General features: G+C 62.8%; 55 protein-coding genes, 2 tRNA genes and 2 pseudogenes (2 of these 59 only partly in view). 43 read left to right on the top strand and 16 right to left on the bottom strand.

The features are described 5' to 3' along the window. Together DCY11_RS00595 and DCY11_RS00590 are read left to right on the top strand one after the other, a co-directional pair. Window positions 1-289 carry the 3' portion of a tetratricopeptide repeat protein gene (locus DCY11_RS00595; protein WP_108680594.1) on the top strand. Its footprint begins 251 nt before the window's first position, so 289 of the gene's 540 nt are visible here — the last part of the coding sequence; its start codon lies beyond the left edge, outside the window; the stop codon is at window positions 287-289. Between the two features lie 87 nt (window positions 290-376). Next, window positions 377-889, top strand: a complete 513-nt coding sequence (locus DCY11_RS00590; protein WP_108680591.1) for an ATP-binding protein — start codon at window positions 377-379, stop codon at window positions 887-889. Between the two features lie 46 nt (window positions 890-935). Here the strand turns inward: DCY11_RS00590 and DCY11_RS00585 are convergent, their stop codons facing one another. Then, on the bottom strand, window positions 936-1421 hold the full coding sequence (locus DCY11_RS00585; protein ID WP_174202125.1) for a macro domain-containing protein: 486 nt from the start codon (window positions 1419-1421) through the stop codon (window positions 936-938). Window positions 1422-1670: 249 nt separating this feature from the next. Between DCY11_RS00585 and DCY11_RS00580 the strand changes: the two genes are divergently transcribed. Next, complete coding sequence (locus tag DCY11_RS00580; RefSeq protein ID WP_159079702.1) at window positions 1671-1973, top strand: EF-hand domain-containing protein; 303 nt, start codon at window positions 1671-1673, stop codon at window positions 1971-1973. A 167-nt stretch (window positions 1974-2140) separates the two neighbouring features. On the opposite strand, the gene DCY11_RS00575 is transcribed toward DCY11_RS00580, so the two are convergent. Then, window positions 2141-2230: transfer RNA gene (locus DCY11_RS00575), tRNA-Ser, on the bottom strand. An 84-nt stretch (window positions 2231-2314) separates the two neighbouring features. Between DCY11_RS00575 and DCY11_RS00570 the strand changes: the two genes are divergently transcribed. The 3 genes from DCY11_RS00570 (at window position 2315) to DCY11_RS00560 (ending at window position 4989) form a co-directional block, all read left to right on the top strand. After that, window positions 2315-3304: a YihY/virulence factor BrkB family protein gene (locus DCY11_RS00570; RefSeq protein WP_108680584.1), complete on the top strand. Its 990-nt coding sequence runs from the start codon at window positions 2315-2317 to the stop codon at window positions 3302-3304. Window positions 3305-3447: 143 nt separating this feature from the next. Next, window positions 3448-3588 carry a DUF3096 domain-containing protein gene (locus DCY11_RS00565; protein ID WP_083241608.1) on the top strand — a complete coding sequence of 47 codons (141 nt, stop codon included), beginning with the start codon at window positions 3448-3450 and terminating at the stop codon, window positions 3586-3588. 366 nt (window positions 3589-3954) lie between these two features. Next, window positions 3955-4989 (top strand): hypothetical protein, encoded by a 1035-nt coding sequence (locus DCY11_RS00560; RefSeq protein ID WP_108680582.1) that lies wholly within the window; start codon window positions 3955-3957, stop codon window positions 4987-4989. Window positions 4990-5008: 19 nt separating this feature from the next. Here DCY11_RS00560 and DCY11_RS00555 read toward each other — a convergent pair whose 3' ends face one another. Together DCY11_RS00555 and DCY11_RS00550 are read right to left on the bottom strand one after the other, a co-directional pair. Further along, entirely contained in the window at window positions 5009-5896 is an 888-nt protein-coding gene (locus tag DCY11_RS00555) for an alpha/beta fold hydrolase (protein ID WP_108680580.1), read from the bottom strand. Window positions 5897-6029: 133 nt separating this feature from the next. Further along, window positions 6030-8723 carry a lytic transglycosylase domain-containing protein gene (locus DCY11_RS00550; protein ID WP_108680578.1) on the bottom strand — a complete coding sequence of 898 codons (2694 nt, stop codon included), beginning with the start codon at window positions 8721-8723 and terminating at the stop codon, window positions 6030-6032. A 391-nt stretch (window positions 8724-9114) separates the two neighbouring features. Here DCY11_RS00550 and dapA point away from each other — a divergent pair, with 391 nt between their 5' ends. From dapA to DCY11_RS00535, 3 genes are all read left to right on the top strand, one after another. Further along, window positions 9115-9993, top strand: a complete 879-nt coding sequence (gene dapA / locus DCY11_RS00545; protein ID WP_108680576.1) for a 4-hydroxy-tetrahydrodipicolinate synthase — start codon at window positions 9115-9117, stop codon at window positions 9991-9993. 21 nt (window positions 9994-10014) lie between these two features. Beyond that, complete coding sequence (smpB, locus tag DCY11_RS00540) at window positions 10015-10485, top strand: SsrA-binding protein SmpB (RefSeq protein ID WP_108680573.1); 471 nt, start codon at window positions 10015-10017, stop codon at window positions 10483-10485. A gap of 238 nt (window positions 10486-10723) precedes the next feature. Continuing rightward, window positions 10724-11020, top strand: a complete 297-nt coding sequence (locus DCY11_RS00535; RefSeq protein ID WP_159079701.1) for a redoxin family protein — start codon at window positions 10724-10726, stop codon at window positions 11018-11020. 39 nt (window positions 11021-11059) lie between these two features. Here the strand turns inward: DCY11_RS00535 and DCY11_RS00530 are convergent, their stop codons facing one another. The 3 genes from DCY11_RS00530 to DCY11_RS00520 form a co-directional block, all read right to left on the bottom strand. Beyond that, window positions 11060-11467 (bottom strand): DUF3775 domain-containing protein, encoded by a 408-nt coding sequence (locus DCY11_RS00530; RefSeq protein WP_069445458.1) that lies wholly within the window; start codon window positions 11465-11467, stop codon window positions 11060-11062. An 83-nt stretch (window positions 11468-11550) separates the two neighbouring features. Then, window positions 11551-12201: a uracil-DNA glycosylase gene (locus DCY11_RS00525; RefSeq protein WP_108680569.1), complete on the bottom strand. Its 651-nt coding sequence runs from the start codon at window positions 12199-12201 to the stop codon at window positions 11551-11553. 121 nt (window positions 12202-12322) lie between these two features. Continuing rightward, window positions 12323-12934 carry an NYN domain-containing protein gene (locus DCY11_RS00520; RefSeq protein WP_108680567.1) on the bottom strand — a complete coding sequence of 204 codons (612 nt, stop codon included), beginning with the start codon at window positions 12932-12934 and terminating at the stop codon, window positions 12323-12325. 119 nt (window positions 12935-13053) lie between these two features. Here DCY11_RS00520 and folK point away from each other — a divergent pair, with 119 nt between their 5' ends. From folK to parC, 11 genes and pseudogenes are all read left to right on the top strand, one after another. Further along, window positions 13054-13599, top strand: a complete 546-nt coding sequence (gene folK / locus DCY11_RS00515) for a 2-amino-4-hydroxy-6-hydroxymethyldihydropteridine diphosphokinase (RefSeq protein ID WP_159079700.1) — start codon at window positions 13054-13056, stop codon at window positions 13597-13599. A 48-nt stretch (window positions 13600-13647) separates the two neighbouring features. Continuing rightward, window positions 13648-14058 (top strand): DNA-directed RNA polymerase subunit omega, encoded by a 411-nt coding sequence (gene rpoZ, locus DCY11_RS00510; RefSeq protein ID WP_108680563.1) that lies wholly within the window; start codon window positions 13648-13650, stop codon window positions 14056-14058. A 143-nt stretch (window positions 14059-14201) separates the two neighbouring features. Continuing rightward, window positions 14202-16427 carry a bifunctional (p)ppGpp synthetase/guanosine-3',5'-bis(diphosphate) 3'-pyrophosphohydrolase gene (locus DCY11_RS00505; RefSeq protein ID WP_108680561.1) on the top strand — a complete coding sequence of 742 codons (2226 nt, stop codon included), beginning with the start codon at window positions 14202-14204 and terminating at the stop codon, window positions 16425-16427. A gap of 101 nt (window positions 16428-16528) precedes the next feature. Then, window positions 16529-17065, top strand: coding sequence for a DUF2062 domain-containing protein (locus DCY11_RS00500; RefSeq protein WP_108683602.1), 537 nt, complete (start codon window positions 16529-16531; stop codon window positions 17063-17065). Between the two features lie 31 nt (window positions 17066-17096). Then, window positions 17097-17882: a pyridoxine 5'-phosphate synthase gene (locus DCY11_RS00495; RefSeq protein WP_108683601.1), complete on the top strand. Its 786-nt coding sequence runs from the start codon at window positions 17097-17099 to the stop codon at window positions 17880-17882. After that, window positions 17879-18283, top strand: a complete 405-nt coding sequence (acpS, locus tag DCY11_RS00490) for a holo-ACP synthase (protein WP_069445463.1) — start codon at window positions 17879-17881, stop codon at window positions 18281-18283. The genes DCY11_RS00495 and acpS overlap by 4 nt, the downstream gene beginning before the upstream one ends. Before the next feature lie 123 nt (window positions 18284-18406). Continuing rightward, window positions 18407-19162, top strand: a complete 756-nt coding sequence (lepB, locus tag DCY11_RS00485) for a signal peptidase I (protein WP_108680559.1) — start codon at window positions 18407-18409, stop codon at window positions 19160-19162. A gap of 4 nt (window positions 19163-19166) precedes the next feature. Further along, window positions 19167-19880, top strand: coding sequence for a ribonuclease III (gene rnc / locus DCY11_RS00480; RefSeq protein ID WP_108680557.1), 714 nt, complete (start codon window positions 19167-19169; stop codon window positions 19878-19880). 11 nt (window positions 19881-19891) lie between these two features. Beyond that, complete coding sequence (gene era, locus DCY11_RS00475; protein ID WP_108680555.1) at window positions 19892-20833, top strand: GTPase Era; 942 nt, start codon at window positions 19892-19894, stop codon at window positions 20831-20833. A 33-nt stretch (window positions 20834-20866) separates the two neighbouring features. Beyond that, on the top strand, window positions 20867-21598 hold the full coding sequence (gene recO, locus DCY11_RS00470) for a DNA repair protein RecO (protein ID WP_108680553.1): 732 nt from the start codon (window positions 20867-20869) through the stop codon (window positions 21596-21598). A 31-nt stretch (window positions 21599-21629) separates the two neighbouring features. Further along, window positions 21630-23881: pseudogene (gene parC / locus DCY11_RS00465) on the top strand (DNA topoisomerase IV subunit A). Here the strand turns inward: parC and DCY11_RS00460 are convergent. Both DCY11_RS00460 and DCY11_RS00455 read right to left on the bottom strand, forming a co-directional pair. Beyond that, window positions 23878-24632, bottom strand: a pseudogene (locus DCY11_RS00460) (arginyltransferase). The pseudogenes parC and DCY11_RS00460 sit on opposite strands and share 4 nt — an antisense overlap. Window positions 24633-24744: 112 nt before the next feature. Continuing rightward, on the bottom strand, window positions 24745-25248 hold the full coding sequence (locus tag DCY11_RS00455) for an RDD family protein (RefSeq protein ID WP_208430482.1): 504 nt from the start codon (window positions 25246-25248) through the stop codon (window positions 24745-24747). Between the two features lie 473 nt (window positions 25249-25721). On the opposite strand from DCY11_RS00455, the gene DCY11_RS00450 reads away from it, so the two are divergent. Further along, window positions 25722-26054 (top strand): hypothetical protein, encoded by a 333-nt coding sequence (locus tag DCY11_RS00450; protein ID WP_108680549.1) that lies wholly within the window; start codon window positions 25722-25724, stop codon window positions 26052-26054. 15 nt (window positions 26055-26069) lie between these two features. Here the strand turns inward: DCY11_RS00450 and hemB are convergent, their stop codons facing one another. Together hemB and DCY11_RS15805 are read right to left on the bottom strand one after the other, a co-directional pair. Further along, window positions 26070-27086: a porphobilinogen synthase gene (hemB, locus tag DCY11_RS00445; RefSeq protein ID WP_108680548.1), complete on the bottom strand. Its 1017-nt coding sequence runs from the start codon at window positions 27084-27086 to the stop codon at window positions 26070-26072. Between the two features lie 199 nt (window positions 27087-27285). Beyond that, window positions 27286-28455 carry an extensin family protein gene (locus tag DCY11_RS15805; protein ID WP_245409404.1) on the bottom strand — a complete coding sequence of 390 codons (1170 nt, stop codon included), beginning with the start codon at window positions 28453-28455 and terminating at the stop codon, window positions 27286-27288. A 322-nt stretch (window positions 28456-28777) separates the two neighbouring features. On the opposite strand from DCY11_RS15805, the gene DCY11_RS00435 reads away from it, so the two are divergent. From DCY11_RS00435 to DCY11_RS00370, 14 genes are all read left to right on the top strand, one after another. Then, window positions 28778-29854 carry an enoyl-CoA hydratase/isomerase family protein gene (locus DCY11_RS00435; protein ID WP_108680544.1) on the top strand — a complete coding sequence of 359 codons (1077 nt, stop codon included), beginning with the start codon at window positions 28778-28780 and terminating at the stop codon, window positions 29852-29854. Between the two features lie 153 nt (window positions 29855-30007). After that, window positions 30008-30517 (top strand): transcriptional regulator LdtR, encoded by a 510-nt coding sequence (ldtR, locus tag DCY11_RS00430; RefSeq protein ID WP_108680542.1) that lies wholly within the window; start codon window positions 30008-30010, stop codon window positions 30515-30517. 345 nt (window positions 30518-30862) lie between these two features. Then, window positions 30863-32239, top strand: a complete 1377-nt coding sequence (locus DCY11_RS00425) for a murein L,D-transpeptidase (RefSeq protein ID WP_108680540.1) — start codon at window positions 30863-30865, stop codon at window positions 32237-32239. 238 nt (window positions 32240-32477) lie between these two features. Continuing rightward, complete coding sequence (locus DCY11_RS00420; protein ID WP_069445475.1) at window positions 32478-32795, top strand: helix-turn-helix transcriptional regulator; 318 nt, start codon at window positions 32478-32480, stop codon at window positions 32793-32795. 27 nt (window positions 32796-32822) lie between these two features. Then, window positions 32823-33341 carry a rhodanese family protein gene (locus tag DCY11_RS00415; protein ID WP_108680538.1) on the top strand — a complete coding sequence of 173 codons (519 nt, stop codon included), beginning with the start codon at window positions 32823-32825 and terminating at the stop codon, window positions 33339-33341. A gap of 364 nt (window positions 33342-33705) precedes the next feature. Further along, window positions 33706-34986 (top strand): serine hydroxymethyltransferase, encoded by a 1281-nt coding sequence (gene glyA / locus DCY11_RS00410; protein ID WP_108680536.1) that lies wholly within the window; start codon window positions 33706-33708, stop codon window positions 34984-34986. Between the two features lie 42 nt (window positions 34987-35028). Then, entirely contained in the window at window positions 35029-35532 is a 504-nt protein-coding gene (gene nrdR / locus DCY11_RS00405; RefSeq protein ID WP_069445478.1) for a transcriptional regulator NrdR, read from the top strand. Window positions 35533-35547: 15 nt separating this feature from the next. Next, the gene (gene ribD, locus DCY11_RS00400) at window positions 35548-36681 is read left to right on the top strand and encodes a bifunctional diaminohydroxyphosphoribosylaminopyrimidine deaminase/5-amino-6-(5-phosphoribosylamino)uracil reductase RibD (RefSeq protein WP_108680534.1); all 1134 of its coding nucleotides are present in this window, start codon (window positions 35548-35550) and stop codon (window positions 36679-36681) included. Further along, a complete protein-coding gene (locus DCY11_RS00395; RefSeq protein ID WP_108680532.1) occupies window positions 36654-37259 on the top strand; it encodes a riboflavin synthase in 606 nt (201 codons plus the stop codon). The genes ribD and DCY11_RS00395 overlap by 28 nt, the downstream gene beginning before the upstream one ends. Continuing rightward, window positions 37256-38377 carry a 3,4-dihydroxy-2-butanone-4-phosphate synthase gene (ribB, locus tag DCY11_RS00390; protein WP_245409403.1) on the top strand — a complete coding sequence of 374 codons (1122 nt, stop codon included), beginning with the start codon at window positions 37256-37258 and terminating at the stop codon, window positions 38375-38377. Before DCY11_RS00395 ends, ribB begins: the two co-directional genes overlap by 4 nt. Window positions 38378-38382: 5 nt before the next feature. Beyond that, complete coding sequence (gene ribH, locus DCY11_RS00385; protein ID WP_108680530.1) at window positions 38383-38853, top strand: 6,7-dimethyl-8-ribityllumazine synthase; 471 nt, start codon at window positions 38383-38385, stop codon at window positions 38851-38853. A 20-nt stretch (window positions 38854-38873) separates the two neighbouring features. Next, window positions 38874-39371: a transcription antitermination factor NusB gene (gene nusB / locus DCY11_RS00380; RefSeq protein WP_108680528.1), complete on the top strand. Its 498-nt coding sequence runs from the start codon at window positions 38874-38876 to the stop codon at window positions 39369-39371. Window positions 39372-39394: 23 nt separating this feature from the next. Continuing rightward, entirely contained in the window at window positions 39395-40384 is a 990-nt protein-coding gene (thiL, locus tag DCY11_RS00375) for a thiamine-phosphate kinase (RefSeq protein ID WP_108680526.1), read from the top strand. A gap of 194 nt (window positions 40385-40578) precedes the next feature. Continuing rightward, complete coding sequence (locus DCY11_RS00370; RefSeq protein WP_108680524.1) at window positions 40579-42696, top strand: sodium-translocating pyrophosphatase; 2118 nt, start codon at window positions 40579-40581, stop codon at window positions 42694-42696. Window positions 42697-42773: 77 nt separating this feature from the next. On the opposite strand, the gene DCY11_RS00365 is transcribed toward DCY11_RS00370, so the two are convergent. Beyond that, window positions 42774-43232 (bottom strand): outer membrane protein assembly factor BamE, encoded by a 459-nt coding sequence (locus tag DCY11_RS00365; protein ID WP_108680522.1) that lies wholly within the window; start codon window positions 43230-43232, stop codon window positions 42774-42776. 225 nt (window positions 43233-43457) lie between these two features. Between DCY11_RS00365 and DCY11_RS00360 the strand changes: the two genes are divergently transcribed. From DCY11_RS00360 to DCY11_RS00330, 7 genes are all read left to right on the top strand, one after another. Beyond that, window positions 43458-43937 (top strand): ubiquinol-cytochrome C chaperone family protein, encoded by a 480-nt coding sequence (locus DCY11_RS00360; protein ID WP_159079699.1) that lies wholly within the window; start codon window positions 43458-43460, stop codon window positions 43935-43937. A 2-nt stretch (window positions 43938-43939) separates the two neighbouring features. Beyond that, complete coding sequence (locus DCY11_RS00355) at window positions 43940-44494, top strand: DUF177 domain-containing protein (RefSeq protein WP_108680518.1); 555 nt, start codon at window positions 43940-43942, stop codon at window positions 44492-44494. A gap of 122 nt (window positions 44495-44616) precedes the next feature. After that, complete coding sequence (gene plsX, locus DCY11_RS00350; RefSeq protein ID WP_108680515.1) at window positions 44617-45660, top strand: phosphate acyltransferase PlsX; 1044 nt, start codon at window positions 44617-44619, stop codon at window positions 45658-45660. Window positions 45661-45678: 18 nt separating this feature from the next. After that, complete coding sequence (locus DCY11_RS00345; RefSeq protein ID WP_108680513.1) at window positions 45679-46656, top strand: beta-ketoacyl-ACP synthase III; 978 nt, start codon at window positions 45679-45681, stop codon at window positions 46654-46656. 132 nt (window positions 46657-46788) lie between these two features. Further along, on the top strand, window positions 46789-47106 hold the full coding sequence (locus DCY11_RS00340; protein ID WP_045366968.1) for an integration host factor subunit alpha: 318 nt from the start codon (window positions 46789-46791) through the stop codon (window positions 47104-47106). 44 nt (window positions 47107-47150) lie between these two features. Beyond that, entirely contained in the window at window positions 47151-47600 is a 450-nt protein-coding gene (locus tag DCY11_RS16095) for a MerR family transcriptional regulator (RefSeq protein WP_108680511.1), read from the top strand. A gap of 98 nt (window positions 47601-47698) precedes the next feature. Beyond that, window positions 47699-47776: transfer RNA gene (locus tag DCY11_RS00330), tRNA-Pro, on the top strand. Window positions 47777-48303: 527 nt separating this feature from the next. On the opposite strand, the gene DCY11_RS00325 is transcribed toward DCY11_RS00330, so the two are convergent. The 4 genes from DCY11_RS00325 to DCY11_RS00310 all read right to left on the bottom strand — a co-directional run bounded on the left by DCY11_RS00325 (window position 48304) and on the right by DCY11_RS00310 (window position 53187). Further along, window positions 48304-49578, bottom strand: coding sequence for an O-antigen ligase (locus DCY11_RS00325; RefSeq protein WP_159079698.1), 1275 nt, complete (start codon window positions 49576-49578; stop codon window positions 48304-48306). A gap of 10 nt (window positions 49579-49588) precedes the next feature. Beyond that, on the bottom strand, window positions 49589-51136 hold the full coding sequence (locus DCY11_RS00320) for an undecaprenyl-phosphate glucose phosphotransferase (RefSeq protein WP_108680507.1): 1548 nt from the start codon (window positions 51134-51136) through the stop codon (window positions 49589-49591). Between the two features lie 173 nt (window positions 51137-51309). After that, window positions 51310-52467 (bottom strand): glycosyltransferase family 4 protein, encoded by a 1158-nt coding sequence (locus DCY11_RS00315; RefSeq protein ID WP_245409402.1) that lies wholly within the window; start codon window positions 52465-52467, stop codon window positions 51310-51312. 45 nt (window positions 52468-52512) lie between these two features. Continuing rightward, a complete protein-coding gene (locus tag DCY11_RS00310; protein WP_108680505.1) occupies window positions 52513-53187 on the bottom strand; it encodes a polysaccharide biosynthesis/export family protein in 675 nt (224 codons plus the stop codon). Between the two features lie 232 nt (window positions 53188-53419). On the opposite strand from DCY11_RS00310, the gene DCY11_RS00305 reads away from it, so the two are divergent. Then, a protein-coding gene (locus DCY11_RS00305) for a Wzz/FepE/Etk N-terminal domain-containing protein (protein WP_108680503.1) crosses the window boundary here: on the top strand, window positions 53420-55822 show its 5' portion. The gene runs 843 nt beyond the window's last position; the window shows 2403 of its 3246 coding nt (coding positions 1-2403); it begins with the start codon at window positions 53420-53422; its stop codon lies beyond the right edge, outside the window.

Genomic DNA, 55822 nt, shown 5'->3' with positions numbered 1-55822 from the left:
GCAAGCCGCCGAGCTCGGTCATCCCTTCGCGCAGAACAATCTCGGGGTCCTCTACAAACACGGCCGGGGCGTGCCGAAGGATGTGGTCGCCGCCTATGCCTGGTTCGGACTGGCCACCGAGGGCTACCAGGCCGCCGAGTTCGGACATCGCGAGCGTGCGCTGGCGAACCAGCAGGACATCGCCGTTCAGATGTCCGGAGAACAACTCACCGAGGCGAAGAAGCGCATGCAGGAGCATCGCGCCAACGATCCCGGACTTCCCGAATATCGTCCGCCGAATGTCCGCTGAGACGGTGCGGCCCCGCGCCCCAGCCGGGTCACAGTTGGTGCTTAGGTCTCGGTGGCGATTCGAATAGACCGCCCGAGGTCCTTGGATATGACTGCGAACAATGAGCCCGTCCTGCATTTCTTCGTCGGGAAGATCGGTGCGGGCAAGTCGACGCTCGCGGTGGAACTGGGCCGGGAGCCCAACACGGTGGTCGTGAGCGAAGATGAGTGGCTCTCCACTCTGTTCGGCGAGGAGATAGCCTCCATCGAGGACTATCTCAGATGCTCATACCGGTTACGCGCGGTCCTGGCGCCGCATCTGATCGCCCTGCTGCGCGCGGGCCTCAATGTCGTCGCGGACTTCCAAGCCAACACGATCGAAGCGCGCCTGTGGATGCGGGAGATCTTCAAGAACGCAGGCTGCGCTCATCGTCTGCATTTTCTGGATGTTCCGGACGAGGTATGCCGCGCGCGTCTGCGCCGGCGCAACGCCGAAGGGGCGCACCCGTTCGCGGCAACCGACGAGCAGTTCGACAGGATCACGCGCCACTTCGTAGCGCCGTCCGAGGACGAGCCCTTCGACGTGGTTGTGCACCAGTACACAGAGGAAAACACCGAGTAGGCGACTTGATGTCGCCTACTGCGGCTGTCGGATCAGAAGCTGAGCCTTAGACGGGCTCCGAAGCCTTCACGTCCTTCTCGTACGTCTCGTAAACGATGACGGGAATGCCGAGGTCGCCCAGATGGCTCTCGATGAGCGGCTCGACCTCTTCCCACGTCAGACCGCCGACGCCCGTTGCGAGCTTGGGCAGCGCCACGGAGGAGATGTTCTCCTTCTCGAGAATGGCGCGCAGCTCTTTCAGAGCGTGACTGACGTTATGCGCGGTCGCCTTGCCGGGATGAGTCTTTTCGTCGGGCGCGGGCTCCTGCGTCATCAGGTTGATGACGACCCGCTCGGGGCCGGCCCAGAGCCAGGCGTGCCCCGGCTTCGGGTTGTCCTGGTGGCAGTAGTGGCGAAAATCCTTGGCCATGGCCGGATGCCGCTCGCGGAGTGCCAAGGCCAGGCCCTGGTTGAAATGATCGTGGGGGGCGACGCCGTGGGCAATGGCCTGGGCATCACTCAAAAGGATGTCGCCGCGAACTTTCGTGATCAATTTGGTACCTCGTGACATGGGGAGATCGGGCGAACCGCCCGAGAGCGTTAAAGTAGGAGTTGCGGCTCGGCCGAACTTTGCGCCTGATCAATGAGGCCTGGCGGGGCAACAGTCAATCGGGTGGCGGACGCGCGCCAGACCTTCAGATGCGGTTTACCCATCACCTATTCGTAACTTGAATCCGCCCAGAGCCGTCCAATAATCGCGGGTGTTCCTGACTCCCGTCAGGAACCTCACATTGGGAGGAGTATGATGAAAACTCTAGTGATCCTATCTGGCGTCGCTGTGTTGATGACGACCGGCTACGCGTCGGCTGCAACCATGTCCTCCGGACGCCCCTCGGCGGTCCTGAGCCGCGACGACTGCAAGGCGGTCTGGAAGGCTGCGGTGCCGTCCGGCCGGCACCTCGACAGGGCCGATGCAGCCCCCTGGATCGTCAATTTCAAGCTTGCGGACGGTCCCGATCAAGACGGTCAGATATCGAAACGCGAGTTCAAGAAGGCCTGCTCGAAGGGCCTAGTCAAAGGCACCGTTCTTCGGGGTGGCAACTAGCGCGCGATTCCGTCGAACGTCGTTAGCCTAGAACATTGGCGGGCCAGGGAGTGGCGTTCCCCGGCCCGTTGCATTGCCGGGGCCGGCGGCCAGACGTCGGCAGAGACGTAGGCGGAGTGCCCACCGTCCTGACGACGACCTGCAAGACAGATGGTGAGCCGGGTGCATGGCGGAGGGGGTGGGATTCGAACCCACGAGACGGTCGCCCGCCTGCCGGTTTTCAAGACCGGTGCCTTCAACCACTCGGCCACCCCTCCGGAAAGTCCGCCCGCTGTGTCTTGCGCTCGAGACCGAAGCGCGGTCTCCTTGCGAGTCGGAGGCACACATTCCTTCATGACGTCATGAACCGCAAGTCCAGCGAAACCGGCGAAGCCGCGCCAGCCGACAATGGCAGCTCGAGCAAGCCGGAGCCTGCCCCCGAGCGCCACGGCGAGCACAAATACCGCCGGACCAGAGCATTCGGGCGGATCGTCAAGGACGTCGGGATCAGCACCGGCCGGGATCACCTGTCCGTGGTCTCGGCGGGGTGTGCGTACTACGCGCTGTTCGCGATCTTTCCGGCGCTGACAGCGTCGATCTCGCTCTACGGCCTCACGGCCAATCCAGAGAATGTGGAGCGGCAGTTCGACATCTTCCAGACCGTGCTGCCGCCCGAGGCTTATGCGATCGTGCTCGATCAGATCAAACGCATCGCCGAGACGTCCGGTCAGACCCTGGGCTGGGGTTTCGCGGCGGGACTTTTCGTCGCGCTCTGGAGTGCGAACCATGCCACGCAAGCAATGTTCTCGGCACTGAACATCGCCTATGGCCAGCCGGAGCGGCGCGGCATCGTGCACTTCTATCTCGCGGCTGTCGGATACACGTTCATCGCCATTGTCGGCGTCACGGCCATGCTGTTCGCCATCATCTCCGTACCGCTGCTGTTCGAGAACACGGGGCACCCGCATGTCTTTCAAACGGCGGTCACCTATTTGCGATGGCCGGTGTTCTTTCTGCTGACGTTGTTCCTGCTGGCGCTGGTCTACCGCTTCGGCCCAAGCCATGAAGACCCGCAGTGGCACTGGGTGACGCCGGGCTCCATCTTCGCGACGGCGGTCTGGCTGCTCGCGTCGTTGGGCTTCTCGTATTACGTCTCGAACTTCGCCAACTACGGCAAGATGTACGGATCGCTCGGCGCCGTGATCATCCTGCTTTTCTGGCTCTATATCTCGTTTTACATCGTCCTGATCGGAGCGGAGATCAACGCGGCCGTCGAGCGGGAAACAGGCGCGCGGCCCGCAGGCGCCGATTCAGGAACGGACAGAAAAACTGTTTCGCAGCATGGTTCCTGATCGGGTTTAGACGAAACAGTCCACAGAATTTCTTTGCGGGATCTCTATCGTTCCTCCGGGGACAATCGGCAGCGGATCGCTTATGCTTGGCCCACCGGACGTCGCGCAAATGCGCTTAACTGGGGGAGGTCAGACTAAGAGCCATGGATCCTGTACTTCTGAATCCGTTGATTGCACTAGTCGCGGGTGTTCTCATTTTGCTGATGCCCAGAATTCTCAACTATGTCGTTGCGATCTACCTGATCGCCATTGGCATCATCGGTCTTGCACAGCACCTGCAATAGTTTAGCAGCAGTAACGACAGATTGAAGAGGCGAAAAGCATCCTTATTGCTAGGGTGCTTTTCCACTCTTTGAGACTCGGACAGACGAACTGCGCTCTGGAACCGGCTGTCGGCATCGCCTATATTTTTCGTTCAACCGAATCTGAGGCCGAGTAGGGTGCCGGCCAGGATCGGCTGGACGTTACTCAGGACGTTACACAGTCTGTTCGAGGGCGACGGGCGCTCAGCGCGCCAAGCTGCGCGAGTGCGCGAGTATATGACGAGAGCTCGTTGTGATGATGAGGATATGAAGCGAGTGATGGGTCGACCGAGTCGAGTTTGCCCGAGGCACGGGCGCGGTGCGCGTAGACACGCCGCGGCCGTATCCGTGACGCTCGTGCTGGGCGCGTTGCTCGGGCTTCTCGTCGTCTCATCGGCTGATACCTTCGCAGCGGCCGACGCGGAGAACCGCGACGAGGCCGCCCAGGAGGCGCCGCCGAAACCCGATGGCAAGACGTCGAATAAGAACGCCGCCGACACTGCCGCCGAGGAGGGCTGGTTCGCCAATCTGAACCAATCCAAGATCACGCTCCGCGGCAGCGCGCCGTCCGAAGAGGACCGGCAGACATCGCTCGGCATGGTCAAGGCACATTTCCCGAACCTCACGATCGAGGACAAGGTGGCGGTCGCGCAGACCGAGCAGCCGCGTGAGCAGTGGCTTGCGGCGGTCAGCTTCGGTCTGCAGCAACTCTCGCTGATGTCGAGGGGCAAGGTGCGGGTCGACGGGGGCGCACTGACTGTGAGTGGTGAAGCCGCCGATGCCCAACAGTACGGAAAGCTCAAGAAGGCTTTGGCCGGGACATTGCCTGCCGGCCTGACCGTCAAGGCAAATGCCGTGCGTCCGCCGGTCGCCGACCCATTCGTCTTTCAGGCGGACCTCGGTCCCAATGCTTTGAGCCTGGCGGGAAGCGTGCCAAGCGAGGGCGCGCGCAAGGACGTGCGCGATCTCTCGCGGCAGCTGTTCGAGCGGCCCGGTCTGGATGATCGACTGGAAGTGGCCTCCGGCGCGCCGAAGAACTGGGACAAGGCGGTTGCTGCCGCCTTGCGGGCCCTGTCGCGGCTCGAGACCGGGAAGGTCGCCCTTTCCGGCGTGGCGGTGAGCATCGAAGGCATCGCGCCCGACCACGGTACGGCCGTGGCCGTGTCGTCTCAGCTCCGGCGTGATCTGCCTGACCGCTTCTCGACATCCGAAAGCATCAAGTGGAAGGAAGCCGCCTCGCACCTGAATCTGGGGCCGGATCCGAAGACGGCACAGGACGTCGCTGCCACGATCATTCCACGGATCAAAGTGCCGTCCGAGGAGGGCAGCCGCTGGCGGAGCGGCTCGCTGCCACCGCTGATACCGCTCAGCGAGGGACGCTGACAGGGGGGCTCAGGCGCCCCTAATCGTTCACAGCGAAAAATGACGCGATGGCCTCGATCTGATCGCGCTCGGCCAGCGTCGGCGCATGTCCCTGTTCGGGAATTGTCATGGAGCGCAAGTTCGGGTGGCGCTCGACCATCTCGTTCAGCGTTTCGGCGCTGAGAATATCCGAATACTCACCGCGAATGACAAAGGTGGGCATCTTGCTCAGGGCAATGAATTCCGGCCAAAGGGGCGGGAAGGGACGGCTGAGATCGGTCGTGCTCATGGCCTTGGCCAGCTTCCGGTCGTAAGACAGAACGAGCCGCCCTTTGCGCTCTTCGAAAACGCTGCGGGCCATCTGGTCCCACTGGGCGTCGGTGTTGCCCGGGAACCCGCGCTCATTGATATCCCGCATGATCTGCATGGCGTCCGCCCAAGTCTTGGGCGTGGGCATGCGCCGGACATAATTCATGATCCGGGCAAGACCTCTCGTCTCGATGACCGGGCCGATGTCGTTGAGGACGACGGGCCCCATGACGGTCGGCCGCGCGGCGGCCATCAGCATGGTGACGATACCACCTCGGGATGTTCCAACGATTCCGACCTGGTGCAGGCCCTGAATGGTCAGGAAGTCGAGGACGTCGTCCAATTCCACGTTGGGCATGTAGTTGCGCCAGTTCGAATCGAACTCCGACTGACCGCGCCCGCGATAGTCGAGACAATAGACATTCCGGGGCGTTTCGGGATGGGTGGACAGATAAGTGGCCAGGGCGTGGAAGTCGCGGGAATTGCGCGTCAGCCCTGCGAGGCAAATGACACTGCGATAGCTCTCGTCCGGAGCCGGGTAGTGGCGCGCGTACAGCCTCAAGTCGTCCGACGAGGCATAGTAGATGTCGTGCCAAGGCTTGGTCTGCAGATCAAGCATAGTCCATCGCCAATCGGGGAAGCACCCTCAGTGGAACCCGTACAATGCGTACCGGAAGGCATCGCATCCTTTCGGTACCTTGATGGCGGATCAATGCTTAAGAAGTCAACTGCGCAAGCGGCTTGGCAGTCCCTTAAGGGGTTTTTGCCGTGGTTGAGACGGGCTGGACCGAAGCGGTCTCGGAGGGAGGCACGCGCCGGCCTCTGTTGAGATCCTGAACCAGGTGAAGGGCGTTCTCAGGACCGGCGAGGCGGGAGCGATAGAGCTGCAGCGTCTCCATGATCTTGATCACGTAGCGCCGCGTCTCCGTGAAGGGGATGCGCTCGATCCAGTCGACCGGGTCCACATCGGGATCCCTGGGGTCGCCGTAGATCCCAACCCACTCCTTCACGCGGCCGGGACCGGCGTTGTAGGCCGCGAGGGCCATGAAGTACGAACCGTCGTAGTTCGTGATCAGGTCATTGAGGAATGCTTCGCCGAGCTGCGTATTGTAAGCCGGGTTGGTGAGCTTGGACTTGGAGTAGGTGACATTGTAGCGGCGCGCGACGCCCCGTGCCGTAGCCGGCATGAGTTGCATCAGGCCGCTGGCGCCGACCGGACTTTGCGCAGCGGCGTTGAACTCGCTCTCCTGCCGGGACAAGGCATGGACCAAAGCCGGGTCCACCCGCTCGTCGAGCAGGCTCTTGTACGTGGGCATGACTCCGACGGGCAGGGCATAGTCGCCCATGGGAAGGTCGCGGTTGAAGGCGATCTTGGACAAGCGCAGGGCCATTTGCTTATGGCCGACAGACTTCGCGTATTCGGCCAGCAAGACGACTTCCGGCGCGGTCTCGAGCGTACGGGACAGCGACAGCAGGAATTGCGGCGTCACCCAGCCCACACCGACTGCCCGGGCCACGCCGAGGGCACGGACCGCGTTGTTCGACATGAACTTGTCGATGTCAGCCTGGGTCGGCACCGGCGTCGCCGTCACATCGAGCCGGGCAGGGCGCGGGTCGAGCGCCTGACGGCCGAGCTGGCCGTAGAAATATTGCGGGTACTTGGCGGCAACGTGGAAGTGAACGGCGGCCGACCCGCGATCACCCAACACGAGGGCTGTGCGCCCAAGCCAATACTCGGAGCGGGAGATGTCCCGCGAATCCGTCGCGGCGCGGCGCATGGAGATGAAATGCCGTAGGGCCGTTTGCGGCTCGTCCAAATAACGAAGCGCCACCCAGCCCGCCAGGAACTCGGCCTCCACAAACTGGTCGGGAAGCTTATGCTGCAGGGCCGCCAGGCCGTGCTTGGCGGCGATCTCGTATGCGGTGCGGGGCTGCCCGTCGTTCAGCGCGGCCCGGACATTGACCCGGCGCTCGATCCACCACTCCTTCATGTCAAGAAGGAGATCCGGTTCCAGCGGAACATCCAGCAAGAGCTTCCAGGCGGTGAGCCGCTGCTCCTTGTCCATCGTGCGGCGGAGCCACTGGATATTGTTGAAGCGCAGTCCCAGATCCGATTTGATCGCGTCGGCCGGTAGCGCCTTGAGCAGTTTACCGGCGTTGTCGTTGCGCTTGACCACGGCGACGCGCGCCTGGACTTTCTTCTGCTCTGCTTCCGACAGGTTCTTCGCCACACGCAAGGCGGCGCTGCACATCTTCGACTTGTCCGGGTAGAGCAGGACGTCGATGCGGGCGCGGTGGTCCTCGGCGTCGAGCATGCTGCCGAACTCGCTGAGGATCTTCTTCTCGGTGTCCTCGCTGAGATCGTCCTCACGCCAAGCCGCATCCACGGCCACTTCGGCGCGCTCTTTGTCGCCTTCCTTCAGATACACGCCGGCAAGAGCCGCGCGCCCCGCGCCGGTCTCGGGTTCGGAGTCCTTGAAGAACGCCTTGATGCGTTCCGGGGAGGCATCGGCAAGGAACAGAGACGCTTCGGCCTTCTCGCGAAGCGTTTCGAGGCGTGGCCACATCGGATGGGACTTGCGATAGGCCTCGACCGCCTCGGCCTTGAGATAGGTGCTCTTCGTGTGGGCGAAGCGGTACCAGAGCGCAAAGTCGCGCGCGGCCGGGTCTTCTATCTTTGCCAGCGTATCGTCGATCGTTCCCTTGTGGCGCATCACGAAGCGGACGCGGCTCTCGTCAGCGCTGCTGAGCTTGTAGTCCATCAGCGGCTTCAGGATCGAGACATAGTCCAGTGCGGGTTCCGGTTCCGGCGGAAACATCTTGTCGCGGCGCGGATGAATGTCGGGTTCGGGCACGGTGTCCGGCATGAACGACGCGGGCGCCGCGGCCATCTTGTCGGCGTCGTCGCTCTTGTCGTCGGCTTTTTCCGCAGTGTCCGCCTTGTCCTCCGCAGGCTCGTCTGGAGACTCGCTTGCCGTCTCGTCGGGTTCCGCGCTGTCCGCGGCAGGCTCGTCGGCTTCCTGGGACTCCGCTGGCTCGGCGGCACGTTCTGGATTGGCGGCGGGTTGCGGCATCGCCGCGATCGTTGTGGTCCCGCCGGTGTCGGGGGAGGCCTTCGTCGCCGTGGTCTGCTTCTGAACTGTGGTGCCGGGCGTCGCCGGCTTCGGCTGTGCGGCAGACGACTTCTTAAGCGGCGCGCCCGCCGTGGCTTCGATCGGACCTCTGAGCTCCGGCTCAGGCGTCGCAGTTGCGTCCGACGTCTGTTCTTGAGTGGCCGCAGTGTTGGCGGCGGCATCCGCCGATTCCGTGCCGCTTGGAACCGTTTCCGGTCGATCGGGGTTACGCTCCGGCAGCGCAACGGCTTCCGGTTTGGCGACAGCGCACGTTGGAATGGCCCAAGCAAAGGCCATGATAAGCGCAATATTGTACGCGTTTGTGCGTTTCATGATCGGCGATTGTTACCGGCTACGACCCGCGCCCAGCGCTTAAACGTCCCCCACTACCCAGGAGCCGCGACGGGTAAAGTCCGCGCAGTTTAACGAAAGTCTACACTGTCTCAAAGATTTCGGCGGAAAGATGACTGAGCTGCGCCTGGAAAGGTAAGGTTCCTTGCCAAGAAGGCGTGCTAGCACGCGCCCTCACGGCACTTATTTCGTCCCGCGCTCCGTATGCTCCCAAACGCTGGATCGTGCGCTGCCTGTCACGCGATATCCGCAATGGGCCGCTTGCCCGGCCACCCCCGAAATCCTATTGTCCCGGCCCACCGAGCGATAACAAACGAGATGATCGCCTCCGCGCCTCTTATCGCGCCAAGGAGTTTGAGTTGTGACTAAGCCGATGTTTCAGGGGTCGATTACGGCCCTCATCACGCCCTTCAAGGACGGTTCCGTGGACGAGGACGCCTTCCGCAAACTTGTGGAGTGGCAGATCGACCAGGGCACGCACGGGCTCGTGCCGTGCGGAACGACCGGTGAGTCGCCGACCCTCGATCATGACGAACATCGCCGCGTCATCGAGCTTTGCATCGAAGCTGCCGCGGGCAGGGTGCCTGTGATTGCCGGGACCGGCTCCAACTCGACGGCAGAAGCGGTTGAGCTGACGCGTCATGCCAAGGCCGCCGGCGCCGACGGCGCGCTCGTCGTCACGCCGTATTACAACAAGCCGACCCAAGAGGGCCTCTATCTCCACTACGAGGCCGTCAACTCGGCCGCCGATATCCCGATCGTCATCTACAACATCCCGGGCCGCAGCATCGTCGACATGTCGGTTGAGACCATGGCGCGGCTGTTCAAGCTGAAGAACATCGTGGGCGTGAAGGACGCCACCGCCAATCTTGCGCGGGTCAGCCAGCAGCGGGCCGCAATGGGCCACGAGTTCATCCAGCTCTCCGGCGAAGACGCCACCGCGCTTGGCTTCATGGCCCATGGCGGGATCGGCTGCATCTCGGTGACCTCCAATATCGCACCGGCGCTCTGCTCGGAATTCCAGCTCGCTTGCCTTGCGGGAAACTTCAAGCGGGCACTGGAGTTGCAGGACCGGCTTATGCCAATACATGAAGCCTTGTTCGTGGAGTCGAACCCCGGCCCGGTGAAGTATGCCGCCGAAAGACTGGGGGTGTGCGGAAGCTCGACCCGCCTGCCGCTCGCACCCATCACCGATGGGACGCGCAAGACTGTCGACGCGGCCATCGAGGCGGCCGGCCTGAAGCCTGCCTAGGATCTTGGAAGGGCCCGAACCATGGCGCCGAAACGCGAGAGCGGAAAGCTCGTCGCCGAGAATCGGCGGGCCCGCTACAATTACGAGATTGAAGACACGGTCGAGGCCGGCATCGTCTTGACGGGTTCGGAGGTGAAGTCCCTCCGCACCGGCAAGGCTAATATCGCCGAGTCGTACGCCTCCAACGAGAACGGCGAGCTCTATCTGATCAATTCCCGTATCGATGAGTACAAGGGCGCGGCCCGGTTCGGCCACGAGCCGACGCGGCATCGCAAGCTTCTTCTGCATAAGAAGGAGATGGCGCGGCTGCTCGAGGCCATCCAGCGCCAGGGCATGACGCTCGTGCCCTTGCGGCTCTATTTCAACGAGCGCGGGATTGCCAAACTCCTGCTGGGCCTCGGGCGCGGCAAGAAGGTGCACGACAAGCGCGAGACCGAAAAGAAACGCGATTGGAACCGGCAGAAGGGCCGGCTGATGCGCGAGAAGGGCTAAACGCCGGAGGTTAGGTCGTGGAGGAACGAGGACCAATCCAACTGACGCCGGGCCTGCCGCTTCCTGCCGTGACGCTGCCGGCGACGGATGGATCGCAGATTACCCTCGCGACGCTCCCCGGGCGCAGCATCGTCGCCGTCTATCCTGGACCGGCCGCCCCGGCGTCACCAATCCGCCGGGCTGGGACGATATCCCTGGCGCCCACGGGTCCACGCCGGAGCTGGAAGGTTTCCGCGACGTGTTCGACCTCATCTCTCATGCCGGTGCGCGCCTCTTCGCGGTGAGCGGACAGAGCACGGCCTTCCAGCGCGAGATGGCGCTGCGGCTCGAATTGCCGTTTCCGATTCTGAGCGATGCGGAGGGGGCGTTACGGCGCGCGCTCCATTTACCCACTTTCGAAGCCGGCCCGGAGAGCTACCTGAAACGACTCACCTTCGTGGTCCGGGACGGGCAGATCGAGCACGTCTTCTTTCCGATCGAGGATCCGGAAGCGCACGCGGCCGAAGTGGTCGATTGGCTGAAAGATCAGGCTTGAGGGAAGAGACTTCGTGACGCGTCGGGAGTTGCTGAGAACTCAGTCTCCCAGGGCGTCGTCCTCGGCGTCCTCGACCGAGTAGCCCAAGGCGCTGAGACCCTCTTCGAGATAGTCCGAGAGCAGCGGCATGCCCAAGAGGTACTCGGCGGTGCGCTTGTTGTGCTCGGAGCGGGCGGTCTCGATCGCGTCCTCGAGTTCGTCAGCCGCGAAGGAACCGCGGCCGATCCAGGCCAAGGCGACCAGGCTGACCTGCTCGTCGATATTCAGTTCCCGAATGAAGCCCCGCAATTCGACGACGGTGGAATCGTCCTTGAAATCTTCGAGGATGGATTCGGCGTCGCGGTCGGTCGTGTCGCCGTCGTCCCAGGCCCCGACTTTCGCGTCGTATTCGCGCGCCTTCACGATGACAAAGCCGACCTTCGTCGGTGATATTTCCAAGCCTGCCATTGGATCTGCGCCGAAGAACGGCTCCTCTCTTTGGACGTCGCGACTATACCGAAACCATGCCTGAGTTAGCCCATCCCAGCAACTCAGTCACGCAGACTCGCCGCCGCATCCGCAACGACACGCTCGAACATCTCCGGGGTCAAACGGCCCGTATTGGTGTTGAGCCGGGAGCAGTGGAACGTGTCGAACAGACGGAGGCCGCCGGGCAGCTCATGCCGGGCTCCGTGGGCGAACGGATAATCCCGCTTTTTGACGGCATAGCTGGACAAGATGCTGTCATGGGCCACCCGGCCGATGGCGAGCAGCGCGCGTAAATTCGGCAGTGCCGCCTTGCGCCCATCGAGAAACTGGCGGCAGCACTTGATCTCGCCGCCCGTCGGCTTGTTTTGCGGCGGCACGCAGCGCACGGCATTGGTGATCATGCAGTCGACGAGGCTGAGCGCTTCCGGTCTCAAAACATCGTGCTCGCCGCGGGCAAGCCCCGTCTTCAGGAGTGTGGGATAGAGGAGGTCGCCGGCGAAGTCGCCCCAGAAGGGACGGCCCGTGCGGTTCGCGCCTCTCAAGCCCGGTGCAAGACCCACGATCAACAGCCGGGCCGTCTCCGGGCCGAAGGACGGCACCGCGCCGTTGAACCAATCGGGATGGGCCACGGCGTTGTCGTGGCGGAAGGCGACCAGGCGCTCGCACAAGACACAGTCCGTCTTTGGCTCGGCAGTTATGTCGGTGGCCACCATGCTGGACGAAGCACCTTGAAGACTGAGGAGACCCAATGGGTAGCCTTCAGGCCGCGAGAGAGCAACGTGTGAGGGAGCAGGGCGAAGCCCGGCAGTAGAAGTCAGGGCAGGGCGCGGCGGTTCAGGTCTCGACGAGATCGGACGGGTCGTAGGCGTCCGTGGCTTCCGACTCGTTGTCCGGCCGCCGGCGCTGCGAGCGATCCGAGGACGTGCGGCCAATGTCATGCTGCAGATCGACCAGATCGATGAATTGATCGGCTTGCCGCCGCAGCTCATCCGCGACCATCGGTGGATTGGTCGAGAGCGACGAGATCACACTGACGCGCTTGCCCTTGTGCTGAAGGGATTCGACGAGCGAGCGAAAATCGCCATCGCCCGAGAAGATCACCAGGTGGTCCAGATGCTCGGCGAGCTCCATGGCATCGACGGCAAGCTCGATATCCATATTGCCTTTGACCTTGCGCCGCCCCGTGGCGTCGACGAACTCCTTGGTCGGTTTCGTGACCATGGTGTAGCCGTTGTAGTCGAGCCAATCGATCAGCGGACGTATCGAGGAATACTCCTGATCCTCGGCCAGGGCCGTGTAATACAGCGCGCGCACAAGCTGCCCTTTGGAGCGGAACAGGGCCAGCAGCCGCTTGTAATCGATATCGAACGAAAGGGTCTTTGAAGCGGCGTACAGATTCGCGCCGTCGATAAACAAAGCAATCCGTTCCGTCGGATAGAAGTGCATCACCGGTCCTAACGATCAAATTTCGTGTTGGTACGGGAAATCAAACGCGTACAACGAGTTACTTTCGGTTACGCGCGGAGGCTCCGCAATTGGTCGCAATGTCTCAGATACTGGTAGGAATGGGGGCAAACTATCCCGGCCCGTGGGGTGCGCCGTCCGAGACGATCGACCGGGCGCTGCGCGCACTCAACGAGAAGGGCGTTTCGCTGCTGAAGGTTTCGAACTTCTACGAGACGGCGGCCGTGGGCCGCGCCGGCCAGCCGCCCTATGTGAACGCGGTCGCGCAGATCGAGACGGCGATGCCCCCGGAGGCCTTGCTCCGCCGCCTGAAACAGATCGAGCGCGCCGCCGGGCGCCGAGGCGGAAGCCCCTGGGGACCGCGGAGCCTCGATATAGACATTCTGGACTTCAAGGGCCGGGTTCAGAACTGGCAGGGCGGGACGCCGCGATTCGCCCGGGCAGGGCCGCGCCCCCTGGTTTTGCCCCATCCTTGGATAGAAAAGAGGCCGTTCGTCCTGCGGCCGTTGCTGGATGTGGCGCCGGATTGGCGCCATCCGGTGACGAAGAAGTCGGCTCAGGAACTGTGGCGCCGTGTCGCGCAAGGCTGGGAAGGGCAGGTTCTTAAGGTCTTGGCTCCCGAGACACGACTTGCCACGGGCGCCTGATTTGCATACATAAGGTCTAAATTCCGCCCATTCTAAAAGGACTTTCAGATGGCTCGCGTCACCGTCGAGGATTGCGTCGACAAGATTGAAAACCGTTTCGAGCTCGTACTTCTGGCCAGCCACCGCGCCCGGACGATCTCGGCCGGTGCTCAGCTGACCGTGCCGCGCGACAATGACAAGAATCCCGTCGTTGCCTTGCGCGAGATCGCCGAGAAGAAGTTCACCCCGGACGATCTCAAGGAAGATTTCATCCACTCCATGCAGAAATACGTGGAAGTGGACGAGCCCGAGGCCGAAGCCGTTCCCGCTCTTACGCAGGATTCGCGCATGCCGGTTCTCGGTCAGGACGATCAGTCCACCGATACGCAGATCGACCGGATGACCGAAGAAGAGCTTCTGCGCCGCATGGCGACCCAGGCGCCTTCGGATGGTTCCAATGCGGGCCCGCGCGCGCGCTAACGGACGGACAAGAGACCGGCGAGAACGCGCACCGCAGCACTCGCCGGCCTTTCACTTCACACGCGACATTAGATTTACGGCAACCCTGGTTCTCCTAGGGCCTTGTGCTGCCATGGTCTGGCGCGCCATTCTGGCGGGCTGAGATGACCCGCCAATACGAACTCGTCGAACGCATACTGAGCTATCAGCCCTCGGCCAACGAGGCCTTGCTGAATCGCGCCTATGTCTATGCGATGAAGGCGCACGGCAATCAGCGGCGCGCGTCGGGAGCCCCGTATTTTTCGCACCCGCTGGAAGTCGCCGCGATTCTGGCCGACATGCGCCTGGACGATGCGACCATCGCGACGGCGCTGCTCCATGACACGATCGAGGATACCGAGGCGACGCGCAGCGAGATCGATGCACTGTTCGGCGCGGAAATCGGCACGCTCGTCGACGGGCTAACCAAAATCAAGAAGCTCGACCTCGTTACCAAAAAGGCCGAGCAGGCGGAGAACTTCCGCAAACTTCTTCTCGCCATCTCCAGCGACATCCGGGTGCTCCTCGTGAAGCTCGCAGACCGTCTGCACAACATGCGGACGCTCGAGCACATGAAGCCGGCAAAGCGGAAGACCATCGCCGAAGAGACGATGGACATCTATGCGCCGCTCGCCGGCCGCATGGGCATGCAATGGCTGCGCGAAGAGCTCGAGGATTTGTCATTCCGGTGGCTGAACCCGGAAGCCTACGCCACCGTATCGGAGCGGTTGCGGGTCTTGCGGCAGGACAATCAGGGCCTCATCGACGAAATACACGGCGCGCTGACCTCGAAGCTCAAGGCCGCGCGGGTGAAGGCCATCGTCGCCGGGCGGGAGAAGAAGCCCTACGCCATCTGGAGCAAGATGGAGCGGAAGCAGATCTCCCTCGAGCAACTGTCGGACATCTATGCCTTCCGCATCGTCGTGCCGAAGATGCCCGACTGCTACCGGGCGCTCGCCGTGGTTCATACGAGCTGGCATACCGTGCCGGGACGCTTCAAGGATTACATCTCCAATCCCAAGCAGAACGACTATCAGTCCATCCACACGACGATCGTCGGCCCCAAGCATCAGCGCGTGGAACTGCAGATCCGCACCGAGGAGATGCACTCGATTGCGGAGTATGGCGTCGCCGCGCATGCGCTCTACAAGGAGGGGGGCAGCGGCAAGCGGGTCCCGGCGCAAGACTCAAGCGCATACAGATGGTTGACCCATCTCGTTGGCATTTTGCTCGAAGGCGACAACCCGGAAGAATTCCTGGAGCACACGAAGCTCGAGCTGTTCCACGACCAGGTGTTTTGCTTCACGCCCAAGGGGCGGCTGATCGCGCTGCCGCGCGGCGCCAATTGCATCGACTTCGCTTACGCGGTCCACACCCAGGTGGGTAACACCGCCGTGGGCGCCAAGATCAACGGACGTCCCATGCCGCTCGCGACGACGCTGCGGAACGGCGACGAGGTCGAAATCGTCTGCTCGGACGCCCAGTCGCCGCCCGTGGCCTGGGAACGTCTAGCGGTCACCGGAAAGGCCCGCTCGGCCATCCGGCGGGCGTCGCGCGATGCCGTGCGGCTCCAATACGACAAGCTCGGCCGCGAGATCCTGGATCGCGCCTTCCGCCGCCACGGTCAGGCGTTCAGCGAGGAGGCCATCGCCAAGGCGCTGCCGCGCTTGTCACAAAAGACGGCCGAAGATGTCGTGACCGCCGTAGGCCGGGGCGAACTGACGTCGACCGATGTGTTTCGCGCGGCTTTCCCGGAGGAAATCGCCGGCCCGATGCCCAAGCGCCGCCGGCAGGTGAAACGCAGCGACGAAGGCTGGTTCGGCCTCGGCAAGGTCATGGGACTGAAATTCCGCTGGCCCGGCTCGGGGAACAAGGGCCGCGCCGAAGGTCACGAGGGCCCGGAAGGCATCCCGATTCGCGGTCTGAAAAGCGGACTCCCCGTCCATTTCGCCGACGGGGGCGCCATTCCCGGCGATCGTATCGTGGGCATTCTCTCGCCCGGACACGGGATCACGATCTATCCGATCCATGCGGCCGCGCTGAAAGCGTTCGACGACGAGCCGGAGCGGTGGATCGACGTCACCTGGGACATCGACGAGGACAATCCCCAGCGGTTTCCCGCGAAGATCGCGGTGACGGCCATGAATGAGCCGGGCAGTCTCGCGCAGATCGCGACGGTGATCGGCGAGGTCGACGGCAATATCCAGAATATCAAGATGACCAACCAGGTTGCCGACTACACGGAGATGCTGATCGACCTGGACGTGTGGGACCTGCAGCATCTCAACGAGATTTTGACCGGCTTGCGCGCGCGCGACGTTGTCAGCAGCGCCACCCGATCCGAAGACTAACGGCCTGCAAGATACTGGCGCAAAGCGAAAAATAACCCCAAATATGTTAGGGCACGCGCCCGTAAGCACGAATGCGGGAATTCGCCTGCAACGAGGTAGAGATGCTGTTCAAGCGCCGCGAGGCGGAAAGTTGGGTGAACCGGGTACGGGTGTCGTTGTGGCCGCGCCGCAGTTGGGGCCGCTCGACGCGCTACGTGGTGCACCGGGTGCGCCGCTTGAGCGCGACCCCGCACGCCGTCGCCTTGGGCTTCGCCGCGGGCGTCTTTATCTCCGCCACGCCGTTTATCGGTTTTCACATGATCCTGTCGGCCACGCTTGCGTGGATCGTGGGCGGCAGTATCGTCGCCGCGCTTCTCGGCACCTTCATCGGCAATCCGCTGACCTATCCGCTGTTCTGGGTCAGCAGCTATGAAGTGGGCTCGCTCATGCTGGGTCGGGGCGAGAACAAGGTCGAACTCGATCTTTCCGCCGGCATCTTTCAGACCGACCAGATCTGGACGCTTCTGAAACCGATGACCCTCGGCTCGATTCCCATCGGCATCGTGCTGGGTCTCCTGAGCTATGCCTTGGTGAGGCCGGCCGTGAACGCCTACCAGCATCGGCGCCGCGATCTTCGCTCCGCAAACGAAGTCGTGTGAGCGCGCCGGAAGGAGAGGTGAGGTGGACAAGGTGACAACCGTCCAGAAGATCCGGCTGGGGATCAATATCGACCATGTGGCGACGTTGCGAAACGCGCGCGGCGGCGCACTGCCGGACCCAATTCGGGCGGCGCAGCTTGCAGCGGACGCGGGCGCCGACAACATCACCGCGCATTTGCGCGAAGACCGCCGGCACATCCGCGATGACGATATTGCCCGGTTGCTCGCCGAGGTCGACTGCCCGCTCAACATGGAGATGGCCGCGACCGACGAGATGACCGGCATCGCACTTAAGGCCAGGCCGCCCTGGACCTGTCTCGTGCCCGAGAGGCGCGAGGAGCGGACGACCGAAGGCGGTCTCGACGTGGTCGCGCAGCACAATGCGCTGGCGCCCGTTGTTGCGGCCTTGGCAGAGGCCGGCATCGAAGTCTCGCTCTTCATCGGGGCCGAGCGTCCGCAGATCGAGGCGGCCGCGCGGCTGGCCGTGCCGGCGATCGAGATACACACGGGCGGCTGGTGCGACGCGATCGCCGAGGGCCGTGAAGACGACGCCGAGAAGGAATGGCAAACCATCGTCGACGGCGCCGCATACGCAGATGCCCTTGGCCTAGAAGTTCATGCCGGCCACGGGCTCAACTATGCGACCGCCGAAAAGATCTCGACGATTCCGCAAATCGTCGAACTCAATATCGGCCACTTCCTGGTCGGCGAAGCGGTCTTTGTGGGCCTTGGCGAATCCATTCGGCGGATTCGCGCGGCGATGGACCGAGGGCGTGAAGCGCTGCGCCTCGGTGAGGGGGGCCGCATTGCATCATGATCATCGGCCTGGGTAACGACATCATCGATATCAGGCGTATCGAGAAGACCATCGAGCGCTACGGCGAACGCTTTCTCACGCGCGTCTTCACCGAGACCGAGCGGGTGAAATCGGACCGGCGCAAGCTTAGAGCCGCATCCTATGCCAAGCGCTTCGCGGCCAAGGAGGCCTGCGCCAAGGCGCTCGGGACCGGCTTCAGCCGCGGCGTTTTCTGGCATGACCTCGGCGTGGTCAATTTGCCGTCGGGGCGTCCCACCATGGCGCTCACGGGCGGTGCCGCGCGCATCCTGGACGAACTGCTCCCGGACGGCCACGAAGCCCAAATCGATCTCACTATTACCGACGACTTCCCCACGGCCCAGGCGATTGTGATCATCTCCGCAATCCGGCGGTCGCCATAAAATTGCGCCAGTGTCCGCGTCCTTGGTTTGCTCAGGACCTGGGGAGGGGCTATAGGGGCTCCAACAACACTTGCTGAGAGGGTGGCCCGCTGCGCGGGCCTTGTACCCTGAGGAGAGCGCCGCATGAGCGTGGACGCGGAAAAGACGGCTTCAAAGGGAAGTAATTGGGAGACGGTTCGCGTCGTCATTCACGCGCTGATCCTGGCGCTGATCGTGCGCGTGTTCCTGTTTCAGCCGTTCAACATCCCGTCGGGTTCTATGATTCCGACCCTGCTCATCGGCGATTACCTGTTCGTCTCGAAATACAGCTACGGCTACAGCCGCTATTCCTTTCCGTTCGGACTGAACCTGTTCTCGGGACGCGTCTGGGCGGCGGAGCCGGAGCGCGGCGACGTGGTGGTGTTCAAGCTGCCACGCGACAACGAGACCGACTACATCAAGCGCGTCATCGGCTTGCCCGGCGACGAGATCCAGATGATCCACGGCGTGCTCAACATCAACGGCAAGGCCGTGGACAAGGTGAAGGTCGACGATTTCGTCACGGAAGCCGTGGGCGGGCGCGACCGTCATTTCACCCGCTACATGGAAACCCTCCCCAACGGGGTCACCTATCCGGTGCTGGACCTCGTCAATGAGGGGGCCGGCGACAACACCGACGTCTACAAGGTGCCCGAAGGGCATTTCTTCATGATGGGCGACAACCGCGACAACTCCACGGATAGCCGCTTCTTGTCCGAGGTCGGTTTCGTGCCCTTCGAGAACCTCGTCGGCAAAGCGCAGGTCATCTTCTTCTCCATCGATGAGGACTCCAGCTTCTGGCAGGTCTGGCGGTGGCCGACGGATGTCCGGTGGGACCGCATCTTCAAGACGGTGAATTAGGCTCGTGGCCAAGCGGCGCATCTCTGATGTCGGTGTCCTAGCCGAGCGCCTCGGACACCAATTCAACAAGCCCGCGCTGCTGACCTTGGCGCTGACTCACGCAAGTGCGCGCCCCGGCTCCAAGCCCAACGAAGACAACGAGCGTCTCGAGTTTCTCGGCGACCGCGTGCTGGGGCTATCGATCGCGCAGTTGCTGTCGGAACGTTATCCGGAAGCCAGCGAAGGCGAACTGGCGCGATGGTTCAACCATCTCGTCCGGACGGAAACCTGCGCCGAAGCCGGCCAAAGCTGGCAACTGGGCGACTTCATCCTGATGAGCGGCGGGGAAGCGGGTTCGGGCGGACGGCGCAAGAAGACGATCCTCGCCAATGCGTGCGAGGCGGTGCTGGGCGCGGTGTTCTCCGACGCGGGCTATGACGCGGCGCGCGAGCTCGTCTGGCGCACCTGGGCGCCGTATCTCGCCGAACTGAAGGAGGCCGCGCCGGACGCCAAATCGGTCCTGCAAGAGTGGGCGCAAGGGCGTCAGCTGCCGCTCCCGAACTATATCGAGGTCTCGCGCGAAGGCCCGGACCATGCGCCGCTCTTCACGGCGGAGGTCCACGTAGAGGGGGTGGCGCCAGAACGCGGCGAAGGCCTGAACAAGCGCGCGGCGGAGCAAGCCGCGGCGCTGGCGATGCTCCTGCGGGAAGGCGTCTGGCAGGCTTCCGCCAATGACTGAGCTTGGGGCCAATGACTGACACCACAGACACCCCGACGCGCTGCGGCTTCGTTGCCCTGATCGGCGCGCCCAATAGTGGCAAGTCCACGCTGACCAACGCGCTTGTCGGCGCGAAGGTGTCGATCGTCACCCACAAGGCGCAGACGACGCGCGGCCCCGTGCGCGGCATCGTGCTCGCAGGCGATGCGCAAGTCATTCTGGTGGATACGCCCGGTATCTTTCAGCCCAAGCGCCGGCTCGACCGCGCCATGGCGCAAGCGGCCTGGGAACGGGCAGGGGATGCGGACATCGTCGCTCTCGTCGTGGATGCGGCGCGCGGGCTGGACGAGAAGCTGGAACCCATTGTCGAGCAGCTGCCGGAGTTGAATCGCCCCGTGATCGCGGTGCTCAACAAGATCGATCTCGTGAAGAAGCCGGACCTCTTGAAGCTCACATCCGAACTTCTGGGTCTCAAGGCGTTCGCGGAGATCTTCATGGTGTCGGCGCTGACGGGCGACGGTGTCGACGACCTTCGGGCGTATCTCGCGGGCGCCGTTCCCGAAGGACCGTGGCTGTTTCCGGAAGACCAGTTGTCGGACGCCTCGCTTCGGCAGACCGCCGCCGAGATCACGCGCGAAAAGCTTTTTCTGCGCCTCCACGAAGAACTGCCCTATGCACTGACGGTCGAAACGACGGACTGGAAGGTCCTCAAGGACGAAAGCGTGCGCATCGAGCAGACCATCTTCGTCGAGCGCGAAAGCCAGCGCCGCATCGTACTCGGCGCCAAGGGCCAGATGATCAAGGAGATCGGCCAAGCCTCGCGCGAGGACATTGCCGAGATCGCCGGCGTCCCCGTACATCTGTTCCTGTTCGTGAAGGTCCGCGAACGCTGGGGTGAAGATCCCGAGCGCTTCCGCGAGATGGGTCTCGACTATCCAAGAAATAGGCCGCCTGGCGCCGTCACGCCGGACTAGGCAAAGCCGCGAAAGTTAGGCCAAGCTGCCGCTATGGACTGGAGCGACGAAGGCATCTTCTTGAGCGGCAAGCCTCTTGGCGAAGCGAACCTCATTGCCGAGGTGTTGACGCTCGAACATGGCCGCCATCTCGGCCTCGTGCGCGGCGGCCGGTCCCGCCGTGTCCGCCCGACTCTCCAGCCCGGCAACCTCGTTCGCGTCACCTGGCGCGCGCGTCTTGCCGAGCATCTGGGCGGCTACAATGTCGAACTGATGGAAGCCCACGGGGCCCGCGCGCTCGACGACCCGCGCGCTCTCGCAGCCATCGGCATGCTCGGGGAGTTCGTGAAGCTCCTGCCCGAGCGGGACCCGCATCCCGAGCTCTACGCCACGACGTTGCATGTGCTCCGCTCCTTCGCCGAACCCGATATTTGGCCGGCGCTGCTCGTGTACTGGGAGATGCAACTGCTCCAGGAGATCGGTTTTGGTCTCGACCTCACATCCTGTGCCGCGACGGGGAGCACCGAGGAGCTTGTCTACGTGTCGCCGAAGTCGGGGCGGGCGGTCAGCCGCGAGGCGGGCGCGCCCTATGCCGACAAGATGCTGCCGCTGCCGCAATTTTTGATCGACAGTTCGGCCTCGCTCGCCCCCTCGGACGTCGTCGCGGGCTTCGGTCTCACCGGCTTCTTTCTGGAGCGGGACGCGCTGGCGCCGCACGGCCTCAAATTCCCCGATGCGCGCGACCGCCTGCTCGATCTCTTGCGCCGGGAGCCTCACGCCGCTTGAGGCGACTCACGCGATGGGTTAGCCAAACGACATGGGAAAACGCGCGACGCCCCCCGAGCAGGGGCCTATTGAGCCGATCAATCTGAAAGAGGCGCTGGAAGAGCGCTATCTCGCCTACGCGCTGTCCACCATCACCCACCGGGCGCTCCCGGACGTGCGCGACGGGCTGAAGCCTGTGCACAGGCGGCTGCTTTACGCCATGCAGCAATTGCGCCTGCAGCCGCAAGGCGAATTCCGCAAATGCGCGAAGATCGTCGGCGACACGATGGGCAACTTCCATCCCCACGGCAATCAGGCGATCTACGACGCGCTGGCGCGGCTCGCGCAGGATTTTGCCGTGCGCTACCCGCTCATCGACGGGCAGGGGAACTTCGGCAATATCGACGGGGATAACCCCGCCGCCGACCGCTACACCGAAGCCCGGCTGACGGACATCGCCGCCCGGCTCCTGGAAGGCATCGACGAAGACACGGTCGACTTCCGCCCGAACTACGACGGGCGCGAAATGGAGCCGTCCGTGCTCCCGGCGAACTTCCCGAACCTGCTCGCCAACGGTGCGTCCGGCATCGCCGTCGGCATGGCGACGAACATCCCGCCCCACAATGTTGGCGAGCTGTGTGACGCGGCGCTCCATCTCATCAAGTTCCCCAATGCCACGGCCGACAAGCTCGTCTCCTTCGTGCCCGGGCCGGATCTGCCCACGGGCGGCATTATTGTTGAGCCGCGCGAGCAGATCGTCGAAGCCTACAAGACGGGGCGAGGATCTTTCCGCTTGCGCGCACGCTGGGAGAAGGAAGACGCAGGCCGCGGCACCTATCAGGTCGTCGTCACCGAGATTCCGTATCAGGTGCCCAAAGCGCGCCTCGTGGCCCGTATCGCCGAGCTGCTCCAGGCCAAGAAGCTGCCGCTGCTCGCCGACGTGCGCGACGAGTCGGCGGAGGACGTACGGCTTGTGCTGGAGCCGAAGAGCCGCAGCGTCGATCCCGCGCTCCTGATGGAGTCGCTGTTCAAGCTGACCGAGCTCGAGACGCGCGTCTCGCTCAACATGAACGTGCTGAGCGAAGGCAAGATCCCGAACGTGCTGGGCCTGCGCCAGGTCCTGCTCGAATGGCTCGATCACCGGCAGGAAGTGCTGGTCCGGCGCTCCAATTTCCGCCTGTCGAAGATCGATCACCGGCTGGAGGTGCTGGAAGGCTACCTGATCGTCTATCTGAACCTCGATCGGGTCATCCAGATCGTGCGCGAAGAGGACGAGCCGAAACCCGTCCTGATGAAGGAGTTCAAGCTCACCGACGTTCAGGCCGAGGCCATTCTCAATATGCGGCTCCGCGCTTTGCGGAGACTGGAGGAGATGGAGATCCGCCGCGAACACGACGATCTCACCAAGGAACGCAAAGAGCTGAAGGCGCTCCTAAAATCCGAAGACAAGCAGTGGAAGCGCATCTCCGACGAGATCAAGGAGATCAAAGACGCCTTCGGCCCGAAGACCGAGCTTGGCCGCCGTCGCACCACCTTCGACGAGGCGCCCGAAGACGTCGCCGACGTTCTTGCCGAAGCGATGATCGAGAAGGAGCCCGTCACCGTCGTCCTGTCCGATAAAGGATGGATACGGACGATCAAGGGGCACAACACCGACACATCGAAACTGTCGTTCAAGGATGGCGACAGGCTGCGGCAGCTTCTGCACGCGCAGACGACCGACACGCTGCTTCTGTTCGCCACGAACGGCCGTTTCTATTCGCTCAGCGCCGACAAGCTGCCGGGCGGGCGCGGACACGGCGAGCCCTTCCGGCTGATGATCGACATCGAAGACGCGGGCGACTGCGTCGAGCTGATCGTGCATGAGCCCGGCGGAAGCTGATGGTCGCCTCGACGGCCGGATACGGTTTCGTCGTCGCCGAGGACGACGTGATTGCCATGACCCGCAAGGGCAAGCAGGTTCTGAACGTGAAGGGGGACGACGAGGCTGCGGTCTTGGCGCCGGTCTCCGGCGACAGTGTTGCCGTGATCGGCGACAACAGAAAGCTGCTGCTGTTTCCGCTGTCGGAACTGCCCGAGATGCCGCGCGGCAAGGGCGTGCGGCTGCAGCGCTATCGCGATGGCGGGCTGGCGGATGCCAAGACCTTCTCGAAGAAGGAAGGGCTCGTCTATATCGATGCGGCGGGCCGCAGCTTCACGCTTGCCTCGGCGAATTTGCGCGATTGGTGGGGTGCTCGTGCCGCAGCGGGCCGGCTGCCGCCGCGCGGTTTCCCCAAGTCAGGCAAGTTCGGCGAGAAGTTCTAGCGCTTCAGGGCGTCGGTAACAGACCCACGGACCCAGCCTCTGGAGGTCAGCCGTTCCTGGGGCTGGAAGCGCTCCTTGTAGCGCATCTTCCGGGAGCCCTCGATCCAGTAGCCGAGATAGACATACGGGTAGCCGACCGAGCGGGCGTACTCGACATGCTCGAGGATCATGTATGTGCCGAGGCTGCGCTGGGCGAAAGCCGGGTCGAAGAAACTGTAGACCATCGAGATCCCGTCGCTCAGACGGTCGCAGAGCGCAGCCGCGATCAGCGGGGCCTCGCCGGTGACCGGGTCCGGCTTCTGTCGGTACTCGGTGATGAAGGTCTCCACCACGCTGTCCTCGACCATGAGCGAGAAGTCGAGGACGCTCATTTCGGCCATGCCGCCGTCCCCGTGCCGTGCCTCGATATAGTCGCGGAAGAGGGCGTATTGCTCGGAGCTGGGGGTGGCCGCCTGGCGCGTCACCACCAGATCGGCGTTGGCGCGCGCGATCCGCTTCAGCGACCGCTTCGGCTCGAACTCGTTGACCAGAAGGCGCACGGGCACGCAGGCCGAACAGGAGTCGCAATAGGGCATGTAGGCAATGTTCTGGCTGCGCCGAAAACCGCCCTTGAGCAGATTGTCGATGAGAAAGCCGGGCTTGTCGCGCGTCAGGTGCGTGAAGAGCTTCCGCTCCATCCGGCCTGCCAGGTAGGGGCAGGGCTGGGGGCGGTGATGTAGAACTCCGGAAAATTGTTCTTGTGTTCTGTCACGGGTACCGGACCGGAAGCGAATCCACGTCAATCCTCCGACAGCTTAAGCGAGGATCGGCGGCGGGCGCAATCGGCGCCGCGCCCGCGCCGCACAGAGTTTGGATAACCCGCGTCAGAGGGTCTCAGCCGACCCCGGCCGGTTGATCACGACGACCCCGGCCAGGATGTCGTGCAGGCAGCGCTTCCGGGAATCGAAGAAGCACCACAGCAGGATCGGGAAGAACAGCGTCAGCGAAAACCAGAACAGGAGCGCGTGGAACGCGGCGATCAGCGGTGTCACCTTGCCGCCATACCACATGGGCACCGCGAGCCCCATCATGCGCTGACCCGGCGTGGACGACTTGGGGCCGCCGATCGTGAAGGCGTTGTAGGCGAGGCCCACAAACGGAAAGATGAGCCCGAACAGGAGCCAACCCAGCCCCAAGGTGAGAACGCCGAGCACGGCTACGACCACGAATGCGATAACCGTGAGGATGGCAATCATGACGGCGTCGATGAGGAACGCGACACAACGCTTACGGATGACGGCGCTGAAGAGTTGCGGTTCCGTCACCGGGTTGTAGACATGCATTTGCGCGGGGAAGGTCGCGGTGCTGGGTGTCATAGGGTCCGACATTGGGTCTCCAAATTGATGCATAGCTACTGTTCATATGGGAATTGCGCCCCATTTCCGCAACGTAAGCCGCTGTCCGCGGGGGGCTCGGTTGCCGTCCGTCAGGTGACGTCCTAGGCTCCACGCGACACAGATTCGTCTCTGATGCCCGAGGATTGGAGGGACGCACGCATGCGGAGAACGGTTTTTGCAGTCGCGGTTGCGAGTCTCCTCGCAAGCGCCGGTCAAGGCCTGGCATGCGAAGGCAGCGACGTCATTTTCGAAGACACGTTCCAGGACAATGGAGGCGGCTGGTCGCAGAAGAAGACGGTCGCGATCGGCGACGGCGCGCTGACATTCACGCTGCCGGCCGACGACATGCAGTCCAATCTCAACGTCATGTTTTCCGTCGAGGACGCTGATGTCTGCGTCGAAGCCGTGTGGCCGCACGGCGTCGGAAACGGCGAGGATAACGGCCGCATCCTCGGGCTGGGCTGTTGTTCTGGGGCGAGAACAACCGGACCTATTATCAGTTCGGCATTCTCAGCAACGGCCGCTATTGGATCGCGCGTAAGCAGGACGGCGCGTGGGTCGGCACGATCGCGGCGAATATCGACAGTCCCGCCATCAAGACGGCCCCCGGCGCGGCCAACACCTTGCGCGTCGATGCCAAAGGCAGCCAGCTCGCCTTTTTCATCAACGGTACGAAGGTCCGCGAGTTGAGGGGCCAGGCGCCGAAGGGAAGTTGGCGCTTCGGCGTATCGGGCGACAATTTCGACAAGTCGAACGAAGCGACCGTGCTCTTCACGAACATGAAGGTCACGGACTAAGGACTCGTTCCGCCGTCAGTATTGGCTCTTCAGAAGCCGCGCCACTTCAGGTGCGAAGTAGCTGAACACGCCGTCTGCGCCCGCCCTCTTGAACGCGAGCAATGTCTCCAGCACGACCCGTTCCCGGTCCAGCCAGCCCCGCTCGGCGGCCGCGACGAGAGCCGCATATTCTCCGGAGGTCTGATAGGCGAAGGTCGGCAGGCCGAACGCATCCTTCACGCGCCAAACGATATCGAGATAGGGCAGGCCCGGCTTGACCATGACCATGTCCGCGCCTTCCGACACGTCAAACGCAACTTCGCGCAGCGCCTCGGCACCGTTGGCGGGATCCATCTGATAGGTCTTCTTGTCCCCTCGCAGTTGCGCGCCGGAACCGACCGCATCACGGAAGGGGCCGTAGAACGCAGAGGCATATTTCGCCGCATAGCTCATGATCTGCGTGTCGGCGAAACCGTTGGCCTCGAGAGCCGCGCGGATGGCGCCGACGCGGCCGTCCATCATGTCGGACGGCGCCAGTACATCGCAGCCGGCTTCGGCTTGAACCAGCGCTTGGGTGACGAGCGCCTCCACGGAGCGGTCATTGTCGATCCGGCCTTCGTCGTCCAGAAGCCCGTCATGACCGTGGCTCGTATAGGGGTCGAGCGCGACATCGCAGACAATGCCGATCTCCGGGACCGCCTGCTTGATGGCGCGCACCGCCCGGCAAACCAGATTGCCGGGGTTGAAAGCCTGGCTACCCGCTTCGTCCCGCAAGGAGGGGTCCGTATTGGGGAACAGCGCGATCGCCGGCAGGCCGATCTCGGCGGCGTCTTCGGCGGCCCGGACGGCCAGATCGATCGACAGACGGGCGACGCCCGGCATCGCATCGACTTCCTCGCGCGATCTGTCACCGTCGATCACGAAGATCGGCCAGATCAGATCGTCGGCGGTCAGCTGCATTTCCCGCACGAGACGCCGAGACCAGTCCGCCCGCCGGTTCCGCCGTAGGCGGGAGGCGGGATAGCCCGGTCCCAGTTCCTTGGGCGCATCCACCGTGCCGCGCTTTGCGCGTTCGGTACGGAGTGAAACCGTCTTGTCGTCAGGTCGTGATGCCACGCGATGCAAATCCCTCGATTGCCGGGCTCGGCCCGAAGAGGCGTTGAAGGGGCGCGAGACTATCACCCAATAGAGGTATCCCGCCAGGGCCCGGAGCGAACATGGTTTTCTCCGGTTTCGTGTCTAAGTCCAGCGCCTACTGGCAAATTCTCACATAGCGCCGCTTGCGCATATCGAGATGGAAGTGGTCGCGGTGCGCGGCGTTCGCTTCGGGACCGAGAACCGTCCAGAACACCTTGCACGCATCCCCGTGGATCGTCCGCATGAAGCTCTTCGCCTCGTCGCGGCTGAGATTGCCTTCCGGGACCGGCCCCTCGGGCTCCTCGTCTTCGAGACCGGGCAGTTCCGCAGGCGCGGCGAACACCGGCTTGAAGAACGGGTGCGTCGCCATTTCCCCGAACTCGTCCGCCTCCTTGGTGAACTCCTTGTACTCGAGATCCTTGTTCAGGACGCTGATGCCGGGCGTGCGGCTTCGCGGCGGCAGGGTGGAGTGATCGCGCAGCGGGTTCGGCCAAGGAGCCTCCGCCAGTTGCGGGCGGGTGGGCCGATAGCCGTAGGGCCAATTGCCGAGCACTGGGATCGTCTGCCCCGACGCCATCACGAAGGCCTTGATGTCCAGGGCGTTCGCCTTCGCATGCTCGCTGAGCTTGGTGTCGGGCCGGCCGTACTGGTTCCGGCACATATACGACGCCGCGTTCTTGATCTTCACGACGCTGCTTCCCAGCGCTTCGGCGGTCGGCTGCACGGAGGTCGCGAACCATTTGTGCAACGTCGCGGCGACGGTGCAGTTGACGGTCGCCGGTGGAGACACGGCGATCTTGGGATGGTCGCCGATCGATTTCAGTTTGATGGGCGCCAACGAGCCGCAAGCGCCTCTGCGGATCGGGTCCAGATGCTCATACTCCAAGTCGAGCCCATCCAGCAGCTTGACGCATTGGTCGAGTGCCGCCGCGACCTTGGGATCAACCGCGGCGTCCGGATCCTCGCCCGTGCGCACCGGATTGCGGGGCGGCTGCGGTGCCGGTTCGCTCGCAGTCTCCGACGCTGAAGCCTCAGCTGTTTCTTCGGGCGCTTCAACAGTTTCAGCAGTTTCCTCGGGCGCTTCAGCTGTTTCTTCTGCGCTTTCTACTTCCTCTGTCGGAGGCGCTTGCGTCGCCGCGGTGTCGGCTTCCGCCGGCGCCTCGGGAGCCTCTAGCGGAGCCGCTGGGACATCTGCTGCCTCGGCCGGAGTCTCTTCGGGCGCGGCCTCGGCTTCAGCCGAAGGGACGGGGGGTGCCGGCTTCCGCAAAGGCAGCCCCGGTTGCACCGGCGCTTGCCTCTGTGGCGCGGCGCGGCGTTTGGGGCGGAGATCCGGAACCGACAGGCCAAGGGTCTGGAAGGGGTTGAGGGCCGCGCGATAACCGGCTCCGCGATCGCGGCGGCAACATACAAGCCCGCCAGGAGCGGCGCCCACAGGATCGTTCCCCGGCGACGCGCACGCCGCCACCCCCGGTCCCTCCGTCCCGTCATAGCGGTCCCCGTCCGAAGTTGCCGCATGCGGATGGCTTGTGGTTTGCGTCTTGGAATGGTAGCTGCGCCGGACGAGCCAACCCCGCATCTTTTGCAGTCATTCTTGAGGGCTTACGCGTTTGTCCGAACCGCTTGGGATCACTTTCGAGGAACACGACCGCGCCGGCGTCGTGACGCTCGACCGGCCCGCAAGGCTTAACGCGCTCACGCGCGAAATGTTCGAAGCCCTGAGCGCCAACTACCGGCGCTGGGAACCCGCCGCGCAGATTTACGGCGTGGTGATGGAGTCGACCCACCCCAAAGTCTTCTGCAGCGGCGGCGATCTGAAAGTCCTGAACCAACTCAACCATGACGGTGCCGTAGACGAGATACGCGAATTCTACCGTTCTGCTTATACCCATGTCTGGGTCCTTGAGAAATTCATCCGGCCCAACGTCCCGCTGATCAACGGTCTCGCTTTCGGCGGCGGCATCGGAATTTCCCTGTTGGGGACACATTGCGTCGCCGGCGAGGGCTACCGGTTCGCGATGCCGCAAGTCGGGATCGGATTCCTGCCCGACATCGGAGGAACCTACTTCCTCCCACGCCTCGACGGCTGGGTCGGTACGTATCTGGCTCTTACCGGAGCTGAGATCGGCCCTGCGGATGCACATCGTCTACGCCTCGTAACTCACTATATTCCATCGCCTTATTTCGATGTGATCAAGACCTCGCTGGCCGACAACCATCCGATCGACCGCCTTCTCGACGGGCTGCACCAAGATCCCGGCGAAGGCGACCTCGTGCGGCTCACCCCCGCCATCAACCGCATCTTCTCGGCCCCCACGGTTGAAGAGATTTTGGAGCGGCTCGATGCGGAACCGGAAGGGCCCTATGAGACCTGGGCCCGGGAGACGGCCGCCACGCTGCGCCAGAAGTCGCCCACCTCGCTCAAGATCGCGCTTCAGCAGATGCTGCGCGGCAAGGCGTTGAGCTTGGCGGAAGCCCTCCAGCTCGAGTTCCGTCTCGCATCGCACCTCGTCACGACGCCGGACTTCAAGGAGGGCATCGACGCCAAGATCGCCGGCAAAGGGCGGGCCCCCAAATGGACGCCGGAGACGGTGGCCGACGTTGACGACTCCCGCATTGCAAGCCTGTTCGAAACACCAGTGGATGGTGAACTCGAACTTAACGAGCCAAAGCAGATTTTCCAATAATTGTTGGAATCAAACGGCGTCGCGCAAACATCAACAAGAATTAAGCTTAGAATTTTATCGACTCTTAAGCGTTCCAATTAAGCGCATCTTAGTCGGAAGGCTTTTATACTCATCGCCAAGTTGGGGATAAACAACAACTAAATGGGGTTGGCAATGAATGTAGCTCTGAAAATTGGAGCCGATGAAACTGCTGTTGAGGAAAATGACCTCAAGTCTTCTTACATTGGTTCGTTGAAATTGATCGAGCAACTGCACCGGTTGCTTTTGGATGTCATCAAAGATGAGTTCGAGCGTCTTGGCCGCACGGACGTAAATAGTATCCAGGCATTGCTACTTTACAATATCGGCGATGACGAAGTCACAGCCGGAGAATTGACGGGCCGTGGCTACTATCTCGGCTCGAATGTTTCCTACAATCTCAAGAAGCTTGTTCAGGCCGGCTTCGTGAATCATCAGCGTTCGACCACCGATCGACGTTCGGTGCGTGTGAGTCTGACTGAAAAAGGCCGTGAAGTATCCGACGTGGTCAACCGCTTGTTCGAGCGTCAGCTCGGTTCGCTGGAGCAGGTCGGCGGCGTGGCTCAAGACGATCTCGAGAGCCTGAACAAGTCGATGTTCCGCCTGCAGCGTTTTTGGTCCGACCAGATCCGCTATCAGCTCTAGAAAAATCCGCCCTGGACAGAGTGTGGCTGGCCCGGGAGCCTGACGGCTCCCGGCGGTCCTGTATGGCCTTGCCATGTGCCTTCGCGGCGCAGCACTCAAATTCGCCTGATTTTTCCTTCATCGTACCCAAATGACACGTGGGCCGTGCTTCGGCGCGGCAGTGAGGGACAATCGAGTCCAAGGGGCTGCAGATAGATCCGGCGGACCGGAGCAGGGCTCACCTTGCGCTGGTTAATGGTTTGTAAGGTTTCAGCCGGATTCAATGGCGCCCGAAACGGGTAGAGCTACGGCACCATTCAGCTATACTAAAGCGAATGGAGTTGCCGCAGCTGACGGGAGCGGCGCATGCCCAAATTGAATGTGGTTTTTAAGTACGGGTCACGCCTGACGATCGGTGGACTCGCGGTGACGCTGCTGTGCGTCAGCGCGCAGCCTCTGAGCGCCGGTCCGTTCAACATGTTCAAGTCCCGGGATGCCCAGACCGAAGCGGCAACACAAGGGAGCGTCGGTGGAAGCGGCGGTCTCTTCGGCGGCCTGTTCAATGGCGGCTCGCGCAACACGCAGCCGCAAGGGGAGGTGACGCGCTCCGAATTGCCGACGGGCGATCCGGAAGTCGCCATGATCCTCAATCCCGGCCTCGGCACGCCGACCCTCGCCAAAGGAAACATCGCAGCGACCAGGACGGCCATACAGCAGTACAAGGCGATCGTCGCACAGGGTGGATGGCCGATGGTTCAACCGGTCGCGATGAAACCCGGACGGCGCGGCACTAACATCCAGACGCTGCAGCGCCGGCTTCAGATCGGTGGCGACCTGATGACCACGTTCGAACCGGGCCGCTATGACAACGCGACCGTCGCGGCCGTGAAGCGTTTCCAATACCGCCACGGTCTCCCGGCCACGGGCGTCGTGGACTCGAAGGCCACGGTTGCGGCGCTGAACGTTCCGGCGAGCACGCGCCTGGCGCAGCTGGAGGCGAGCCTGAAGCGCCTCCAACGCCGAGCCGGCAAGACGACGAACCGCTATATTCAGGTGAACGTTCCCGCGGCGCAGGTGGAAGCGGTGCGCGGCGGACGCGTGGAACTGCGGAACACGGCGGTCGTCGGCAAGGTCGAGCACCAGACGCCGACCCTGGCGAGCAAGGTCTCGCAGGTGAAGTTCAATCCCTATTGGAACGTGCCGACGAGCATCGTCAAAGCCGACCTGATCCCGAAGGGACGGCAGTTCGCCAGCCGCGGACAAGACATGCTTGCCGCCTATCACATGGAAGCCCTGGATCGAAACGGTCAGATCGTAGATTCCCGCACGATCGACTGGTACGGCAACGAGGTCTACACCTACCGCTATCGCCAGAGGCCGTGGGAAGAGAACTCGCTGGGCTACATCAAGATCGATTTCCCGAACAAGGACGCGGTCTACATTCACGACACGCCGCTGAAGAGCCTGTTCGGCAAGGCCGTGCGCTTCGAGAGTCACGGCTGTGTTCGCACGCACAACGTCGATCGTCTGGCAGCCTGGGTTCTCGACAACAATCCGTCCTGGAACCTGTCGCGCATCCAATCGCTGCGGCATACGTCACAGCAGGAGAACGTCCCTGCCACGCAAACGATCGGTGTCTACTTCACGTATATCAGCGCGTGGGGCACGCCGGACGGCTTGGTGCATTTCCGGCCGGACATCTACAATCTCGACACGCGCGGAACCTACGCCTCGAACTACTAGGCGCGCCTCAGGGCAGCGCTGGGAGCGCTTGCAAGAACACTCAATGTGGGCCGTTCCGGTTTGAAGCCGGAGCGGCCCTTTTCGTATCGGCTCGCCTACGCACCCTTCGCGGCGCGCGCCCCGCAACCTCCGGCCCGTGCGTGAGGAGGGGATTCGAATGGACGCAAAATCAACTGCTTGACTATTATATTAGGTACACCTAATTTAGTGGCATCTAATGAAAGGCCAATAGAGCACCATGACAGGCGCCCCGAAGGATTTCGCCAAATTCGAAGCCAATGCCGCCCTCGTGGCGAGCATCTTGCGCGCACTCGCAAACGAGCGCCGCTTGATGATCCTGTGCAAGCTGGCCGAATGGGGCGAGGCCAGCGTGAGCACCTTGTCGGAGGCGGCGGGTCTGTCCCAATCGGCAACGTCTCAGCATCTCGCCAAGATGCGGGATGAAGCGCTCGTCGATTTTCGCCGGGACGGTCAAACGGTTTGGTACCGCATCGCCGAGCCGCGCACCGAGCTTCTGCTCGGATATCTCCAGAAGCTCTATTGCCCCAACGACTAACCCCAATTTTGGATCAGGAGCAGTACGATGAGCCTTCCCACCATTAGCCCCCAGGACGCCAAGCGTTTGATCGACCAAGGCGGCACATTGGTCGACATCCGCAATGCCGACGAGCGCGCCCGCGAACTCATTCCAGGCTCGAAGCACGACGCTCTTTCTAACCTCAACCAACTGTCGGACACGTCGGCGCCCATCATCTATCATTGCCACTCGGGCGCCCGCACAGCGCAGAATGCGGCTCGCCTCCGGGCGGCGGCACCGTGTGAGGCCTACATCCTCGAAGGCGGACTGGAGGCCTGGCGGAAGGCGGGACTGCCGGTGCAAGTCGACAAGAGCCAGCCCCTTCCGATGCAGCGCCAAGTGATGATTGGCGCGGGCAGCCTGGTTCTCTCGTTCGTCCTTCTCGGGCTGTTCGTTTCGCCTGTGTTCTTCGCCTTCGCCGGCTTTGTTGGCGCAGGCCTCGTCTTTGCCGGGATCACCGGGATCTGCGGCATGGCCAAAGTGCTTGCGCTCATGCCTTGGAACCGCAGTGCGGTCGGCGCCTGACGTTCACGCCACTTGGCATGGCGCCCGTATCCCTCTTGTTGGGGTCGGGCGCGCTGCCGGCCATCTTCAATAGCCGTCATCGTTTTGATCCCGCGGCCGCATCATCGCGGCCGCGGCATTCGCGCTTCTAGGCACGGGCTGAACAAGGGTGCGAATTTCACTTGCTAATGGGTGGGGCACGCCGTTTTTTCCTTTGCTCACAAATTATTCCGGGCAGCCCCGTTCTACGAATTGGGTGTTGCTAGCGTCGCCGTGCGACATGTGGTAGAGCCAGCCAAATCAGCCTGAACCCGCCACCTGAGCTCGTTTCAGCAGCGGTATTGCGCAGGCCCAAAACAAGTTTGAGCTCGAGGAGCAGTTTGAGATGACGGCCAGTGATTTTTTCAGCAAGCATGCAAAGGATTCAGACCCGGCGGTTTGGGGCGCGATCGAGCGCGAGGGGCAGCGCCAGCAAGACGAGATTGAGCTGATCGCGTCGGAGAACATTGTCTCGCAGGCCGTACTGGACGCTGTCGGAACGCTCCTCACGAACAAATACGCCGAAGGCTACCCGGGACGCCGTTACTACGGCGGCTGCCAATACGTGGACGAGGTCGAAACGTTGGCCATCGACCGCGCGAAGCAGCTCTTCGACTGCGAATTCGCCAACGTCCAGCCCCATTCGGGCTCTCAGGCGAACCAATCCGTCATGCTTGCCCTGATCAAGCCGGGCGACACGATCATGGGTATGAGCCTGGCCGCCGGCGGTCACTTGACCCACGGCGCGCCGCCGAACGAGTCCGGCAAGTGGTTTAACGCCGTGCAGTACGGCGTGACCAAAGATACCAACCTCATCGACTATGACGAGGTCGAGAGCCTCGCCAAGGAACACCAGCCGAAGCTGATCATCGCCGGCGGGTCCGCCTATCCGCGGCAGATCGACTTCAAGCGTTTCCGCGAGATCGCCGATGCGGTCGGCGCCTACCTGCATGTCGATATGGCTCACTTTGCCGGTCTCGTCGCGGCCGGTCTGCATCCGAGCCCGCTGCCGTATGCGGACATTTGCACCACCACGACGCATAAGACCCTGCGGGGTCCGCGGTCCGGTCTTGTGGTCTCGAACAATCCCGACATCGGCAAGAAGATCAATTCGGCCGTGTTCCCGGGTCTGCAAGGCGGACCGCTGATGCACGTGATCGCCGGCAAGGCCGTCGCCTTCGGTGAGGCGTTGCAGCCGTCCTTCAAAGGCTACATCCAGCAGGTCATGGACAATTGCCGGGCCTTGGGCGAGACCCTGGTCGACGGCGGTCTGGCGCTGGTTTCCGGCGGTACGGACACGCACCTCATCCTCGTGGACATGCGTCCCAAGGGACTGACGGGCAAGGCCGCCGAGGAAGCCCTCGGCCGCGCTTTCATCACCTGCAACAAGAACGGTGTGCCGTTCGATCCTGAGAAGCCCATGGTCACGTCGGGCATTCGCCTCGGTTCGCCTGCGGGCACGACGCGCGGCTTCGGTGTTGCCGAGTTCCAGCAGATCGGTGGCATGATCCTCGAAGTGCTCGACGGTCTCGTCGCCAATGGCGAGGAAGGCAACAGCGCCGTCGAGGAGAAGGTGAAGAAGCAGGCCATCGAGCTCTGCGGCCGTTTCCCGATCTACAAGGTCTAGGTTCGGTTCGGTTGGTGTTGACGAAGAGGAGGGCGATCGCCCATGCGGTGCCCTTATTGCGGCAGCCCCAACACCCAGGTTAAGGACTCGCGCCCAAGCGAGGACCACACGACGATAAGGCGCCGCCGCGTCTGTGCAGACTGCGGCGGCCGCTTTACCACTTTCGAACGCGTACAACTCCGTGAACTGACGGTTATCAAGCGGAGCGGACGCCGCATTCCCTTCGATCGCGACAAGCTGATGCGCTCGGTCCAGATCGCGCTGCGCAAGCGGCCGGTCGATCCCGAACGGACGGAACGGATGGTCAGCGGCATCGTCCGCCGGCTCGAGAACATGGGCGAGAGTGACATCCATTCGGAGACCATCGGTCACTTGGTGATGGAGGCGCTGAAGGGCCTCGACGACGTCGCCTATGTCCGCTTCGCCTCGGTCTATAAGAACTTCCGCGAAGCCAAGGATTTCGAAGCGCTGCTCGGGGAACTCGCCGGAACCGAAGGGGAAGACGGCGAGGACGATGCAGGCAGCTCGAACGCTCTCGACGACTGACCAAGGCGCGCTTTCATGACCTCGCGCGACGCGCACTACATGTCCCAGGCTGTCCGGCTCGCAAGACGCGGGCTGGGGCTCGCTTGGCCCAATCCGGCCGTTGGCGCTGTCGTCGTCGCGCCGTCTGGTGAGATTGTCGGGCGGGGGTGGACGGCGCCGGGCGGACGTCCCCACGCCGAAGCGATCGCACTGGACCGGGCAGGGCACCGCGCGGAGGGCAGCACGCTCTACGTCACGCTCGAGCCCTGCAATCATGAAGGCGGACGCGGCGCCCCCTGTTCCAGCGTCATCATTGCGGCACAGGTGGCGCGCGTCGTTGTCGGCATCCGCGATCCCGATCCGCGCACGGCCGGATGCGGCATAGAACGGCTCAAGGCCGCGGGTATCGAGGTCACCGAAGGCGTGTTGGCGCCCGAGGCCGCCTCCGTGACCCTTGGGCATCTGATGCGGGTCACCGAAGGCCGGCCGGCCGTGACGCTGAAACTTGCTGTCGGGTCCGACGGACGCATTCCCCGAGGCGATGGCGAGCCCGTCTGGACCACCGGGCCACTGGCCCGGGCTCATGGCCATCTCCTGCGCGCGAGGAACGACGCCATTCTGGTGGGGCGGGGCACCGTCGAGGCGGACAATCCGTCCCTGACTTGCCGGCTGCCGGGCATGTCATGCCGTTCGCCGGTGCGTGTGGTGATGGACCGGCGGTTGCGTACGCCCCCAACCGCAACGTTGTTTGACGATGTCATGGTGCCGGTTTGGCTGCTGTGCGCTGCGGGCGAACCTCAGCCCAATGCGGATCAGCTGCACGACCATGGCGCGGAGATCGTACCCGTGCCGGTCAACGATCTCGGCATGATCGACCCTCAGGATGCGTTGGAAACACTGGCCCACCGTGGGATCACACGCGTCCTGATTGAAGGGGGACCGTCGATCGCCGAAGCATTTGTGGCCGCCGACCTTGTGGACGAGGCGGTGATCTATCAAAGTCCCAATCCCGTCGGAGACGGCGGACTAATCCCGTTTGGCGGCGAAGGCCTTGATCGCCTTGCTGAAAACGGGCATTTCACATTCATAGCCACGCGCACCTTCGGCCCTGACCGAATGACGCGCTGGCGCAGGATAAGATCATGTTCACTGGAATTGTCAGCGGCCTAGGCACGCTTGTCGGCCGCAAGGGCGGCACCTTCAAGATCAAGACACCCTACAAGAGCAAGAGCCTGGAACTCGGCGCCTCCATTGCCTTTGACGGCTGCTGCCTGACGCTCACCGAGATCGAAAAAGTCAAAGGCGACGGGGCGACCGTAAAGGTCGACGTCTCGAACGAGACCCTCAGCCATACGACCATGGGTACTTGGGAGACGGGGCGCCGCATGAACCTGGAGCGCGCCTTGGCCCTAGGCGAAGAGTTGGGGGGGCATATCGTCACGGGACATGTGGACGGCGTCGCGAAGGTCGTCTCGCGTTTCCCCGACGGCGACAGCGTCCGGTTCCTCCTGGAAGTGCCTGGAGAGTTCGCCAAATACGTTGCCTCCAAAGGCTCGGTGGCCCTGAACGGCGTTTCGCTGACGGTCAATGAAGTCGAAGGCACGCGTTTCGACGTCAACATCATCCCCTTCACGCTCGAACATACGAGTTGGGGAGACCGGCAGCCCGGCGATCTGGTAAACCTTGAAGTCGATTTGCTCGCACGTTACGTGGCACGGCTGGCGCAAGCGGAAGGAATGCATTCGTGACGGCTTTGACTGCGGCGGAAACCACTGAACTCAAACGGCTTCTGTCGCCCATCGAGGAAGTGATCGAGGACGCCCGCAACGGCAAGATGTTCATTCTTGTCGATGCGGAGGACCGCGAGAACGAGGGCGATCTCGTTATCCCGGCACAGATGGCCACGCCCGACGCCATCAACTTCATGGCCAAGTACGGACGCGGACTTATCTGCCTGTCCGTTGCTGCCGAACGCGCCAGGCAGTTGCACCTCGAACTCATGTCTCAATCGAACCGTTCCCGCCATTCGACGGCGTTCACGGTTTCGATCGAAGCCCGCGAAGGCGTCTCCACAGGCATCTCCGCCCATGACCGCGCCCACACGATTTCCGTCGCAATCGATCCGACCAAGGATCATCGCGACATTGTCACACCCGGCCATGTGTTTCCGCTTCTGGCCAAAGAGGGCGGTGTCCTTGTGCGCGCCGGACATACGGAGGCGGCCGTCGACATTTCGCGGCTCGCAGGTCTCTACCCGGCTGGCGTGATCTGCGAGATCATGAACGACGATGGCACCATGGCGCGCCTGCCTGACCTCGTGACCTTCGCCGAGCACCACGATCTGAAGATCGCGACCATCGCGGATCTGATCGCGTATCGTCTGCGCTACGACCATCTCGTCGAGGCCGTCGCGGACACGACGATCGATGGGCCGCATGGGGAGCCGTTCCAGGCCAAGGTCTATGCCACCACGGTCGACCCGGTCGAGCATGTGGCCCTGGTCAAAGGGGACATCACCGAAGGCGGCCCGGTTCTCGTTCGCGTGCACGCGGTCAACACGCTCGAAGACATGGTCACGCCCGGTTGCGACAACTGCGTGCGCAAGGCCATGGACATCATTGAGCGGGAAGGGCGGGGCGTTGTCGTCTTGATCCGGGAGTCCCGGCCCGACGCGATCTCGGCCGGCCTCACCAAAGGCGCTAATGGCGACGGTCAGCCGCGGCTGATGGACTACGGAATCGGTGCGCAGATCCTTTTGGACCTTGGCGTGCGTGAAATGGTTCTGCTATCGAACTCGCCCGCACGCAAGATCGTCGGCCTTGAAGGCTATGGATTGACGGTCGTTGGTCATCGCGGACTGGAGTAAGACTTATGAGCCGCAAAGGCCCCAATTCCGTTCTCATCATCTCGGCGCGTTTCTATGAAGACATCGCGGACGAGCTCACACGCGGCGCCACCGAGGAGCTCCGCGGCAACGACGTGGAGTTCGAGGAGATCTCTGTGCCGGGCGCACTCGAGATTCCGCTGGCGCTCAGTCTCGCGCTCGCCAACGGTTTCGTCGGCCGTGCCGGCCGGCATCGGGCCTGTATCGCCCTTGGATGTGTCATTCGCGGACAAACCAGCCATTTCGATATCGTCGCGCGCGAGTCCGGCGCTGGCTTGAGTCAGCTCGCCCTGCAGCATGGCGTGCCCGTCGGCTCCGGGATCATCACCTGCGAGAACATGGAACAGGCTTGGGAGCGCGCGAGCGTCGACGGGCGGAACAAGGGCGGCGATGCGGCTCGTGCCTGTCTGACCCTGATGCGCCTAGAAGAGCAGTTTTCGTCTGCGAGCCGGCGCTAAAGACCAAGGCTTCGAAGGCTATGGCACAAAAGAAAAAGACCACGGACCGCGCCAGTTCCAGAAGCGCGGCGCGCCTCGCGGCTGTCCAGGCCCTGTACCAGATGGACATGACCGGCATCGACCTCAACGATGTGGTCGCGGAGTTCCAGATGCACCGGCTGGGCCAGGTCGTGGAGGGGGACCACTATCACGAGGCCGAGGCCGAGTTTTTCCACGATCTCGTTGACGGCGTGGTCCGGGAACAACGCCAATTGGATCCCATGCTCGATCAGCAGCTGGCCGAGGGCTGGCGGCTGAACCGGGTGGATTCCATTCTGAGGGCCTTGCTCCGCTCCGCCGCGTTCGAGCTCTATATCCGCGACGACGTTCCAAGCCGGGTGGTGATCAACGAGTATGTCGACATCGCTCACGCCTTTTTCGACGGCGAGGAGCCCAAAGTGGTCAATGGGGTCTTGGATCGGCTGGCACGGAAGGTAAGGTCGGAGGAATTCGCCCGCGCCGCGTTGCGTGAGGGCTGATCTCGGGAAAGGGAGCTGGCACCATGGCACTTGCGGGAGAATTCGACATCATCGCCCGCATCTTTGCGCCACTTGCCAAGGAGACCGGGGCGCTCGGCCTCAAGGACGACGCCGCCGTCCTGACCGTCACCGACGATCATCAGCTCGTGGTGACCTGTGACACGCTCGTCAGCGGCATTCACTTCCTCAGCGACGATCCGCCGGCCTCCATCGGCTACAAGGCCCTAGCGGTCAATCTGTCGGACCTGACGGCCAAAGGCGCCCACGGTTATGCCTACACGCTCTCTCTCGCGCTCCCGCGCGACACGGAGATGGATTGGCTCGAAGCCTTCGCTGTCGGGCTCGCCGAGGTCCAGGATCTGACGGGCATCTCTCTGATCGGCGGCGACACCACCGCAACGTCCGGCCCTCTCACCATCACCATCACCGCGCTCGGCCTCGTGCAGCATGAGGCGGCGATCACGCGTCTTGGCGCGAAGCCGGGCGACCGGCTCTATGTTGGCGGCACGATCGGGGATTCGTGTTTGGGCCTGAGACTTCTAGAGGACCCATCGCTCGGCCAGAGCTGGGGGCTTTCCGAAGAGGACGTCGCCTATCTGACGGAGTGCTATCGCCGTCCGCCGATCGGCACGCTCGAGGCGCTCCTGGTCCGGAATTTCGCCAAGGCCTCGATCGACGTCTCGGACGGGCTCGTCGCCGATATCGAGAAGCTCTGTGCCGTCTCCCACGTCGGGGCCAAAATCGAGGCCGGCCGCGTGCCGGTCTCGGCGGCGGCGCGTAAAGCGCTCGAGGCCGCACCGGATCTACTGCCGGACCTGCTGTCGGCTGGAGACGACTACGTGCCGGTGATCGCCGTTTCGGAGAGCTCGGCGGACCTTTTCGAATCAGAAGTTGATGAGCAGGGGGTAGACTTTGCGCAATTAGGCGCGGTCACGGACACGGACGGGATTCGCGTATTGGATGAGCGCGGCAACGAACTGACCCTGAAAAACAAGGGCTTTAGCCACTTCTAGCCCCGAAACCAGGTTTCTCCGTCCTTCGTACTAGGGGCGCGTGCGTCTGTTGCTTCTATGCCCCAATTTTGGCATTTTCCGCGGCGGCCTAAGTCCACACACGGGGGAAACAAGCGGCGGACACTTGCCATGTCGTTCAAGCAGCCGCGATTTATTCAAAGTCCAACAAATTCAATAATCAGGGACGGTCTTCTATGACATGGGTTCTCTATCTCATCATGGCTTGCGGCGCGCTTTCGATCGCGTACGGGGTTCTGACCAGGAATGCGATCCTGGCCGCCGATGCAGGCACACCCAGGATGCAGGAAATCGCCGCCGCCATCCAAGAAGGGGCGCAGGCATATCTTTCCCGCCAGTATCAGGCCATCGGCCTGGTCGGGGTCGTGATCTTCATCATCCTCTTCTTCCTGCTCGGCATCTTGCCGGCCATCGGGTTCGCGATCGGCGCCATTCTCTCCGGCATGGCGGGCTATATCGGCATGAACGTCTCGGTCCGGGCGAATGTCCGGACTGCGCAGGCCGCTACCAAGAGCCTCGCGGACGGCCTTAGCCTCGCGTTCAAGTCGGGTGCCATCACCGGTCTGCTGGTGGCTGGTTTGGCGCTTCTGGGCGTCACGATCTACTTCTGGGTGCTGACAACGATCCTCGGTCACGACGCATCGTCCCGCCAAGTGATCGATGCGCTTGTGGCGCTTGGCTTCGGCGCCTCGCTGATCTCCATCTTCGCCCGCTTGGGCGGCGGCATCTTCACCAAGGGTGCGGATGTGGGTGGCGATCTCGTCGGCAAGGTCGAAGCGGGCATCCCCGAAGACGATCCGCGCAACCCGGCAACGATCGCCGACAATGTGGGCGACAATGTCGGCGACTGCGCCGGCATGGCCGCTGACCTGTTCGAGACCTATGTGGTCACGGTCGTGGCCACCATGGTTCTGGCGTCAATCTACTTCACCGGCGCCCTGACCGAGCCGATGATGCTGTATCCGCTCGCCATCGGCGCGACCTGCGTGATCACGTCGATCATCGGCACCTACTTTGTCCGCCTGGGAGCCAGCAAGTCCATCATGGGGGCGCTCTATAAGGGCGTCATCGTGACGGGCATCCTGTCCCTGATCGCATTGTGGCCGGTTACCGCATTGATGATCGGCATGGATACGACCATGTCGTTCGGCGATGTCAGCTTCACCGGCATGTCGCTTTATCTGTGCGGCGTGGCGGGGCTCATCGTGACGGCTCTGATCGTGGTCATCACCGAGTATTACACCTCGACCAAGTTCCGGCCCGTGCACGAAATCGCGAAAGCGTCCGTCACCGGGCATGGGACGAACGTCATCCAGGGCCTCGCCGTGTCGCTCGAGTCGACCGCGTTGCCCGCGCTCGTGATCATGGCAGGCATCATCGTCACCTTTAACTTGGCCGGCCTGTTCGGCATCGCCATCGCGGTAACCACGATGCTGGCCTTGGCAGGCATGGTGGTCGCGCTCGATGCCTTCGGTCCCGTGACCGACAATGCCGGTGGCATCGCTGAGATGGCGGGGCTGCCGGAAAACGTGCGTGAAACCACGGATGCTCTGGATGCCGTCGGCAACACGACCAAGGCCGTCACCAAGGGTTATGCCATCGGTTCGGCGGGTCTCGGCGCGCTGGTGCTGTTTGCGGCGTATACGGAAGATCTCAAATACTTCGCGGCCAATGCGGCGACGTATCCGTATTTCGAAGGGGTCGATCCCGCCTTCACGCTGTCGAACCCGTACGTGGTCGTCGGGCTCTTCCTGGGTGGTCTGCTGCCGTATCTGTTCGGCGGTATCGCCATGACGGCTGTGGGCCGAGCTGGCTCCGCCATCGTCGAAGAGGTGCGCCGTCAGTTCAAGGAGAAGCCGGGCATCATGAAGGGCGAGGATCGCCCGGACTATGGCCGTGCCGTGGACCTGCTGACCAAGGCGGCGATCAAGGAGATGATCGTTCCCTCGCTCCTGCCGGTCCTGTCTCCGGTGATCTTCTTCTTCCTGATCGACTGGATTGCCGGCAAGAGTGCTGCCTTCTCGGCGCTCGGCGCCATGCTGCTCGGCGTGATCGTCACGGGCTTGTTCGTCGCCATCTCCATGACGGCGGGCGGCGGTGCCTGGGACAACGCCAAGAAGTACATCGAAGACGGCAACCACGGCGGCAAGGGCTCGGAGGCCCATAAGGCCGCGGTGACCGGCGATACGGTCGGCGATCCCTACAAGGATACGGCCGGTCCCGCCGTGAACCCGATGATCAAGATCACGAACATCGTGGCCTTGCTGCTCCTGGCCGTGCTCGCACACCAATAGCGGCAGGCGGCCGTTGGGCCGCGCCAACAGAATACCAGCCCCGTTCCTCGTTAGGAGCGGGGCTTTTCTTTAGGGGGTTAAATGCCGGGGATGCCGGATTGGCCGGCGCCGGTCTGATCCTTGAAGAGCTGACGGTTGGCGAGGTTGCCGAACATCTGCTCGACGAAGCTCAGATCCTTACCGCGGGCAGGGGTCTCGCCCTTGTAGTAATTGACGACTTGACCGTCCTTGATGCCGTAGCGGGCCACGTCGGTTACGCGTTCCGAGCCGTTGAAGTAGACGGCCACGACCTGCCGGTCGATCTCCCTGGGCTTCATGAAAGCGACGGTCTTCATGGTCGACGAGATGTAATAGTAGGCATCGCCGCCGATGGCGCTCGTCGTGTCCGGCGAGCCGAGCACGGTCTTGACGTCGGCCTTGGACATGCCGGGCCGCACCTGATCGAGATCGACATCGATGAACACGTGGCCGTGGCGGTCGACCTGACCGGCGCAGCCGAGCATGGGGGCCGCGCCGAGAAACAGTGCCGCGAGCACGGGCCAGGTTGCCCTTGTCGGTGCTGGCTTGACGTTTCGCAAAATAATGCGTTCCCCTCGATCAGGATCCCCAATAGGCCTGAAGTGGCCGAGAATCTCTGGTAGAAGCTAGACGAAATGCCTTGGTCCCTAAAGCCTTTCGCCAACCTGCTGCCTTCGGCCAAATCTTGGGCCAAAACCTTGGGCAGAGGCGCTCCTCATGCAGACGATCTTTATGATGCGATTATGGCGCAGGCGCGACTTCCAATTTATTACCAGACACTTGGCATTCCCGATACGCTTGAAGGACGGTTCTCGATCCTGACGCTCCATCTCTTCGCTGTCTTCCGCCGGCTGAAAGGCGGAGGCGCCGAGGCGACGGCCACCGCTCAAGCCCTTGCGGACCGCTTTGTGGCCGATATGGACACGGTCCTGCGTGAGATCGGCGTGGGGGACCTCGCGGTCCCCAAGAAAGTCCGCAAGCTCGTGGCGGGCGGCGCCAATCTCATTGAAAGCTACGACCGTGCCGTTGCCGCCGGAGGGACAGCTCTGGAAACGGCGATCGCCAAGAGTTTGCCGCTGGATGAGGACAAGGCGAGGGCAGCCAGTGCCAAGCTCACGCCCTATGTGAACGCGGTGCTAGAAGACTTGAAGGCGCAACCGATCGAGGAAATTTGCGCCGGCCGGGTAGGGTTCCCCGAAATTCCCGGCGAACGAGGCTCCTGACCATGACTCAATCTGTGAACGAAGACGTCCAACCCCCGCCGCTGACTCGCAAAGTCAAGCTCGGAACCGTGGAGCCGGGCGCCGACAAGACGATCGAGATTGGAGAGGACGAGCGCAAGGCCATCATGGACCTGCTCGACCTGTTGGATCTCGAAGGGCTTAGGTTCGACTACCGTGTGCGCCAGGGTGCCGGCAAGCGGTTGCACGTCACAGGCCGTCTGCGGGCGGACGTGGTCCAGACATGCGTCGTGAGCCTCGAGCCGGTCCCGGCCAGGATCGACGTGCCGGTGCAGGCCGAATTCTGGCCCCAGGATAAGATCGTGGCGCTGCAGGAGCGCGCAGAGGATCCCGCTCAGGCCGGAGAGATCGTTTGGCCGGAGCCCATTGAAGGCGACGCGATCGACCTCGGCCCGCTCGTCTACGAGACCCTCGCGACGGCGCTCGATCCGTACCCGAAAAAGACGGGTGCGGAGTTTGCGTGGTCGGACCCCAAACCGTTGGGGGAAACGCCAAAAAACAACCCATTTGCGGTCCTCAAGGACCTCAAGAAGTCCTGAGTTCCGCGTGCAAGCATAAAATCAGGTTGTCACTGACCGGCATTTACGTCTATTCGGGTTCGGTTTCCGGGGGTGCCACGGCGTATGCGCCTGGCCTTAATCTTCCAGATCGGTAGTGGAGAATGGCTGCTCCAGTCACCATAGCGCTCGACGCCATGGGCGGGGACCACGGCCCTAGCGTGGTCATACCGGCGGCGGCTCTCGCCCTCGTCAGGCATCCGCACATGCGCTTCATCCTTGTGGGCGATCAGGCTCAGATCGAGGCTGAGCTGCAGGGCCATGCCGACCTCGCGGCAAAGTCCGAGATCATCCATTCCGACGTCGCCATTGCGATGGATGCCAAGCCCAGCCAGGCGCTTCGCCGCGGGCGGTGGAAATCCAGCATGTGGCTCGCCATCCAGGCCGTTCGGGACGGACAGGCCCATGCCGTCGTCTCGGCCGGCAATACCGGCGCCCTGATGGCCATGTCCAAATTCTGCCTGAAGACCGTCAAGGGCATCGACCGGCCCGCCATTGCCGCCATTTGGCCCACCGTGGACGCCGAATGCATCGTGCTCGACGTGGGCGCCAATGTCGGCGCGGACACGCGGCAACTGGTCGAATTCGGGCTGATGGGGGCCGCCATGGCCCGGGCGCTTCTCGGCATGGAGAAGCCTTCTATCGGCCTCCTGAATATCGGCGTCGAAGAGGTCAAAGGCGTCGAGCAGATCCGCGAAGCCGCGGCGGTCCTCAAGTCGGCGCCGCTGCCCATCCGCTACCACGGATTCATCGAAGGCAACGACATCGGCCATGGTGCCGTGGACGTCGTCGTGACCGATGGATTCACCGGGAACATCGCCTTGAAGACCGCCGAGGGAACGGCTAAGCAAATCGCTCAATACCTGAGAGCGGCCATGGGGCAATCGTTCCTGTCCCGGCTTGGGGCGCTGCTGGCGCAAGGCGCATTCCGGGCCTTGAAAGAAAAAATGGACCCCCGGCAACTCAATGGCGGTATCTTCCTCGGCCTGAACGGAATTGTCGTGAAGAGCCACGGCGGGACCGATGAGACGGGTTTCGCGAGCGCGGTCGACCTCGCTTACGAAATGGCGTTCAGTGGCGTCGTCGAACGCCTTGGCGCCGACGTCGCGCATTTCCATGAAAAGCTCGAGCTGGACGGCGCGGCTTAAGCGGGCGGAGTAGGTTACTTGTCGAATTTGCGGTCAGTGGTGAAGGGGGTCGGCGGCTATCTGCCGGACCGTATTGTCACCAATGAAGACCTGACCGCGACCGTGGACACCTCCGATGAGTGGATCGTGGCCCGGACCGGCATCCGCGAACGCCGCATCGTCGCCGACGGCGAACTCACATCCCACATGGCGATCGAGGCCGCCAAGAGGGCGCTCGATCACGCCAAGGTCGATGCCGAGGATATCGACCTGATCGTGCTTGCCACCTCCACGCCGGATCAGACATTCCCGGCCACGGCGGTCACGATCCAAGCCGAACTCGGGATTACGGAAGGCGCCGCCTTCGACGTGCAGGCAGTTTGCTCGGGCTTCGTTTTTGCGCTCGCCACAGCCGACAATTACCTGAAGAGCGGCCAATTCAAGCGCGCCCTCGTGGTCGGCGCCGAAGCCTTTTCGCGGATCCTCGATTGGGAGGACCGGTCCACATGCGTCCTGTTCGGCGATGGAGCGGGCGCGCTCGTGATCGAAGCGCAGAAGCCGAATGGCGCGCCTCTCGAAAGAGGGGTGCTGGCGACGACCTTGCGGTCGGACGGCCGGTATCGCGACAAGCTCTACGTGGATGGCGGACCGTCCTCAACCGGAACGGTTGGTCATCTCCGCATGGACGGACCGGAGGTGTTCCGGCACGCCGTTACCAAGATTAGCGACGTAATACTGGAAACATTGCAAAAAGCGGATCTGACCCCGGCCGACATCGACTGGTTCGTCCCGCACCAAGCAAACAAACGCATCTTGGACGGGGCGGCCCGAAGACTTGGTCTGGAGCGCGAACGGCTTGTCATGACCGTCGACAAGCACGCGAATACATCAGCGGCTTCGATTCCTCTTGCGCTCATGACGGCCTGCTCGGACGGCCGCATCAAGGAAGGTGACCTCGTTCTGTTGGAAGCGATGGGCGGCGGCTTCACATGGGGCGCGCTACTGATCCGCTGGTAAGTGCTGCGAAAGCCACACCTGTCGAGATTATGACGCAAAATCAGGAATTTGATACGACGGGCAATTGACCCATGCTTGCCCGCTCGGCTAGCATCCCTGCTCGTCCCGCGACTTTGGGGGAGCAGTACGACGATGGGCGGGAAGACACTAACACGAGCTGACCTTGCGGAAGCCGTGTTCAAAAAAGTTGGGCTACCGCGAAATGAGTCGGCGGAAATCGTGGAGCTGGTGCTCCGCGAGATCGTGTCGAGCTTGGAGAACGGGGACCAAGTCAAATTGTCGTCCTTCGGGTCGTTCGGAATCCGCGAAAAAGGCGAGCGGATCGGCCGGAACCCGAAGACGGGCCAGGAAGTGCCCATTACGCCGCGGCGCGTGCTAGTCTTCCGGGCCAGCAACATCATGAAGCAGCGGATCAACGAGTCGTTGTCCGGGGGCAACTCCCAAGACTAGGGGGTTCCCGAGACGAGCGCCATCGATCCGCCGGGAGGAGTGCTTTGGACAAGGCACCCGAGGCCTTTCGCACGATTAGCGAAGTCGCGGATGAATTGGACGTCCCCAAACACGTCTTGCGGTTCTGGGAAGCCAAGTTCAGCCAACTTAAGCCCATGAAGCGGGGCGGCGGCCGCCGCTACTACCGTCCGGAGGACGTGGCGCTACTCAAGGGTATTCGGCTCCTGCTCTACAGCGACGGTTACACCATTCGCGGCGTGCAGAAGATCCTGCGCGAGCAGGGCCCACGCTACGTGATGGAGTATCAGGGACTTAGCGAAGCGGGCGGTACCGACGACGAAACGATGGCGCCGGATATTCCCGACGTGGCCGCAGAGGTAGTCCGCAGTTCGATCTCGCAAGGCTTTGGCTCGGACGAGGACGATTTTGCCGCGCTGATCGACGAGCTCGAGAGCTGCCGTCAGATTCTCGCAAATGCCGACCGGCAGGACTGAAGACCAGGACTGAGGGCAAAGAATTCCAGCGGGCAGGCTGCTTTGGCTTGTCTCTATGGCGCGAACCGGTATATGCAGGTCGCCCAATACCGGAATGTCGGAGCGTAGCGCAGCCCGGTTAGCGCACCGGTCTGGGGGACCGGGGGTCGGGAGTTCAAATCTCCCCGCTCCGACCACTCTTCTCCCACAAAGCCAAATGACATTACCTGCGCCGCGCCAGACTGTCGGCGCGGAATACACAGCGCGCGGCTGCTCGGCCGGCCAAAGACGTCGTTGTTTCGATGTGATGATTGCTTTGTGGAGAGGCGGAGCCGGGGCTCAAACCAGAAGAAGCCCTGCCAGATGGCAAGGCTCCCTCCGTTTCCCTCGTGCCCCCGCGTCAACGCGCGTTGGAAGCAATCTTACTGTCCCAATCTGGGCGAATATCGGGCAGTCGGACTCATTGATGAGAAAGTCCCCAACCTGTTGCAGATGGGTGACGGTTGGGCGGTCCACAGCCCTGGTGTTCGGAACACAATTTTGTCATTTTCTTGGGGTCCGGGCCGGTGCTATTATCCGTGCTAGTGGCGGAGTTTCCCTCCTCCGTCCAGGTTCCCCCCCAAATAGGAACCATTTTGAAAGCCCCGGCAGCCCCCCGTCCGGGGCTTTCTTTTGTCCGGTATTCCAAGTGCATCAGCAGAAGCCTGCCAGGCGCCACCCAGCCCTAGGGCGCGGTTCTGCGCTGTGAGGAGGGCGCCAAGGCCATGCCCCAGATCAGCGCCATGATCAGGTAGAAGTGCCGCCAATGGTCCGTGTCGACCACAAGCCCCTCGACGACCATTCCGAGAAATGCCGCCAGCAGTACGATACTGATGCCGTCGCCCCCGCGGTCGCGGATGACGAGCCGCAGCCCCAGGACGATCGTTGCGAGCACCAGCAGCAGGTAGAAGGTTCCCCCGAGCCATCCGGTGTTGAGATACATGTTGAGATAGACCTGATGCACGTCCTCGGGATGATGCAGCCGGGCGAATTCCAGTGCGCCGATGCCGAGCGGATGTGATGCGACAAGCGCGGCCGCCTTCCGCTGGCCTCCGAAACGTCCTTCCGGTCCGACGTCGTAGGACTGCTCGAAACTCGCGCGTTCGCCGAGCCTCTCGGAGATCTCCGGCACCGTCGCGATTGCCACCAAGCCGCCCACGACAACAAGGGTACCCAGGATCCCCAGCGCCAGCAGCTTCATGCGCTTGCGGTTCGATTCCGACATCACGAACGCAAAGAAGCCATACGCCACCAGCCCCACGGCGGCATTGAGCCAGGCGCCGCGTGAGTAGCTGAGCAAGGTCGCCAGGACCAGCACCATCAGAACGGCGCTCCATAGAAGAGCACGCGAGGTGCGGCCGTTCAGCATGCCGTTCAAGGCGTAGAGGATCGCGGGCACCAGAAACGCGCCCAGCACGTTGGCGTCCTTGAAGGTGCCGCGCGCCCGGCCGAATTCGGTCAGGACCTCGTAGAGGGCCGGCACCAGATTGAAATAGCCGATCAGAGCGGCAATGGAGGCGATCAGCCCCGCGGTCACATAGGCCGACATGATCAGCTTCGTGTGCGGCGTCGGGTTCTTGGCGACGAAGGCCGCGAGAACAAACGAGGTGAGAGCGAGATAGAGAGTGATGGTGACGTGTTTGACCGGCACCGCGAAGATGCCTGCCTGGGTCGAAGCCACAAAGCCGCCGGCGACGATGCCGCAAAGCAGCAGCAGGTAGACGGACAAGCCACGGGGAAGCGCGATGAGGCCGGCGACCGGCAGGACGACCATGGCGCCGAGCAGCAGAACGTCATAGGGCGACGGTTCGACGTACACAAAGCAGCCGGTGACGATGACCAGCCAGAGATAGATCAGCACCAAGCGCTTGAAGCCGGGCCGGATATGACCGCCTGATTGCCCCACCGAACGCATCGGGGCAGGGACTTGAGCGTCGACTCCGCCGAAGGCCAGGGACACGGGATCGCTCCTAATAGGCGTTCTCGCCGCGGACGAGGGCAAGCGGCGTCATCAGGAGGATGTAGAGGTCGAACATCACGGACCAGTTCTCGATGTAGTAGAGATCGTGTTCCACGCGGCGTTCGATCTTTTCCGCCGTGTCGGTTTCCCCGCGCCAGCCGTTGATCTGCGCCCAGCCCGTGACGCCGGGTTTCACCCGATGGCGGGCGAAATACCCATCCACTGCGTCGTGATAGAGCTTGTCGGCGGCTTTTGATTGGAGCGCATGCGGGCGCGGGCCCACCAGGGAGAGATCGCCCTTCAGCACGTTGAAGAATTGCGGCAGTTCGTCGAGGCTCGTCCGGCGCAGGATACGCCCAACACGGGTCACCCGCGGATCGTCCCGCGTCACCTGTTCGAGGCCATCCGGGCTTTCGCCCTCGACATACATCGAGCGGAATTTCAGAACGCCGATCGTCTCGTTGTTGAAGCCCAAACGCTTTTGCTTGAACAAGACAGGACCTTTCGAATCCAGCTTCACGGCGATCGCGATCAACGCCATGACCGGCGCCAGCGCCACCACGGCGATGGAGGCGACGATCTTGTCGAACAGCCACTTCTTGACGACGTCCCAATTGGCGATGGGCTTGTCGGTCAGGTCGATGAAAGGCACGTTGCCGATATACGAATAGGTGCGCGGCCGGAACCTGAGAGGACTTCCGTGTACGGACAAACGAATGTCGACCGGCAGAACCTGCAGCTTCTTCAGCAGATGCAACAAGCGCTGTTCCGCGGTGATCGGCAGGGTGACGATCAGCAAATCCAGACGTGAGGTGCGCGCATATTCCACGAGCTCGTTGATGTTCCCGAGCTTGGGATAGCCGGCGATGATGGGAGCAACACGATCGGCGCCCCGATCGTCGAAAACCCCGACGATCCGAATGTCCGCATCGGCGGATGCCTCGAGGGCCTTGATGAGATTCTCGGCCTCCGGCCCGCCGCCGACAATCACGGCACGGCGGTAGAGGCGCCCCTCCTTGAGCCATTGCCGGGCCATGACCGAGACAAGCAGCCGCTCGACGAAGAGCACGCCGAGCCCCGACACGTACCAGGTTGCGATCCAGACACGAGAGAAGTCGGCGCTGATCTTGCTGAAGAAGGCGATGCTCATCAGGCCAGCCATCACGATGGTCCAGGCGATCACGACGCGCGTGAAACTCGGTACGAACGTGTTGAAGGAGGGAACCTGATAGAGACTGAACACATCCGCGATCATCATGTAGCCCAGGGCGGCAACGAAGATGGCGGCGAGATAGAAGAGATGGGTCCGGTCTCCCTCGTACTCCACATAGCTGAGATAGATCGCAAGCCCGAGCAGAACGATGAGCAGGAACTCGACGACACGGACCACGCCGGAAACCACGACCGGCGGCATTAGTCGCAGCGTGCCGCCCCGCCGAATTTCGGCAAGTGGCGGGCGCGGGGCCTTACGCCGATCCGGGAAGGGGGTCTCGTTACCGCCTTGCTGCGCCCGGCGGTCTGCAGTGCGTTTTTGTGCAGCTGCGTCTAACTCGCTCATCCTTGCTCGATCCCGAAATGCGGCATCTGCGGCCGCTTGAACCCGATAGTGCGCACCAACGGACGGTGCGCTGTCGCATTGTCCCGACCGGCACTCTCGCATGGAGCAGCTTTTGGATCGGTTTAGCGTATAGCCTATCGGCCGACTGAGTAAGGCCAGGGTTAAGAAGCGGTTTAGGCAACTTCTTCCGGGAGTTTGTGCAAGCCGGCACCGAGATCGGTGATGTAAAAATCGACCACTTCCCGGGTCATCATGTCGACCGAGAAGACCTCCGCCACATGCTTCTGCAGTTCCGCGGCCCGCCGCAAATAGGGGCGCGGATCGGAGAGGAAGCTGCGCAGCTGGCCGGCGAGCGCATCGACGTCTCCGGGCGGCACCAGCGGCACGGGGATGTCGCCTATGATTTCCGGGATGCCGCCAACCTTCGTCGCGATGATCGGCATTTGCGCGGCCGCTGCCTCCAGAAGGATGTACGGCAGTGATTCCGCAATCGATGGAATGACCACGCACCGGGCACGCACGAACGCGGTTCGCGCGGGTTGCGGGCCCGAGAAGGTGACCTGCTTTGCGAGCCCCAGCCGACGTGCCAGTCGCTTGAAATGTTTTTCGTCCGGCCCGGAGCCGACGATGATGGCCCGCCCGGGAAAGACGCTCTGCTGCTGGGCCAGCGCCTCCAAGAACACGTCCACGCCCTTGAGCTTGCGCAGTTCGCCGACAAACACGAAGTCGACCGCATCGTCGGCAAGGAGCGACTCGTAGAACTCGTGCCGTTGCAGCCCGTTGTAGATCACCCGGGCCGGGCACTCGGGACGGCCGACCAGTTCCGCATAGCGATTGCCGGCATACATGCTCTCGAAGATGAAGCCGTCGGTCAGCGGCATGAGTTTGCGCTCGAGCCTGAAATAGAGCTTCCCGGAAAGAGACGAGGGCGAATAGTGGATGACGCCGCCATGGGGCGTGTAGACGACCTTCGTGTTCTTCTTCTTGCGGAGTGATTTTCCGGCAAGGCGCGCATAGGCACCGCCCTTGGCACCATGACCGTGGAGCACATCGACTCCCAGCTTACGGCCAATTTTTGCGATCCGCCGATAGACGCTCCAATCGCTGAGGTGAAGCTTGCGCGCCATGGGGATCCGCGTGACCCCCAGGCTGCAGTTGTCTTGAAGCCGGCGTAGCGCCACGTCGCTTTCCGCGTCCCCCGTTGTGGAATCGCAGACAACGCCCACTTCCGCCCCGAGTTCCGCTTGCCCGAGCGCCAGATCGTGCACGTGGCGAAAGAGCCCGCCGACGGGCGCGCGCAGACAATGCAGTATCCGGAAATTTGAGCTCACGGGAACCGGAGGCCTTGAGGAGGAGTGGCGATCTCGCTCAGAGCATTAGAACACGCGTTGGAGGACGTAAATAGTGTCGCCCGGCTGGACGGGATAATCGGTCGGGACCATGACGGTCGACATGACGCCGTCGAATTTGCGCGTGAGGCGGACGAAGCGCTGCTTGGCGCGCGGCGTGTAGCCTTCGGCGATGGCGACGGCGTTCTCCACGGTGAGGCCCTGGGCGAAGGGATATTGGCCGGGCCGCGTCACCTGTCCGAGGATGTAGAAGGGCCTGTAGGTGATCACCTCGGCGGTGACCTTCGGATCCTTGATGTATTGGCTGCGCAGCCGGCTCGCGACCTGCCGCGCGAGCCCGTCGGCGGTGAGGCCCCGTGCACGGACCTGTCCGATCAGGGGGACGGCTACCGTGCCTGAAGCTGAGACCGTATAGACGTTCGAGAGATTCTGCTGCCCGAACACGATGATGCGGACGCGGTCGCCTGCATCGAGCGTGTAGTTGGCGTGGGGCACCACGGGGACGCCCGGCGGTGCGCGGCCTGCGCCGGGCGGAAACAGCTGGCCGGGCCAGGGTAGGGGCGCGGGCGTGGAAAGAGCCAGATCCGGCGTCGTAAGCCCCGGGATGGCGCCACCCTTGCACCCCGACAGGCCGCACGCCAGGAGCGCGAGCAACAGGGTGAGGATCTTCTTGGCACTGACCGTGATACGGCACGTGGTCATACAAGCGGCTCCAGGACGTCGGCGAACGACGCCGACAGAGAACGTCGATACGTCCCGAACCTACCCCTCGCATGGTTAATAAATGCTGATTTGCCGTGCCATTATGATTTGCGCCACAATCCCTATGCTCAGAGCGCGGCCGTACTAAACCGATGCGGCGCTTAAAGCTTTGGTTACGGCAATCTGGGCTTATTGCTAATGATTTGTTGATTCCAAGAACGAGTTTTGAACCGTGACGAATTCCTCAAGCGTGCCGCCTGCAGACGACATCGACCTGGGAAGTCTTGGGGCCGCGCTATGGCGCGCCAAGGGCCGGATCATCGCGCTGTCGCTGCTGGCGGGGGCGATCACGTTCATCGCCCTGTCGATGATGCGTCCGCTCTACACGTCCGAGGCGCGCATCCTGGTTCAGAATGAGGAAACGGCGTTCACGCGCCCCACGAACGAACAGTCGACGTCGAACTATCGCGTAACCCTCGATGAGCAGGCGGTCCAAAGCCAAGTCCAGGTTCTGAATTCGCGCGATCTCATTCTGCAGGTCGTGAGAGATCTCGATCTCACGCAGAACGCCGCCTTTCTCCGCGACGCAGGGGGCTCGCCGATCGCCCGGCTGCTCAGAGCCATCGGCCTCGGCGGCTCGACGCAGGAATCGCTGGAAGAACGGGCCGCGAATGCCGTGGCGGAACATCTGGATGTGTTTCAGCTATCGAACTCGTCGGTGATCGCGATCGAGTACAGCTCGGGCGATCCGCAGCTCGCCGCGCAGGTCGCCAACAAATTGGCGGATGTCTATATCGGCTGGCAGCGCGATGCGAAAATCGAGCAGACCAAGGATGCGACCGCCTGGCTCGACGCGCAGATCAAAGCCTTGCGCAAGGCGACGGCCGAATCCGAGGCCGCGGTGGAAACGTTCAAGGCTTCGGAGGGGCTGTATGCCGGTAGCAACAACATCACCCTGAATGCTCAGCAGCTCTCGGAGCTCAATAGCCAGTTGATCCTGGCGGAAGCGCAAGAATCGGAGGCACAGGCCCGCGCCAAGCTGATCAAGAAGATGCTGGCAACCAACGGCGACATCGACGCGACTCCCGAAGTGCTGAATTCGCAGTTGGTGATCAACCTGATCGAGCAGCGGGTTCTGGTACAGCGCCAACTCGCGGAACTGTCGGCAACCTTGCTGCCGTCCCACCCGCGCATTCAACAGCTGAGATCGGAACTGGCCGATGTGCGCGCGCAGATCCGCTCGGAAGCAAAGAAAGTGGTCCAAAGCCTGGAGAATCAGGCGCAGATCGCTGCTGCCCGCGAGGCATCCTTGCGGGCAAGCCTCGACGCCGCGAAGAGCCGGACCTCGGGTCAATCCGAGGCGGAGGTCAAGCTTCGCGCCCTCGAGCGTGAGGCGAAGGCGAACCGGGACCTGCTGGAATCGTATCTTGCACGCTATCGCGACGCGTCGGCACGTCACGACGTCGGCGCCGTGCCCGCGCAAGCGGCGATCGTCTCGCGCGCCCACGCGTCGGTCTTGCCGTCCTTCCCGCGGCGCGGACCCATCACGCTTTTGGTCATTGCCGCGACCGCGCTGCTGTCCATCGGGACGGTGCTTGCCAAGACAATCATCGTCAGCGGCGCGCCCCAACGGCAGGAAAGACCGTCGGACTTCTATGGGGAAGAAGCAGAGGAACTCGTCCCCAGCGAACCCGAGTATATGTCGCGCGCCGAAATGCTGGCCCTCAGCAGAATGAATGCGCAGCGGCAAAAGCCGGCTCAGCCGCAGCCGGCGCCACCCAAGCCGTCACAAGACAAGCCTGCGGGCACCACAGCGAAGCCGATCATCGAGAACCGGCGTATGTCCGAAACGCGCGGGAAACCCAAAGCAAAGCAACGGCCCTCCCAGCCGCAACAAGGGTCTCCAAAACAGCAAACGCCGAACGGCCCGCAAGCAACCGCAAAGCCGGCCGAGGCGGTTGCGCCCAAACAGCCTGAGCCTGCCAGCGAGGTAGCACCGGCGGCGGCACAGAAAGCAGCCGCGGAGACCAAGCCGGATCGAGTTGAAAAGTCCGCCGAGACGCCGAAGCCAGCCGACAGTCCGAATAAGCGTCAAAGATCCGTCTGGCGCGCTTCAAAACCCGCGAAGCGGCCGTCATGGCTCGCCGTCAGCGAGCCGCGAAGCGCTACGCTCGATACACCGGAGGAAGCCACACCGGTGGCAGCAGAGGCGGACGCGCCGTCCTCCGATGACCAGGCTCAGCTCACGGAGACAGCGCCTACTAAAAAGGTCGAACTCCAGACGGCATCCGCCGACGAAACGCCGGAACGCGCAGAGGCGCCGACGGAAGAGGGGGACAGCAAGAGCGCGGGCGTTCTTGCAGCCCTAGCGGCGCCCGCCGCAGCCATTGCCGCCAAAGCTGCGATGTCGGAGCCGGAGAAGAGATCGATCCCAGATGAGGAACCCGCAGCCGACAAACCGTCCGGCGAAGAAGCTGAAGACAGTGCGGGTTCCAAGCCCGCGCAACCGGCTTCGCCGTCGACGGATTTCGTTCAACGGATGCGCCGAGACGCGATCAAGCGAAGTGAAGCGGAAGAGACAGCCACATCCGCCAAACGCCGGGCCGCTGGATTGTTCGGCCGCTTGCGCGGGAAA

It is taken from the genome of Methyloceanibacter sp. wino2 (assembly GCF_003071365.1).
Taxonomy (GTDB): Bacteria; Pseudomonadota; Alphaproteobacteria; order Rhizobiales; family Methyloligellaceae; genus Methyloceanibacter.
The sequence above is the reverse complement of the archived record's forward strand: the minus strand, read 5'-3'. Positions and strand labels throughout refer to the sequence as shown.

What these genes read in the sequence shown, in the direction of transcription:
- DCY11_RS00580 (WP_159079702.1), top strand. Translation starts at nt 1,671, where the DNA reads ATGATGAAAACTCTAGTGATCCTATCTGGCGTCGCTGTGTTGATGACG.
- DCY11_RS00555 (WP_108680580.1), bottom strand. Translation starts at nt 5,896, where the DNA reads ATGCTTGATCTGCAGACCAAGCCTTGGCACGACATCTACTATGCCTCG.
- DCY11_RS00320 (WP_108680507.1), bottom strand. Translation starts at nt 51,136, where the DNA reads ATGAGCGAGTTAGACGCAGCTGCACAAAAACGCACTGCAGACCGCCGG.
- DCY11_RS00505 (WP_108680561.1), top strand. Translation starts at nt 14,202, where the DNA reads ATGACCCGCCAATACGAACTCGTCGAACGCATACTGAGCTATCAGCCC.
- era (WP_108680555.1), top strand. Translation starts at nt 19,892, where the DNA reads ATGACTGACACCACAGACACCCCGACGCGCTGCGGCTTCGTTGCCCTG.
- smpB (WP_108680573.1), top strand. Translation starts at nt 10,015, where the DNA reads ATGGCGCCGAAACGCGAGAGCGGAAAGCTCGTCGCCGAGAATCGGCGG.
- DCY11_RS00425 (WP_108680540.1), top strand. Translation starts at nt 30,863, where the DNA reads ATGCCCAAATTGAATGTGGTTTTTAAGTACGGGTCACGCCTGACGATC.
- DCY11_RS00550 (WP_108680578.1), bottom strand. Translation starts at nt 8,723, where the DNA reads ATGAAACGCACAAACGCGTACAATATTGCGCTTATCATGGCCTTTGCT.
- DCY11_RS00395 (WP_108680532.1), top strand. Translation starts at nt 36,654, where the DNA reads ATGTTCACTGGAATTGTCAGCGGCCTAGGCACGCTTGTCGGCCGCAAG.
- ribD (WP_108680534.1), top strand. Translation starts at nt 35,548, where the DNA reads ATGACCTCGCGCGACGCGCACTACATGTCCCAGGCTGTCCGGCTCGCA.
- DCY11_RS00530 (WP_069445458.1), bottom strand. Translation starts at nt 11,467, where the DNA reads ATGGCAGGCTTGGAAATATCACCGACGAAGGTCGGCTTTGTCATCGTG.
- nusB (WP_108680528.1), top strand. Translation starts at nt 38,874, where the DNA reads ATGGCACAAAAGAAAAAGACCACGGACCGCGCCAGTTCCAGAAGCGCG.
- DCY11_RS00360 (WP_159079699.1), top strand. Translation starts at nt 43,458, where the DNA reads ATGGCGCAGGCGCGACTTCCAATTTATTACCAGACACTTGGCATTCCC.
- DCY11_RS00455 (WP_208430482.1), bottom strand. Translation starts at nt 25,248, where the DNA reads ATGTCGGACCCTATGACACCCAGCACCGCGACCTTCCCCGCGCAAATG.
- DCY11_RS00590 (WP_108680591.1), top strand. Translation starts at nt 377, where the DNA reads ATGACTGCGAACAATGAGCCCGTCCTGCATTTCTTCGTCGGGAAGATC.
- acpS (WP_069445463.1), top strand. Translation starts at nt 17,879, where the DNA reads ATGATCATCGGCCTGGGTAACGACATCATCGATATCAGGCGTATCGAG.
- plsX (WP_108680515.1), top strand. Translation starts at nt 44,617, where the DNA reads ATGGCTGCTCCAGTCACCATAGCGCTCGACGCCATGGGCGGGGACCAC.
- DCY11_RS00355 (WP_108680518.1), top strand. Translation starts at nt 43,940, where the DNA reads ATGACTCAATCTGTGAACGAAGACGTCCAACCCCCGCCGCTGACTCGC.
- lepB (WP_108680559.1), top strand. Translation starts at nt 18,407, where the DNA reads ATGAGCGTGGACGCGGAAAAGACGGCTTCAAAGGGAAGTAATTGGGAG.
- DCY11_RS00570 (WP_108680584.1), top strand. Translation starts at nt 2,315, where the DNA reads ATGAACCGCAAGTCCAGCGAAACCGGCGAAGCCGCGCCAGCCGACAAT.
- DCY11_RS00565 (WP_083241608.1), top strand. Translation starts at nt 3,448, where the DNA reads ATGGATCCTGTACTTCTGAATCCGTTGATTGCACTAGTCGCGGGTGTT.
- DCY11_RS00340 (WP_045366968.1), top strand. Translation starts at nt 46,789, where the DNA reads ATGGGCGGGAAGACACTAACACGAGCTGACCTTGCGGAAGCCGTGTTC.
- ldtR (WP_108680542.1), top strand. Translation starts at nt 30,008, where the DNA reads ATGAATGTAGCTCTGAAAATTGGAGCCGATGAAACTGCTGTTGAGGAA.
- DCY11_RS00520 (WP_108680567.1), bottom strand. Translation starts at nt 12,934, where the DNA reads ATGCACTTCTATCCGACGGAACGGATTGCTTTGTTTATCGACGGCGCG.
- thiL (WP_108680526.1), top strand. Translation starts at nt 39,395, where the DNA reads ATGGCACTTGCGGGAGAATTCGACATCATCGCCCGCATCTTTGCGCCA.
- recO (WP_108680553.1), top strand. Translation starts at nt 20,867, where the DNA reads ATGGACTGGAGCGACGAAGGCATCTTCTTGAGCGGCAAGCCTCTTGGC.
- DCY11_RS00415 (WP_108680538.1), top strand. Translation starts at nt 32,823, where the DNA reads ATGAGCCTTCCCACCATTAGCCCCCAGGACGCCAAGCGTTTGATCGAC.
- folK (WP_159079700.1), top strand. Translation starts at nt 13,054, where the DNA reads ATGGGGGCAAACTATCCCGGCCCGTGGGGTGCGCCGTCCGAGACGATC.
- DCY11_RS00420 (WP_069445475.1), top strand. Translation starts at nt 32,478, where the DNA reads ATGACAGGCGCCCCGAAGGATTTCGCCAAATTCGAAGCCAATGCCGCC.
- dapA (WP_108680576.1), top strand. Translation starts at nt 9,115, where the DNA reads ATGTTTCAGGGGTCGATTACGGCCCTCATCACGCCCTTCAAGGACGGT.
- rpoZ (WP_108680563.1), top strand. Translation starts at nt 13,648, where the DNA reads ATGGCTCGCGTCACCGTCGAGGATTGCGTCGACAAGATTGAAAACCGT.
- DCY11_RS00310 (WP_108680505.1), bottom strand. Translation starts at nt 53,187, where the DNA reads ATGACCACGTGCCGTATCACGGTCAGTGCCAAGAAGATCCTCACCCTG.
- DCY11_RS00370 (WP_108680524.1), top strand. Translation starts at nt 40,579, where the DNA reads ATGACATGGGTTCTCTATCTCATCATGGCTTGCGGCGCGCTTTCGATC.
- ribH (WP_108680530.1), top strand. Translation starts at nt 38,383, where the DNA reads ATGAGCCGCAAAGGCCCCAATTCCGTTCTCATCATCTCGGCGCGTTTC.
- DCY11_RS00525 (WP_108680569.1), bottom strand. Translation starts at nt 12,201, where the DNA reads ATGGTGGCCACCGACATAACTGCCGAGCCAAAGACGGACTGTGTCTTG.
- glyA (WP_108680536.1), top strand. Translation starts at nt 33,706, where the DNA reads ATGACGGCCAGTGATTTTTTCAGCAAGCATGCAAAGGATTCAGACCCG.
- nrdR (WP_069445478.1), top strand. Translation starts at nt 35,029, where the DNA reads ATGCGGTGCCCTTATTGCGGCAGCCCCAACACCCAGGTTAAGGACTCG.
- DCY11_RS00500 (WP_108683602.1), top strand. Translation starts at nt 16,529, where the DNA reads ATGCTGTTCAAGCGCCGCGAGGCGGAAAGTTGGGTGAACCGGGTACGG.